General features: G+C 70.0%; 31 protein-coding genes, 3 rRNA genes and 3 pseudogenes (1 of these 37 running past the window's edge). 24 read left to right on the top strand and 13 right to left on the bottom strand.

Features of this window, described 5'->3' with window-relative positions:
* The 3 genes from eccB to ENC19_RS25470 form a co-directional block, all read left to right on the top strand.
* Positions 1 to 358, top strand: partial view of a type VII secretion protein EccB gene (eccB, locus tag ENC19_RS25480; RefSeq protein WP_164449592.1) — the 3' end only. 1,070 nt of this gene lie to the left of the window's left edge; the window shows 358 of its 1,428 coding nt (coding positions 1,071-1,428); its start codon lies beyond the left edge, outside the window; its stop codon occupies positions 356 to 358.
* Between the two features lie 156 nt (positions 359 to 514).
* Entirely contained in the window at positions 515 to 844 is a 330-nt protein-coding gene (locus ENC19_RS25475) for a WXG100 family type VII secretion target (protein ID WP_164449591.1), read from the top strand.
* Between the two features lie 15 nt (positions 845 to 859).
* The gene (locus ENC19_RS25470; RefSeq protein ID WP_164449590.1) at positions 860 to 1,150 is read left to right on the top strand and encodes a WXG100 family type VII secretion target; all 291 of its coding nucleotides are present in this window, start codon (positions 860 to 862) and stop codon (positions 1,148 to 1,150) included.
* Positions 1,151 to 1,241: 91 nt separating this feature from the next.
* Here ENC19_RS25470 and mycP read toward each other — a convergent pair whose 3' ends face one another.
* Positions 1,242 to 2,540, bottom strand: coding sequence for a type VII secretion-associated serine protease mycosin (mycP, locus tag ENC19_RS25465; RefSeq protein WP_235945114.1), 1,299 nt, complete (start codon positions 2,538 to 2,540; stop codon positions 1,242 to 1,244).
* Between the two features lie 151 nt (positions 2,541 to 2,691).
* On the opposite strand from mycP, the gene ENC19_RS25460 reads away from it, so the two are divergent.
* From ENC19_RS25460 to ENC19_RS31970, 3 genes and pseudogenes are all read left to right on the top strand, one after another.
* Positions 2,692 to 3,084 carry a YbaB/EbfC family nucleoid-associated protein gene (locus ENC19_RS25460; RefSeq protein WP_099852692.1) on the top strand — a complete coding sequence of 131 codons (393 nt, stop codon included), beginning with the start codon at positions 2,692 to 2,694 and terminating at the stop codon, positions 3,082 to 3,084.
* Positions 3,081 to 3,422 (top strand): hypothetical protein, encoded by a 342-nt coding sequence (locus ENC19_RS25455; protein WP_164449589.1) that lies wholly within the window; start codon positions 3,081 to 3,083, stop codon positions 3,420 to 3,422. Before ENC19_RS25460 ends, ENC19_RS25455 begins: the two co-directional genes overlap by 4 nt.
* Positions 3,423 to 3,467: 45 nt before the next feature.
* Positions 3,468 to 10,523: pseudogene (locus tag ENC19_RS31970) on the top strand (toxin glutamine deamidase domain-containing protein); the annotation flags it as partial.
* A gap of 2,937 nt (positions 10,524 to 13,460) precedes the next feature.
* Here ENC19_RS31970 and ENC19_RS31965 read toward each other — a convergent pair.
* The gene (locus tag ENC19_RS31965) at positions 13,461 to 13,853 is read right to left on the bottom strand and encodes a hypothetical protein (RefSeq protein WP_408058115.1); all 393 of its coding nucleotides are present in this window, start codon (positions 13,851 to 13,853) and stop codon (positions 13,461 to 13,463) included.
* Between ENC19_RS31965 and ENC19_RS31960 the strand changes: the two are divergent.
* Positions 13,746 to 14,846: pseudogene (locus ENC19_RS31960) on the top strand (toxin glutamine deamidase domain-containing protein); the annotation flags it as partial. The gene ENC19_RS31965 and the pseudogene ENC19_RS31960 sit on opposite strands and share 108 nt — an antisense overlap.
* A 984-nt stretch (positions 14,847 to 15,830) precedes the next feature.
* Here the strand turns inward: ENC19_RS31960 and ENC19_RS31955 are convergent.
* Positions 15,831 to 16,229, bottom strand: coding sequence for a hypothetical protein (locus ENC19_RS31955; protein WP_408058114.1), 399 nt, complete (start codon positions 16,227 to 16,229; stop codon positions 15,831 to 15,833).
* On the opposite strand from ENC19_RS31955, the gene ENC19_RS31950 reads away from it, so the two are divergent.
* The 3 genes from ENC19_RS31950 (at position 16,122) to ENC19_RS25410 (ending at position 23,246) form a co-directional block, all read left to right on the top strand.
* Positions 16,122 to 21,383, top strand: a complete 5,262-nt coding sequence (locus ENC19_RS31950; protein ID WP_408058113.1) for a C2 family cysteine protease — start codon at positions 16,122 to 16,124, stop codon at positions 21,381 to 21,383. The genes ENC19_RS31955 and ENC19_RS31950 overlap by 108 nt on opposite strands.
* A 2-nt stretch (positions 21,384 to 21,385) precedes the next feature.
* Positions 21,386 to 22,255: a DUF6406 domain-containing protein gene (locus ENC19_RS25415; RefSeq protein ID WP_309246282.1), complete on the top strand. Its 870-nt coding sequence runs from the start codon at positions 21,386 to 21,388 to the stop codon at positions 22,253 to 22,255.
* A 106-nt stretch (positions 22,256 to 22,361) separates the two neighbouring features.
* Positions 22,362 to 23,246 (top strand): DUF6406 domain-containing protein, encoded by an 885-nt coding sequence (locus ENC19_RS25410; RefSeq protein ID WP_164449588.1) that lies wholly within the window; start codon positions 22,362 to 22,364, stop codon positions 23,244 to 23,246.
* Positions 23,247 to 23,264: 18 nt separating this feature from the next.
* On the opposite strand, the gene ENC19_RS25405 is transcribed toward ENC19_RS25410, so the two are convergent.
* Positions 23,265 to 23,807, bottom strand: coding sequence for a hypothetical protein (locus tag ENC19_RS25405; RefSeq protein ID WP_164449587.1), 543 nt, complete (start codon positions 23,805 to 23,807; stop codon positions 23,265 to 23,267).
* Between the two features lie 68 nt (positions 23,808 to 23,875).
* Here ENC19_RS25405 and ENC19_RS25400 point away from each other — a divergent pair, with 68 nt between their 5' ends.
* From ENC19_RS25400 to ENC19_RS25380, 5 genes are all read left to right on the top strand, one after another.
* On the top strand, positions 23,876 to 24,127 hold the full coding sequence (locus ENC19_RS25400; RefSeq protein ID WP_164449586.1) for an SCO4848 family membrane protein: 252 nt from the start codon (positions 23,876 to 23,878) through the stop codon (positions 24,125 to 24,127).
* 699 nt (positions 24,128 to 24,826) lie between these two features.
* Positions 24,827 to 26,341, top strand: a 16S ribosomal RNA gene (locus tag ENC19_RS25395).
* A 370-nt stretch (positions 26,342 to 26,711) separates the two neighbouring features.
* Positions 26,712 to 29,820, top strand: a 23S ribosomal RNA gene (locus ENC19_RS25390).
* Positions 29,821 to 29,926: 106 nt separating this feature from the next.
* Positions 29,927 to 30,043, top strand: a 5S ribosomal RNA gene (gene rrf / locus ENC19_RS25385).
* Together the 16S, 23S and 5S rRNA genes form the textbook arrangement of a ribosomal RNA operon.
* Before the next feature lie 114 nt (positions 30,044 to 30,157).
* Entirely contained in the window at positions 30,158 to 30,409 is a 252-nt protein-coding gene (locus ENC19_RS25380) for a hypothetical protein (protein WP_309246279.1), read from the top strand.
* An 89-nt stretch (positions 30,410 to 30,498) separates the two neighbouring features.
* Here the strand turns inward: ENC19_RS25380 and ENC19_RS25375 are convergent, their stop codons facing one another.
* From ENC19_RS25375 to ENC19_RS25365, 3 genes are all read right to left on the bottom strand, one after another.
* Positions 30,499 to 32,313: a VanW family protein gene (locus ENC19_RS25375; protein ID WP_164449585.1), complete on the bottom strand. Its 1,815-nt coding sequence runs from the start codon at positions 32,311 to 32,313 to the stop codon at positions 30,499 to 30,501.
* 180 nt (positions 32,314 to 32,493) lie between these two features.
* A complete protein-coding gene (locus ENC19_RS25370) occupies positions 32,494 to 33,753 on the bottom strand; it encodes a polysaccharide biosynthesis protein (protein ID WP_208021016.1) in 1,260 nt (419 codons plus the stop codon).
* An 11-nt stretch (positions 33,754 to 33,764) separates the two neighbouring features.
* Positions 33,765 to 36,083, bottom strand: coding sequence for a hypothetical protein (locus ENC19_RS25365; protein WP_164449584.1), 2,319 nt, complete (start codon positions 36,081 to 36,083; stop codon positions 33,765 to 33,767).
* A gap of 236 nt (positions 36,084 to 36,319) precedes the next feature.
* Here ENC19_RS25365 and ENC19_RS25360 point away from each other — a divergent pair.
* A pseudogene (locus ENC19_RS25360) lies at positions 36,320 to 38,037 on the top strand (hypothetical protein).
* The gene (locus tag ENC19_RS25355) at positions 38,034 to 38,195 is read left to right on the top strand and encodes a hypothetical protein (protein ID WP_164449583.1); all 162 of its coding nucleotides are present in this window, start codon (positions 38,034 to 38,036) and stop codon (positions 38,193 to 38,195) included. The pseudogene ENC19_RS25360 and the gene ENC19_RS25355 overlap by 4 nt, the downstream one beginning before the upstream one ends.
* 126 nt (positions 38,196 to 38,321) lie before the next feature.
* On the opposite strand, the gene ENC19_RS25350 is transcribed toward ENC19_RS25355, so the two are convergent.
* A complete protein-coding gene (locus ENC19_RS25350) occupies positions 38,322 to 39,482 on the bottom strand; it encodes a glycosyltransferase family 4 protein (RefSeq protein WP_164449582.1) in 1,161 nt (386 codons plus the stop codon).
* Positions 39,483 to 39,741: 259 nt separating this feature from the next.
* Between ENC19_RS25350 and ENC19_RS25345 the strand changes: the two genes are divergently transcribed.
* The 4 genes from ENC19_RS25345 (at position 39,742) to ENC19_RS25330 (ending at position 47,718) form a co-directional block, all read left to right on the top strand.
* On the top strand, positions 39,742 to 41,409 hold the full coding sequence (locus ENC19_RS25345; protein ID WP_164449581.1) for a substrate-binding and VWA domain-containing protein: 1,668 nt from the start codon (positions 39,742 to 39,744) through the stop codon (positions 41,407 to 41,409).
* On the top strand, positions 41,406 to 45,692 hold the full coding sequence (locus ENC19_RS25340) for an alpha-(1->3)-arabinofuranosyltransferase (protein WP_164449580.1): 4,287 nt from the start codon (positions 41,406 to 41,408) through the stop codon (positions 45,690 to 45,692). Before ENC19_RS25345 ends, ENC19_RS25340 begins: the two co-directional genes overlap by 4 nt.
* Entirely contained in the window at positions 45,689 to 46,510 is an 822-nt protein-coding gene (locus ENC19_RS25335) for a class I SAM-dependent methyltransferase (RefSeq protein ID WP_216592806.1), read from the top strand. Before ENC19_RS25340 ends, ENC19_RS25335 begins: the two co-directional genes overlap by 4 nt.
* 68 nt (positions 46,511 to 46,578) lie before the next feature.
* Entirely contained in the window at positions 46,579 to 47,718 is a 1,140-nt protein-coding gene (locus ENC19_RS25330; RefSeq protein WP_164449579.1) for a DUF3068 domain-containing protein, read from the top strand.
* Positions 47,719 to 47,768: 50 nt separating this feature from the next.
* Here ENC19_RS25330 and ENC19_RS25325 read toward each other — a convergent pair whose 3' ends face one another.
* Entirely contained in the window at positions 47,769 to 49,439 is a 1,671-nt protein-coding gene (locus tag ENC19_RS25325; protein ID WP_164449578.1) for a DUF885 domain-containing protein, read from the bottom strand.
* 49 nt (positions 49,440 to 49,488) lie between these two features.
* On the bottom strand, positions 49,489 to 50,088 hold the full coding sequence (locus ENC19_RS25320) for a Uma2 family endonuclease (protein WP_164449577.1): 600 nt from the start codon (positions 50,086 to 50,088) through the stop codon (positions 49,489 to 49,491).
* 117 nt (positions 50,089 to 50,205) lie between these two features.
* On the opposite strand from ENC19_RS25320, the gene ENC19_RS25315 reads away from it, so the two are divergent.
* Positions 50,206 to 51,255 carry a DMT family transporter gene (locus ENC19_RS25315; RefSeq protein ID WP_328824381.1) on the top strand — a complete coding sequence of 350 codons (1,050 nt, stop codon included), beginning with the start codon at positions 50,206 to 50,208 and terminating at the stop codon, positions 51,253 to 51,255.
* Here ENC19_RS25315 and ENC19_RS25310 read toward each other — a convergent pair.
* The 3 genes from ENC19_RS25310 to ENC19_RS25300 form a co-directional block, all read right to left on the bottom strand.
* Positions 51,209 to 52,294, bottom strand: a complete 1,086-nt coding sequence (locus tag ENC19_RS25310; protein WP_164449575.1) for a PHP domain-containing protein — start codon at positions 52,292 to 52,294, stop codon at positions 51,209 to 51,211. The genes ENC19_RS25315 and ENC19_RS25310 overlap by 47 nt on opposite strands.
* 72 nt (positions 52,295 to 52,366) lie before the next feature.
* Positions 52,367 to 55,279 carry a glycosyl hydrolase gene (locus tag ENC19_RS25305; RefSeq protein ID WP_164449574.1) on the bottom strand — a complete coding sequence of 971 codons (2,913 nt, stop codon included), beginning with the start codon at positions 55,277 to 55,279 and terminating at the stop codon, positions 52,367 to 52,369.
* A 164-nt stretch (positions 55,280 to 55,443) separates the two neighbouring features.
* Positions 55,444 to 56,199: a M23 family metallopeptidase gene (locus ENC19_RS25300; protein WP_164449573.1), complete on the bottom strand. Its 756-nt coding sequence runs from the start codon at positions 56,197 to 56,199 to the stop codon at positions 55,444 to 55,446.
* Positions 56,200 to 56,228: 29 nt separating this feature from the next.
* Here ENC19_RS25300 and ENC19_RS25295 point away from each other — a divergent pair, with 29 nt between their 5' ends.
* Entirely contained in the window at positions 56,229 to 56,609 is a 381-nt protein-coding gene (locus tag ENC19_RS25295; protein WP_281604644.1) for a hypothetical protein, read from the top strand.
* 386 nt (positions 56,610 to 56,995) lie between these two features.
* A complete protein-coding gene (locus tag ENC19_RS25290; protein WP_164449572.1) occupies positions 56,996 to 57,526 on the top strand; it encodes a tRNA adenosine deaminase-associated protein in 531 nt (176 codons plus the stop codon).
* Positions 57,527 to 57,671: the final 145 nt, after the last annotated feature.

The following is a 57,671-nucleotide window of genomic DNA, read 5'->3' as shown; positions in this document are numbered from 1 at the left end:
CCAACCGGGCGCGGACGAGCCGAAGCTGCTGCTCGACGCGCAGGTTCAACCGGTGCGAGAGCCGGTGCGCACCGGTGAGCAGACCGGTGACGGCATCCCGCTCGCCGACCGGGTCGTCATCGAGCCGGGTCACGGCGTCCTGGTTGCCGCGGTCTCCTCTCCGGACCAGGAGACGGGCACCCTCAACCTGGTCACCGACCTGGGGCACCGCTACCCGCTCGCCTCCGAGGGGGTGCCCGCGATCCTCGGCTATTCGGAGGTGCAGCCGGTACGCCTGCCCGCCAGCCTGGTGGTCCGGCTGCCCGCAGGTCCCGTACTCGATCCCACGACGGCGAAGCTCGCGCTCGACCCGGAATGACCTGACCAGCCACAATGGAGAAGCGGAACGCGTCACGGTCTAGCGCGGGCTGGACACGACCCGTTACCGTTCGTACGACGATGGTGCGCAAGCACCGACTGACCGGGCGCCCCGATGGATCGGGGCGATCAACTGAGGACGGGGGTGACTTCCGCCATGTCGATGAACACCGACACCGGCTTGATGCTGAAGACCGAGGGTGACGTCGATGCCGTCGCCGATCGGCTCACCAGCAATCTCAACTCGCTGATGGACCAGCTCGCGCCGCTGTACGACCAGTGGAGGGGCGCGGGTGCCGGTTCCTTCCAGCAGGTGCGTGAGCGGTTCGACCAGGACATGGCCCGCCTCAACGTAGCGCTGCGGGCGATCGCCGAAGCGGTCGGGTCTGCCGGTAAGGACTACGACGTCAGCGACGAGGAGATCCGGGCCGACATGGACAGTGCGGGTGCCACCGCCGGCCAGATCACCGCGGCGCTGAAGCTCTGACGGGGGAGAAGACTCATGACGGAGATTCGGTACAACTTCGCCGGGTTGAACGCCGCGGCGGACAGTTGCAGTGGAGCGGTCCGGAACCTGACCGGAGAACTGGACGGGCTCAAGTCCGGCATCGCACCGCTGCTGGCCACCTGGGACGGTGACGCCCGCGAGGCGTACTTCCAGCGGCAGACTGAGTGGGAGTCGGCCGCCAACGACCTTCGTGACCTGCTCGGTCGGATCGAGAAGGCGCTGCGCGAGTCGGCCGGGAAGATGCAGGCCCGCGAGGCGGCCAACCGCGCGAAGTTCGGCGGCTGAGAACCAGCACCGCAGCACCCGATGGCCCGGCCCGCGCCGGGCCATCGTCGTCTGCACCACAAGCAGCCGTCCGACGATCGGCGCGGCCGCCTCAACCGCGCGGCATCGAGCTCGGTACCCGGAAGAAGAGTTCCTCCGGCTCGTCGATCTCCGGCTCCGTCGGGGGAGAGGCCGAGGGGCGGGTGGGGCGCCACCGCGTGCGGCGGCCACGCGGCAGCAGTGCGGCCAGCACCGCGACTCCGACCGCAACCGTGGCCAGCGCGAGGCCGATCCAGAGCGCCAGCCGACCGAACAGTGCCCAGCGCTCCGCGCGAGCCTGCGCCGCCGCGTCGTACGGCACGTCGGGCAGCGGAGGTTGAGCCACCGGTTCCCCGGTGGTGAGCCGTTCGGTGACCGCCCGGTACGGGTTGACCACCCCGCTGCCGTAGCCGCGTGCGGCGTCACCCCGGGCCGGATCGGCGGTGGCCAGTATCCGCTTGGCGACCTCCCGGGCCGACAGGTTCGGCTCCGCCGCGCGGATCAGGGCGGCGGTCGCACTCACCATCGGGGCGGCGAAGCTGGTCCCGTCGTAGGTGTTGTGCCCAACCAGCCGGGTGGCGGCCACCACCGCGCCGCCTGGTGCGGCGATGTCCACGTACGGCCCGATCTGGGACTGCCGGATTCGCGCACCGTACTGGTCGATGGCGCCCACCCCGATCACGCCGTCGTAGGCCGCCGGGTAGGGCAGCGGATCCGGGCGGGCACCGTCCTGATGCTGGTTACCGGCGGCGGCGACCAGCACGACGTCCTTCTCCAGCGCGTAGCGCACGGCCTGTTCCACGTCCGGGTCCGGCTGGTACAGCGTCACCGACAAGTTGATGACGTCGGCACCGTCGTCGACGGCGCGTCGGATGGCCTGCGCGAAGACGGCCCCGGTGACGGTGTCGCCGCCCGCGCCCGGGCCCTCGTTGGCGTTGCGTTCACTGACCCGGATCGGCACGATCGTCACATCCGGCGCCAGACCGTGGAAGCCGACCCCGTCCTGCTGGCGGGCGGCGATGATGCTGGCCACGGCGGTGCCGTGAGACACGCAGTCCACATCGCCACCCGGGGTGCCGCGCAGGGCGTCGAAGCCGGTGGCCACCCGGTCGGCCAACTGGGGATGGCTGCTGTCGGTGCCGGAGTCGACGACCGCGACTCGCACTCCCGATCCGGTGCTGAACGGCCACACCCGCTGCGGGGCGAGCCACCGCTGATGCCAGGGCGTCTCGGTGTTGACCTCTCCCGGATCGCTCGGATTATCGCAAATCGCCGGTGCGGCAGCCGCCGGGCTCGCCACGGGAATCGTCAGCGTCGTGGCCAACAGCATGCGCACCAGTGCGAACGTCGTCACAGGACGGTCCCGGAACATGTCTGCACGCCTCCCGTCAACCGGTCCCGCTGCATCCTAGCGGCGGGTGGCCTCCAGACCGGGCACCCCGATGTCGTGCCCATTCAGTATGGTCGAGTTGTCACGCCCGGGCGTGGGCGGCGGATGGGACCTGCGCGGGGAGGAACACGCCATGGACGTACAGGCGCTGCGCGCCCGTGCCGACGAGCTGATGGCGCAGTTCGAGCGGATGCGCTCCGGCGTCGGCGACCTGCAGCAACAGCTCAAGACGGTGAAGGCCACCGTCACCTCCGAAGACGGCCTGGTCACCGTCACGGTCGGCCCCCGTGGCCAGGTGACGAAGGTCGAGTTCGACCCGCGGATCTACCGCCGGCCCAACTCGAAGGAGCTTTCCGCGACCGTCACCGAGACGATCCGGCGGGCGACCGAGCAGGCCATGGCCGAGGTCGAGAAGCTGGTCCGACCGTTCGTACCGGACAGTCAGTTTCAGGCGTACATCGACCACGATCTCGACGGCATCTTCCGTCAACTGGACAGCGAACTGCCCGGGGAGGAACGGCGATGAGCGAGCTACGCGAGACCTTCGTCAAGCCCGACGCCGCGTTGGAGGGTGCCAATGAGCTCGGTGCGGCCGGTGCTCGCCTCGCCATGACCTGGCAGAATCTCGCCGCGACCATCGGGACGCTCAACGGTGGGCGACCCTGGGGTGACGACGAGCCGGGCAACGAGTTCAACAAGAACTACCTCGGCGGTGACGATCAGCCGGCGCAGCGGGTCCTCGACCTCACAGCGGATCTGGTGCCCCTGGTCGAGGTGCTCGGGCCCACCGTCAAGGGCGCGGTCGAGGGCACCGTCGACACCGACGACATGGTGAAGACGCTGTTCGGCGGCGACGACAAGTAGCAGCTCACCCGCTACGAGTCGGCATCGGACAGAGGGGCTTTCGGGGTGGCGATACCCAATCCCAGGAACTCGCTGGGCGAGTACGCGTGGGTCTGGGACGCCATCTGCTGGGTGAGCGCCGGGGAGGCGTGGCCCAGCGGCGACGAGGATCGCATGCGGGAGTTGGCCGACGCGTGGCAGGCGTTGGCCGACACGGTAAGCGAGACGCTCGGTCAGGCCGACCCGGCGGTCATGAAGATCCTGCAGAGCTGGGGCGGTGGTGCCGGCGAGGCGTTCGGCGGGTTGTGGAACCAGATCGGCGTGGACCCGAACACCGGTCTGCCGCTGATCCAGGAGATCTCCGCCGCGTACGCCGCAGGCTGCGACCAGGCCGCTCTGGAGATCGAGTACGCGAAGCTGACCGTGTTGATCGCGGTCATCATCACCGTCATCGCGGTCTTCGTCGCGCTCCTGATGGCCTGGCTGGGTGGGGTGTCCGCCGGTGCCATCCCGGGCATCCTCGCCGGTGGTCGGCAGGCGGTGACCATCGCCTTCCGCCGGTTGATCGCCCAGATGGGTCGGCAACTGCTGACCCGGGCGGGAATGCGGGCAGCGCTCCGGCTGTCCGGTACCCGGCTCGGTCAGATGGCCACCAGCCAAGGCTTCCGGCGGGGCCTCAATCGCCTCGGTCGTGAGTTGGTCGAGGAGATCGGCGAGGAGCTGATCATCGACGTCGGTGCCCAGGCGTACCAGATGCACACCGGCACGCGGCGACAGTGGGACGGCAACCGGACCCTCACCGCCGGCGTGGGTGGCGCCTATGGTGCGGTGCTCGGCACCGGCATGAACTGGGCCGGCCGGCGGGCGGCGCCCCGCATGCCGTTCTCGTTCAGCCCGTCGCAGCTCTCCTTTCGAGGCAGCGGCCTGGTGCGGTGGGGCAGCACCAGCCTCGGCTCCGGCGCCCAGAACGCCGTCATCTCGCGGGCGGCCAGCGTGCTCGCCAACGGCACGGTCAACGGACAGTGGGCCATGCCGGGAGCGGACGCCTTCCTGGGCGGCTTCACCAGTGGCGCCGGCCGCACCGGCGCGACCCTCGCCGGTGGCGCCACCGGCAACCTGATGGCGCGGGGCACGAACGCGATCCTCGGCAGGCTGGGGTCGACGTCGCCTGAACGTCGGCCCCGCCGGCGGGACCGACCCCGGCCTCGGCGTCGGAGGGGCGAACGGCCTCGGCGACCTCGGCGGCGGTGCCAACGGCGCCGGTTCCAGCTCGACCGGGGCGGCTCCACGTCGGGTGCCGGCGCGACCGGTGGCGGCACGGGCTCGGCCTCGGGTGGCGGCTCGGCTGCCTCCGGCGGTGACTCTGCGGCTGGCGTCGGTGGATCCGGTTCGGACGGTGCCGGCAGCTCCAGCGGAGCGGGCGGTAGCTCCGGCGCCGGGACGACCGACACGGGCGGCGGCACGGTCCAGAACGGCGCCGGTACGGTCCCCGAGAGCGGAGCGGGCTCGATCAGCCTCGCGCCTCCCTCAGCGGATGGTTCGGTGGCACCGACCACCGATGATTCCGCCGCACCGGTGAATGGCGGGGCACCGACCGGAGACACGGCCACGACCGCGGACCCGTCGGAGGTCGGCGGCAACACCGGAATCCAGGTGGCCGTCCCCGCCGATGTGACGGCCACGGCGCCGGACGGCACTCCGGCCGTCAATGACGGCGGTACCACCGCCAACGACCAGGGCGGCGCGCCGGACAGTCGGAGCGCGCCGGTAACCGAATCACCCGGCACGGACCGGGCCAGCACCGATACGAACACCGACACCGCCGTCAGCGACCGGACGACGAGCGAGGCGACGGTTCAGACCGACGGTGGTCTGGTCACTGCCCCACCGCCGGAGGTGACAACCGCCCCGGCCGGCGACGGCTCGACCGGGTCCGGCCGGACGATGACCGGCAGCCCGGTATCCGAAGGCCCCTCCGCCACCGGGGACGTGCAGCCCACCGTGCTACCGGGTACGGCGACGGCATCCCCGGTGACGGCTCCCGCCGCTCCGGCCGTAGGGACACCTCCTGCCACGGTCACGCCGACGGGCCCGACCGCCGCAACGACCCCGGCGTCCCCCACTGGTGCACCTGCCGCAGCTGGCCCGCAGGTGGCGAACGCCCCCAACAGCTCGACGCCGACCACGAGCGGTACCCAGACCACGGGCACCCAGCCCGCCGGCACCACCGCCACGCAACCGACCCCCGGCCGGGGTACGCCGGTCGGACCGACCGTCAACCCGACAGCGGCGAACACGGCCGGCTCGATCTCCCTCGCGCCCGCAACGGGCCCGACCACGACGAACCCCGCACAGCCCACCGCATCCACTCAACAGGTCGGGCCAACCCAACAGCCGGGTACGCCGGCCCAACAGGCCACCCCGGCTCAACCGGCACAGTCGAGACCGGATGCGCCGACACCCATCCCGGCCGACCGGCTCAGCCCGACGGTGCCGGCACAGACGGCGGGCATCGAGTCGGCGACGCCGTCCCTGGACGCGGCTCCGACCGCCGACACGGAAACGGACCCGAACGCCGAGCCCACCGATCCGGCCCAGCAGCGCACCGACGGGCCGGTCGTGATCCCCGTGCCCACCAGCAGCGGCACCGTCCAGAGCGGGCCGACGAACCCCGGCCCCGAGACGGCGACCGGTCCGGTCGACCCACAGACCCTCAGGCGGTCGGAGGGACCGACCGGACGCGGTACCCACAGCTGGCAGCTCGATCCGACATCGGTGGACGGCGACCCCAACGGCCCCGAAGCGGAGCAGGCCCTGATCGAGGCGTCCCGGACGCTGGCCGAGACCGTACGGAGGGAGGTGAAGGCCGGAACGATATCCAAGAGCAAGCAGCCCGGCATGGCCGGTGCACTGCTGATGCCCGACGGCAGCATCACCACGCACACCAGCATGACCGCCGACAAGAGCACCAACCCGGCTACCCAACCCGCCGTGCATCCGCTCGCACAGGCGGCGCTTGATCGTGCAGCAACGGCGCTGCGTACGGAGAAGGGCGGCGGACATGGCAAGTGCGCCGAGGTCGCCCTGATTTCCGACCAGCTCTACCTACTGGAACAGCAATGGCGGAACGCTGGGGAGCCGGGGAACTTCGAGCAATATGCGCTGAACGCTCTCCGAGGCGCCAAGATCGTGACGCATCAGATCGCCACCGCTCGGTCCGGTGGCGTCACATACGAGCTTGGGCACTACCGGCCGCCGTGCCGATCGTGTGCGCACTTCCTGCCGGAGTTCAATGTCGAACCGATCACCGACCCCGAGCGAGACGTCACCGTCTACCAACCGCCGGTACCCGGGGTGGTGGGCAACGGGCTGCCACTGAGCGACGGTCGGCCGTACGGGCAGCCGGAGGGTCTGCTGCCGCCGGACCAAGCCGATCAGGATGCGCTCGACGCGGCCGTTCCCCGGGATCCGGCAACCGGGCGGCCCGCCGTGCACCCGGATCCACGGCTCGGTTCGTGGGCCGACTTGCTCAACGATGGCGGGCCGACCGTTCCAGGACGCGCAACGAACTGCGCCGATGTTGGGCTATCCGTCCTGTCGGCCTGGTACGGACGTCCCGAGGTAGCGGCGCCGACAGTCCCGTCAGCCGAGGTGGAACGGGGCAGCACCACCCGGCAGGAGCAGGCACTGCGGTCCACCTTCGAACACCACGGTAGTGGCGCTCGCGGGTTGGATGCGGTCGCTGACGCTCTCCGCGCGGCTGGTCCCGGGGCTGCTGCCCTCATCATCGGCCAGTGGCCGGGCCCTGATGGCCGCGCCCATACCTGGAACGCCGTGAACCACAACGGCACGATCATCTGGGTTGACGGGCAGCGTGGTTTGGTCTCCGATATCGCCCCGCTCTACGCCGGTGAGGTGGACGGCGTCTGGTCGATCGTGCTGGATGCCGAGGGCGATCCGGTCGGTAGGGCCACGCCCGAAGCCAGCACACCGGCTCCGGTCCCGCCGGCCTCGACCGCGGACCTACCGACCGGAGGTCGGGATCAGAACGACTTTCCCACCGGGCGGCCTGGCGCAGCCGTCGACGCGAACAACCCCGACCGCACGCCGGACGACCCGAACGGTACCGACCGGACACTGGCCGACCCGACCACCCCAGACCCAACGCTGAGTGACCCAAGCACGCCGGATGCCATGCCGGCTGATCCGAGCACCCCGGATGCGAACACCGATCAGGATCCCGCTCCGGCCGTCTGGCCGGACATGCAGGGCTGGCCGATGCCGGACACCCGGCAGTTCGGGCCGGAGCAGTTGGCGCCGCTGGAGGATCCGCAGTACCAGGACGACGTCGAGGACAGCCTGCGTACTCCGGAGGGGTATGAGGTCTTCGCCGACCCTTCGACCCATCCGTACGGTCAGCTGATCAACGACGGTGGGCCGGATCAGCCCGGTCGGGCCAACAACTGTGTCGACACGATCCTCGCGGCCCTGGCCAGCTTCTACGGCGATCCGCAGGTCTCGCATCCGCGTTGGCCGGACCGGCTCGACGACGGCACCGTCGACACCACGCTTGGCGAACTGAACGGCTTCGGCCGGATCGAGAGCTGGATCGGTGGCGACTGGACCGGGGACAACGACACTCTCCCGGGTACCCCCGCCGAGCGGACGGCCGCGCTGGCTGACCAGTTCGAGCAGCTGTACCAGCGGGTTCGCGACGCCGGCCCGGGCGCGGCCGCGGTCATCGCCGTCGACTGGATCCTGTTCGACGAGAACACCGGCGACCCGCTGCTCGACGCCGAGGGCAACACCCAGCCGGCCGGTGAGCACGTCTTCCTGCTCGTCTATCCGCAAGGCGCGGACGGGCCGGTGTGGTGGGATCCGCAGTTCGGCAGCACCACCACCGATCCACTGCCGGGCGACTATGTTGGACTGACGCACAACCTGTGGTCGATGGAGGTGCAGCCCACCCATGCCGATGAGCAGGGAGGAAGCCCGGCAACTGGTGACCAGGTTGCTGGGGACGGACAACCCGGTGGCGGTGTTCCCGTTCGAGTTCGGCTGGGCGGCCCAGGAGACACTCTCCCCGCAGCAGCGGGCGCAGGGCCGACAGCTGGGCCAGGGGGTCTTCATCATCGACCAGACGGGGGTGGTGACCGTGCATCCCAGCCTGCCGCCGCCGTTGATCATGAAACGGTACGCGGCGGCCCGCCGGGAGGGCCGGATCACCGGCCGGCAGGTCTGGCCGGCGCCGGATCCGATGGACTGAACGACTCCGACGCCACACCTGACAGTCCCTACCTGGACGGGCTGCCGGACACCGACCGGGCCACCCTGCTCGACGCCCTGACCGAGGCGGCGACGGAGGCCGACCAGATCCTGGCCGACCTGCACAGCGTCAACGCCGAGGTGAACGCGCAGCTCGGGCTGACCGGCGCGGACGCGCTCAGCACGCTCGGCGAGCAGCACCGCGTCAAGGGTGCCGAGTCCCTGGCCCGCAAGTACCGCACCGAGCTGGAGCCCCTCGGGTACGACATCGGTTCGGCGCTGGACACCGTGAACGACGTGGTGCGGTTCTCGGTGCGGGGACCGGAGTCCGAGGCGTACGGGCCGGCGGTGGACGCGCTGCTGACCTCGCTGGAGTCCCGGGGCTACCAGGTCACCGACCTGAAGAACTTCTGGCACCCGGGAAACCGCTTCTTCGGCCTGAACTGCACGCTCACCGCACCGTCGGGGCGTACCTTCGAGCTCCAGTTCCCGACGGACACCAGCTACAACGTCGGTAAGCAGACCCACGACCAGTACGAGGTGATGCGTGACCCGGCGCAGTCGCCGGCCGCCCGCGTACACGCGTTCCTCGACATCCTGGCCGTCAACAAGGCCAACGGCATCGCGGCGAGCATGCCGGGGGGCATGGACAGCGCCCGGTTCGACACGCCGAAGGACACCAGCTTCGCCAAGTGGATGACGTCGCCCCGGCAGGCGAGTATCCGGGAGTCGTACCTCGACTGGCTCGGACAGCAGGGCCTGACGTTCGCCGACGTGCTTGCCGCGCGAGGATTGGTCCTGTCCGACCTGCCGGGTCTGGACCCTGACCTGATGGGGGGCGCGCATGGCAGCGCTGACGTTCGGTTACTTCCTCCTGCGGAGACCGGAGGATCCGGACGGCCCGCCGGTCAACCTGATCGCGGAGGCGGACAGCGCCGGGCCGACCCAGGCGGTGATCTGGGACCGACCGAAGCGAGCGTGGACGTTCCGCCCGGACGTGGCGGCGGCGATCCTGTGGGCGAGTCCGGAACGCCACGAGATCCAGCAGGTCGACCGGGCGACGGCCGAGCGCCAGGTGGCGCACTTCGCGACGGTGCCCTTGCCGACGGAGGACGAGCTGACGGAGATCTGCCGCTCGGCGGCCTGACCGCAGACGTCGCAGGTGCCCCGGCTCGCCCAGTCGAGCCGAGCCATGCCGGCCCTGGTTCGCCGGAGGCGGCCGGAGCCCCGCACGCGGCGCCGCTCGACACCGACCACGGGTTGGCGCAGACCCGGCGCCTCGGGCCGGGTGAGCTGGCACCGTTGGAGGATCCCGGCTACCAGTGGGAGGTCGAGCAGAGCCTGCGTACGCCGGACGGGTATCTCTTGTTCGCCGACCCGTCCACCCACCCGTACGGTCAGCTCGTCAACGACGGCGGCCCGGGCCAGCCGGGTCGCGCCAACAACTGCATGGACTCCGCGCTCTCGGCGCTGTCGAGCTTCTTCGGAGATCCCCGGGTGTCCTTCCCCCGCTGGCTGGACATCCGCCCGGACGGGTCGATCGAGACGGTGACCGGCGAGGCGAGTGGGCTCGACCGGGCCGAGGAGTGGCTCGGCGTCGAGTGGTCCGGCGGATCGGAGGGGCTGCCGACAACTCCGGCCGAGCACGCGGCGGCCGTCGTCGAGCAGTACGCGCAGCTTCATCAGCGTGTCGCGGCGGCCGGTCCAGGTTCGGCGGCCCTCGTCGTGGCCGAATGGGTCAGGACGGATCCCCTCAGCGGCGAGCTCGTCCTCGACCGGGGACACGTGCAGGTCCAGGATTCGCACGCCTTCGTCGTGGTGTATCCGGAGGGTGCCGACGGACCGGTCTGGTGGGATCCGCAACGAGGGACGACGTGGCCGCAGCCGCCGGCCGCGTACCTGGCACAGACGTATGCGCTGTGGTCGATGGAGACCATGGCGGAAAGGGTTACGGATGACGGAGGACGAGGCGCAGACGCTGATCAGGCGCCTGCTGGGCACGGCGAACGAGATCGAGCTGCACCCGTTCGAGTTCGGCTGGCTGGCGAAGGAGCAGCTGTCCCCACAAGAACGGGCGGAGGGCAGGCAACTGGGCCACGGGAGCTACATCATCGACCGGACGGGAGTGATCACAGTTCAGATGAGTCTGCCGGTACCGCTGCTGATCGCGGAGTACACGCAGGCCCGCCGCGAGGGCCGGATGACGGGTCGACAGGTCTGGCCGACGGAGGAAGCGACGGCCTGACGCCGCCGGTCGAGCCGGCCGGGGAGGTTGGTCCATCCGCCGTCGACCCGCCGCCGGGCGACTCCGGGCCCGCAGCCGACGCGGACGGCCCCGACCTGCGGCAGGCGGCAGCCGGTACGACCTTCGGCGGCGCGCTGCTCGACGCCGACGCCGGGCGTACCAGGACCGCCGTCGAGGCGGCCCTGACCACCGGGCCCCTCCCCGACGGGGCGAGTGCCGACCCCGCCACCGCCACAGTCACCCTGGCCACCCTCGACGGCCCCTATCCGGTACGCGTCGAGCCGACCCCGGTCGCGGCCGACGCGGCGGTCGCACCGGTGGCCGCCATCCGCTACACCTCCGACGGGGCCGTCGTGCAGGTCTCCACGAGCGCCCACCCGGACCACGTCCGGCGGGCGGTGGCGGCGGCACTAGCCGAAGTGGACGCGATCGCCCAGCAACGGGCCGAGGGGCTGCGGTTCGACGCGACCACCGCACTCGCCGAGGGCGCCCGGCCGGAGGGTGACGGCACCCGCGTGCTGACCGCACGCGACCTCGGCCACCTCGCCGAGCTGCGGGTGGTGCTCGCCGACAGCGCCACCGCCAGCGATCCGGGAACCGCCGGTCAACTCCGCGCCGAGGCACTGAGTCTGCTCATCGCCTCCGGTCTCCTCGAACAGGATCCGGCGCACGTCGTGCACGGGCTCGGTGGCAACACGCCGGTGGTCGGGCCGGAAGCGGCCCGTGCCCGCCTCGACCTGATCCACCATCTCCTCGGTCCGCTCGCCACCGAGGTGGAGACCCTGATCGGGCTCGCGCACGGTGATGGGCAACAACTCGTGACCGACATCCGGGCAGCCCAGTCGGCGATCCGCGCCGAGGCGCGTGCCTGGGCGCAGCAGGCCACCGCCCTGCGCGATCAGGCCGATCTGGCGTTGACCGCCAGGGTGGACGCCACCCTGGGCGTTGCGCCCGACCACGTCTTCGACCGGCTCGTCATCGGTGGTGGTTGGGCCGCTACCGCCGACTTCGTCACCCTGGGTGCCGCGGCGGACGCCGGCCACGGCCTGCCGCCGGTGCTCTGCATATCCCAGGGACACGACCCGTGGGCGGAGCGCCAGGCGCTGCTGATGGGGCAGGTCCCGTCCGAGCTGGAAATTCCCGGCCTGCCGTTCCAGCCGGCCGACCTGGCCGAGGAGGGCACCCAGTTCACTCCCTCCGACGTCTTCGCCGACGCGGTGGGCGCGGCGCGCGCGCTCTCCGGCATGCCGACCTACCAGGGCACCGCCACCTCGATCACCCCTCGACCGGCCGACGCCACGGGCTGGCCCGACGGTGCCAACTTCCGGGTGACCGTCAACGGCCGGGACATCTACACCACCTCGGTCGACATCGCCAGCGGGCCGGGACCGTCCCGGGTACCCAGCGTCCCGACAAACGCCACCGGCACGTACGTCGACCCGAACACCGGGTACCGCGTCGACCGCTCCGGCGGCACGCCGCTGTTCCAGGACCCGGACGGCAACCCGATCGCACCGGAGAGCGTGCCGCCGGGGGTACGAGCGGTCCTCGGTGGCCCGGGCACCAGCCGGGGTGATCTGCCGCTGCTCGCCGATCTGACCGGGCGACCCACCGATCCGCTGGTGGTCGACCCGATCTCCGGGTACGCGGTGGACGTCACGACCGGCCAGGTCGTCGACTCCGGCGGCTCGCCGGTGGACACCGGTGCCCTGCCCACCGAGGTCGGGGCCCGGCTGGGCTTCGCTCCGGACGGGTCGTTCAGCGATCCTCGGCCGGCCGCGCCACCTGTCGACTTCGGTGGGCAGAACCTCGCCGACGCGTACCGCCCCGGTGACCGGGTGCTCGTCTTCGGCGCTGGTGCCTCCGGCGCGTGGGACATCGAGCAGGCAGTGGCGTCGCCCGCCGCGAGCGTCGACTGGTCGGCCCGCGCCATGGACCCGCCGCCCGACCAGCTCACCGGTGACCCGGACCAGGACGCCGAGGCGCGCCTGCGGTACAGCTTCGGCGGCGGCTACAACCGGCGGAACACGCTGCCCGACGTCGGTGCCTACGCCGACACGGTGCAGAGCCAGGTCGACCGATCGCTGCGGGAGATCGTCAGCCTCCGGCACACCGTCGACGGCGGCTTCCTGGTGGAGTTCACCGACGGCAGCCGCCAGGCGTACGACCGGGTGGTGCTCTCGATCGGCCAGGCGGCCGAGTTCCCGGGAGGCGTCGCCGGCCTGCTCCCCGACCTCGACCTCGCCCCTATCGAGGGGCCGGCGACCGATCCGATAGGCGTCGCCGACGTGCTGGGACTTCACGACGGCAGTGGTCAGCTACGGGTTCTGGGCGCGGCAAGTGTGGCTGGCCCCGTGCTCGGCAGGGTCGACGAGACGGTGGGGGAGGCGGTCCGCCGCCAGGCCGGGGCGCTGCCGGCTGACTCTCGGGGAATCGCGCCCAGCATCCGGTTCCATGCTCAACGGATCGCCGAGGCCAACCGGCCGGCGCCGCCGGCCGCACCAGGCGACGGTCCGACCACACCTGGTTCCCCGTCCGGGCCGGACGCCTCAGACCTCCTCCCACCCGACACCGAGCCAGCGCCATCCCCATTGGACGTCGAGCCAGGGCAGGGCTCCGTACCGGGCGATCAGTTCCTGCCCGAGCGGGGGCATCTCGACCGAGATGGGCTTGCCGTCGATGTCCTGTCCGTATCCCTGGGCGGTGACCTCGACGGGGTTGCGTCGCAGGTCGACGTAGCGCAGGGCGGGCAGGTTACCGGTGGCGGCGAGGGCCTCGGCCCCGGCCGGCCCGATGCCGCAGCGGGCCAGGCCCAACCAGCGGAGTCGGCGCAGGTGAGGGGAGTCGACGAGCGCGGCGAGCCCGTCGTCACCGATCGGGTTCCCACGCAGGTCGAGGGCGATCAGGCGGTCGAGACCGGCGACCTGGGCGACGTCGGTCATGTGGCCGGCGGCTTCGGTCAGGACCAGGTGTCGGACGGGGTGGTGGGCCCAGACCTGCTCGCTGTGGTCGATGAAGGTACGGGCGGTCATGGTGACCGATTCGATCAGGCCGTTGCGGATCCGCCAGTCGGCGAGCAGGTGCGCGACGCCGGCGGCGAGCCGCTGGCGGAGTCGCCGGTGCAGGAGCATCACCTCCCGCGTGTTGCGGATTCCGTCGAGGTCGAGGCGGATCAGCTCGGCGTGCTCGGGGTCGGTGGTCTCGATGGCGTCGGCGTAGCGTCGCCGCAGGTCGAGGTCGTCGGGGTCGGCGAGGATGGCGGCGTAGAGGTCGGCGGGCGTGGCCATGACGGCAGCGTATCGACGGACGGCTCGGGCACCGCCCCTGGTGGCCCGTCGTTGCCGGAGAGTCGACGGTTCGGGCCGGGAGAACTGGCACCGCTGGAGGATCCACGGTTCCAGGACGATCTCGCGGCGAGCCTCGCCACCGGGCAGGGGTACGCGGTCTTCGCGGATCCGTCGACCCATCCGTACGGGCTGCTGGTGAACGACGGCGGACCGGAGCAACCCGGTCGGGGCAACAACTGTCTCGACTCGTCGCTGGCGGCACTGGCCAGCTTCCACGGTGATCCGCAGGTGTCCGTACCTCGCTGGGCGGACCGCTTCGACGACGGCTCGATCGACCGCGTCACCGGCGAGCGGGGCGGACTGGAGCGCGCCGAAGCGTGGATCGGCGGGGAATGGATCGGTGGTTCGGGCAACCTGCCGACGGACCTGTCCGCCCGTACCGACGCGGTGGCCGCCCAGTACGCGAACCTCTACCGGCAGGTGGCGGACGCCGGCCCCGGAGCGTCGGCGTTGGTGGTGGCCGACTGGCTGTTGCTCGATGCTGCCGGAAACGTGCTGCTCGACCAGGCCGGCCGACCTGAGGTCGACAGCTCCCACGCCTTCGTGATCGTCTTTCCGGCGGGTGCCGACGCGCCGGTGTGGTGGGATCCGCAGACCGGGACGACATCGGCGGAGATGCCCGCCGCCGATGTGCGGGAAACCCACGCACTCTGGGCGATGATGGTGCCTGACGGAGAGGGGCGAGTTGACCGAGGACGAGGCGCTGACGCTGATCAGCCGACTGCTGCGGACCGGGAATCCGATCGTGCTACGGGAGTTCGAGTTCGGCTGGCTGGCCCGGGAGAGACTCTCGGAGCAGGAGCGGGCCTCGGGGATGCACGTGGGCCAGGGCAGCTACATCATCGACCGCTCGGGAGTGGTCACCGCGCACACCAGCCTGCCGCCACGTCGGGTGATGCAGGAGTACGCGCAGGCGCGACGCGAGGGCAGGATCAAGGGCCGCCAGATGTGGCCCGAGGCGGACCCGACAGCCTGACCCGGACCGACGGCTCGATGCCGTCGGACGATCCGACCGGACCCACCGGCCCAGGTGGCCCGCCGGGACCGGGCACCGATCCCGCGACCGACACTGACGGGCCCGACCTTCGCCGGGCCGCCGCCGGTACGACCTTCGGTGGTGCACTGCTCGACGCCGATCCCGTGCGGACCGGGGAAGCCGTCCAGACCGCCGTGGACGGCGGAGCGCTACCCGACACCGCCCACGTCGACCCGACCACCGGCACCGTCACCCTGGACACGTTGGACGGTCCGTACCGGGTGAGCATCGAGCTGACCGATCCTGCGGCCGACGTGCCACTCGTCCCCGTCGCCACCGTCCAGTACCACCTCGACGGTGCGGTGGTGCGGGTGTCGACCGGGGCGCATCCGGACCACGTCCGTCGCGCCGTGGCCGCAGCCCTGGCCGAGGTGGACACCGTCGCTCAGGAACGGGCCGCCGGGCTGCGCGTCGATGCCACCACGGCGCTCGCCGAGGGCGCCCGGACGGAGGGCACCGGTGCCCGGACTGAGGCGAACCGTGGCACCCCACCCGTGCCGTGGTCCGCCAGTGGCGGCTCCGCGTCGCCGGACTCGTCAGACCTGGTCCCAGTGGACAACGCCGTACAGCCGCCATCCCCACTGCTCGTCGAGCCAGGGCAGGGCTCCGTACCGGGCGATCAGTTCCTGCCCGAGCGGGGGCATCTCGACCCACACGGGCGACCCGTCGATGTGTTGTCCGCAGCCCTGGGCGGTGACGTCAACGAGATTGTCGGAGAGGTCGGCGTAGCGCAGGGCGGGCAGGTTGCCGGTGGCGGCGGCCAGGGCCTCGGCTCCCGCCGCGCCGATGCCGCAACCCGCCAGCCCGAGCCACCGCAACCGGCCCAGATGGGGGGAGTCGACGAGCGCGGTGAGCCCGTCGTCACCGATCGGGTTCCCGGTCAGGTCGAGGGCGATCAGGCGGTCGAGACCGGCGACCTGGGCGACGTCGGTCATGAGGCCGGCGGCTTCGGTCAGGACCAGGTGGCGGACGGGGTGGTGGGCCCAGACCTGCTCGCTGTGGTCGATGAAGGTACGGGCGGTCATGGTGACCGACTCGATCAGGCCGTTGCGGATCCGCCAGTCGACGAGCAGGTGCGCGACGGGATCGGCGAGCCGGTGGCGGATCCGTCGGTGCAGGAACATCATCTCCCGGGTGCCGTCGGTCCCGGCGAGGTCGGAACGGATCAGCTCGGCCCGCTCGGGGTCGGTGATTTCGATGGCGTCGGCGTAGCGTCGCCGCAGGTCGAGGTCGTCGGGGTCGGCGAGGATGGCGACGTCGAGGTCGGCGGGCGTGGCCATGACGGCAGCGTATCGACGGGCGACTCGATCACCGCCGGTGCCGTTCCGGGCTCCACCTTCCACGGTCTGGGCCGACCGGTCGCCGACCCGGCGGTGGTGCTGGATCTGGCCCGGTCCGCGCTGCCGCAGGTGGCGCAGTACGCCCAGGTGGACGCGGTGATCCCGGTCGGGCCGGACCTGTTCGAGATCCGCTCTGCCGGGCGGCATCCACTGACCGTACGGCTCAGCAGCGGCCCGTTGGCCGACGGTCTGGTGGCCCGGTCGACCCGGGACCCGGACGGCGTCCTCACCGTCACGGTCTCCGACCGGGCCGCCGAACCGGTGGTGGCGCGGGCGTTGGCGCACGAGGTCGCCGAGCTGGCGGCGCTGCACGAGTCCGGTCGGGCGCTGGTCGGCCCGCTGGACCCGGGCAACGTCCAGGGCCCCATCGACCCGGCGGGGCTCACCGCCCACGACCGGGGCCGGATGGCGGAGATCCGCCTGCTCGCCGCCACGTACGCCGCCGCCGACCCGACCACCCGACCGGCCGTACGCGCCGAGATCGACGCCCTCGCCGGTCACCTCGGCCTGCGGGTCGGCGACCCGGACGTCCGGTCGCGGTGGGCGCTCCTACCCCGGGACGTGCTGGCGCACCTGATGCAGCTGAGCGTGCCGTCGATCACGCCCGAGGCGGTCGCCACGGTGCTGGCCGGTGCCGCGACCCTCACCGAGGTCGAGCAAGTCAGGATGTTCGACTACCGGGCCAGACTGGCTCCAGACTTCCAGGTGCCCCAACAGGCGGACCTGGACGCCCGGCTGCGGGAACTGGCGACCGAGGCCGAACACACGCAGGCCGGCATGCCACGGATGTCCGCCTTCGCCGGACAGATCGTCGGTGTCCCGCAGGCGCAACTCAACCGGATCCGGGCGGTGGATCCGCAACTCGCCGACCGGCTCGCCACCGAGGGCATCTACGTCGACCTGACCGGCCGTTACGACCTGCGGCCGTACATGGTGCCGAGCGTGCCCGCCGTCGACCTCGGCGCCGCACGCCCGACGTTCGACCTGGCCACCGAGGCCGGGCAGCGCGCCCAACTGCACGAGGACCGGCAACGTGCCCGGGCGGCACTGCGTGGTCTCCGCGGTGACCAGGCCGCAGCCCTGCTCACCGGACACGACTTCCACTACCAGGGCACCGCCAGGTGGATGGGGCTGGTGCCGGACGTCCTGACCGAGGCGCTGCGCAGCATCACCCCGGCGCCGACGACCACCGCCGCCACCGTGGAGAACTCCGCGACACAGGAGACGGCCGGAGAGATCCAGGTCTCGGCCGACCGGGTGACCCTGCCACCGGAATCGGCCAACCAGTCCGGTCCGGTCTACGGGTCGGCACTGGACGCCCGCACCGGGCAACCGCCGCCGCTGTTCGACGGACCGCCGACGCGGGAGGACGTACAGCAGGGAGCGCTCGGCGACTGCGGCATGATCGCCGTGATCGGCTCGGTCGCCGGTCGACTTCCGGACAGCATCGCGCGGATGTTCCACCCGAACCCGGACGGCTCGGTCGACGTGGTGCTGCACGAGACAAGTGGTCCCGGTCGTGCGATCACGCCCACCGGTCGACAGCTGCGGGTCACCGTCTTCCCGGACGTGCCGTTGCACCCGAACTCGAACGGCCACAGCGCGTACGCCGACCAGTCCGTGGTCGGATCGGCCTGGGCGTCGCTGCTGGAGAAGGCGATCGCGGCGATCGACCGTACCTGGACCCAGCAGCGCCACGACCAGTGGCAGCAACAGTGGACCGCCCGGCCGGGAGTGGACGCGGCCCAGGCGGCACCGCTCGGTTACGCCCGGCTGGACAACGGCAGCAGCCGCCTGGTGCAGGCCGAGTTGCTCAGCCAGCTCACCGGCCTGCCGACCGGGGTCAGTGAGCTGGACCCGACACCGGGCCGGGAAGCCGACGTCGAGGCACGGCTGAGGGGCCTGTTGACCGCCGGCAGCCCGCTGATCACCGGTAGTCGGACGGCCGACGCCTACGCTGCCCAACCGGGCGGCAAGCCACCGTACGGACTGGTCGCGGGGCACGCGTACGAGATCGTGTCGGTCACGAACGGCGAGGTGCAGCTGCGCAACCCGTGGAACGCGCAGCATCCGGCACCGATGCCGCTGCGCGCCTTCCTCGACCTGATGAGCCCCTGGTACGCCCACGTCGAGTTGGCCCGTAGCAGCGTGGGGGCGCTGCCCGACTCGGCGTTCCACGGTCAGGGCCGGCCTGCCGCCGACGCCCCCGCCGTACTGGACCGGGCCACGCTGGTGCTGCCCAGCCTGGCCGAGCAGGTCGGCGCGGACCAGATCGTGGCGGTCGGTCCCGACGCCTTCGAGGTGCGCGCGCCCGGCCTGGCGCCGCTGCGCGTCCGGGTCACCGCGGCCCCGCTGGCCGACGGCGTGGTGGCGCAGACCATCCGCAACCTGGACGGCACCTTCACCCTCACCGTCTCCGACCGTGCCGGTGACATGGCGATCGACCGCGCGGTGGCGCACGAGGCCGCCGAACTACTGGCCCGGCACGAGGCTGGTACCGCACAGGTCGGGCTCTTCGACCAGGGCGCAGCGGAGGGGCCGATCGATCCCGCCGGCATCTCGGTCCGGGACCGGGGCCGGGTGGCCGAACTGCGCCTCATGGCCGCCTGGTACGCGCAGGCCGACCCCGCCGCCCGGCTCGCCCTGCGAGCCGAGATCGACACCCTGGTCGACCGCCTGGGCCTGCGCTGGGGTACGCCCGACGCAGCCGCCCGCCTCGCGTTGCTACCTGCCGATGTGTGGACCCACGTGATGCAGCTGAGCCTGCCGGTGATCACACCGGAGGCGGTGACCAGCGCCCTGGCCTTCAATCCCAACCAGACGATGGTCGAGCGTTTCCGCGCCATCGACTACCGGGGTCGGCTGGCCCCCGACTTCCAACCGCCGCCCGCCGCCGACCTGGCCGCGAAGCTGCGGGAACTGGCCGTACACGGGGAGCAGAGCCAGTCCTCGCTACCCCGGATGCCGGCCCTCGCCGGGCAGCTCATCGGCCTACCGCCGAACCTGCTGGACCAGGTCCGCCGGCTTGACCCGCAACTGGCCGACCGGCTCGCCACCGAGGGCATCTACGTCGACCTGACCGGCCGCGTCGACCTGCGCCCGTACACCCTCGAAGGCGCTCCGGAGTTCAACCTGGAGAGGTCGGTACCCGCGTACGACCTGAACACCCCAGCCGGCCGAAACGCGCTGCTGGACGAGGACCGAGCGCGGGCGTACGCCGCCTTCCACGTGGAGTACGGGTCGAATCCCGCCGCGGTGGCGGTGCTCACCACGCACAGCTTCCACTACCAGTCAGACGCGCGGCGGATGGGGCTGGTGCCGACGGCGCTGACCGAGGCGCTGCAGGCGATGATGCCCCCCGACCCCGCGGTCGCGACCGAAGTCACGCCGACGGTGACCACCGACGAGGTCACCGTGGTTGCGGATCGGGTGACTCTGCCCGAAGCGAAACGTAAGTACCCGATCGAGTACGGCCGCGCACTAATTCCGGAAACAGGTCAACCAGCACCGCTTTTCGACGGTCCACCCCGCCGGACGCAGGTGCAGCAGGGCATCCTGGGCGATTGTGGAGTGCTGGCCACGGTGGCGGCCCTCGCCGGGCATCAACCGGAGAGCATTCCCCAGTTGTTCCAGCCGCAACCGGACGGCACGGTGGACGTTCTGCTGCACGAGACTGTGCTGCACGAAAATGGATCGGCGGCGACCGGTCGGCGCATCCGGATCAACGTGCGACTCGACCTCCCGGTGCATGCCGGCAGTTCCTGGGCAGCGTACGCAAACCAGACACTGGTCGGAACTAGTTGGGCATCGGTGCTAGAGAAGGCGCTCGCTGCGGTCGACCGAACCTGGACACAGGATCGGCACGAGCAGTGGCAGCGTGAGTGGCGCGGGTGGGAGAGCAGGGACGATCCGCACCGTGCCGCTCCGATGGGCTACGCGCGGCTGAACGTCGGCAGCACTACCCTGATGCAGGCCGAGCTGCTCACCCAGCTCACCGGTCTGCCGGCCCGGCAGACGCTCCTCAATACCACGCCGGGTCAAGAGGTGGCGGTCGAACGTCAACTGGCGGCCCTGCTCGCGGCCGGCAGTCCGATCACCATCGCGACGTGGCCGATGCGTATGTATCCAGGGCTGACTACCTTGCCCCACGCACTTGAAGAGAAGCACGTATACGAAATAATTGCGGTTCAGAACGGTCAAGTGCAGCTACGCAACCCCTGGAACAGTGAGCATCCGTCGCCAATGCCGGTGCGGGCGATGCTGGACCTGATGGTGCCGTGGTGTGCGCACCTGGATCAGTCAGCGGTTGTCGCTCCGCCGTCGCCTCGGAGGGGTGGTGGCTCCGCAGCGAACGGCCAGCCTTCCGTGCCGGAACCCCGTACGTCCGTCGAGCAACTCCTTGATCGTCCGCCGGCCGTTCCGAACCCGGGCTCTCCACTGGTCGATCGGCCCGGCCTGCTGGCTAAGCCTGCCTCGCCGCCGCGCACCATTGGTCGCACCCATCTCGATGACGAGCAGTACGCGATCAACTACTTCGCGCTTCTCGCTCCGAACGGTAGCGTGGCTGGCCTGATGGTGTCCGAGGTAGGCGGCCAAGGGCGCTCGCTGCACTGGACGGCCGGTGGCGTGGCGGCGGGGCAGGCGACGCCAGCACCGGTGGGTCGCGCGGAGGCCGAACGTGTTGCCCGCGACGTGCTCAACTTCGTGCTTCCCGCCGAGCCGGCGCTGTACGACATGCTGGACACTTGATCGTGCCTGAGAAAGCCGGGAGAGGACCGTTGCGTTCGTTTACTCATGTTGCCGTCGTCCTAAACAATCGGATAACGGAAGTCGGACTGGCGCGGTTCGGAGTGCGTTGGGTAGACGTGGGGCCGCCGGTGCGTGCCGAAATCATTGTCATGCCCTTCCGTAGCGACGAGAGCTCTGCTCATGAGGTGACGCTTGGCGAAACCTTTCCGGTGGCCGACGAGATCTGGCGCTTTGCCGATCTCGACATGTCCAGCGCGGACGAATGGGAGGTCACGGTCCGGCGGGTGGACGAGAACGAGGTGATGGAGCCGCCGACCGGGCGGTTGTGGAAGCAGGCTCGGCTGCGGCCGTACGGCCAGTTGGACGAGACCCAGCTCCAGTCGCTGGAGGCCGCGCTCGGGGCCCAGCTACCGCGGGGTTACCGGATCTGGCTGGGGCGTAACAACGGTGCGCAACCCGAGGTGCCGCACCACATCCCCGGAATGCCGATCGCTCTGCTTCCCACAGGTCCGCTGTTCGGCGTCCACCCTGAATATCCTCCGTTCGACCTGGTACAGGCCCAGAGTCGACACCGCGACCTCTGGCTGTCGCGAGCCTGGCTGGTCATCGCGAAGGCGGCCAGTGGGCTGCTTGTCGTCTCGGCGGAACTGGGAAACGAGAGTGTTTACTTCGTGCACGATTTCGACCTGGTCGGCCCGTCCGGCCCGGCAGCCACGGCCGCCCGGGAACGGAAACTGAGGGCCGTGGCCTGGTCGATGCCTGAGTTCATCGGGCGGTTGACCCCGATGGAGTTGGACCACCTTCCACCCGCAGAGATCCACCCGCCGGGAACGTTCACGGACCCTCGTAACTACGAAAATGGGCAACTATGAGCAGGGCATGACCGCCGCACCGCGTCGCCAGATCGATCGCCTGCTGTCCGACCAGGCAATCGGCTAGGCACAGAGGACGAACGCGTCGCACTTGACGTGCCGGGAGATGTCGGACGCCTGGGAGTCTGAGGGAGCCGGGAGAAAGCTGGTGCGCTCGTTTACTCGTCTGGCCGCCGTCCGGAACAACATGACGGCGAGCGTAGGGCCGGCCCGGCTCGGAGTGCGCTGGGTCGATGTCGGGCCACCGGTGCGCGCCGAAGTGATCGTGATGCCTGAGTGGAACGGAGACTCCGCGCACCACGAGGTGGCACTCGGTGAGACCTTTCCGGTGGGCGAGGAGACCTGGCGCTTCGCGGATCTGGACATGGTCAGTGCGGACGAGTGGAAGGTCACCGTTCGTCGGGTGGACGAGAACGAGGTGCTGGAGCCGCCCACTGGACGGTTGTGGAAACCGGCCCGGCTGCGACCGTATGGGGAACTGGACGAGGCACAGCTCCAGTCGCTGGAAGCTGCGCTCGGAGTGCGGCTACCGCCGAGCTACCGTGACTGGCTGCGCCGGAACAATGGGGCACAGCCGGAGGTGGACCATCACATCCCTGGCGTGCCATTCAGCCTGTTGCCGGAGCGACCCTTGTTCGGGGTCCATCCCGAGTACCCGATTTTTGATCTTGTGCATGCCCAGCCCGTACATCGGGATCCCTGGCTGCCGCCGAACTGGCTGGTGATCGCCAACCCCTCCGGTGGGCTCCTGGTCATCTCGACGCAGTCGAGTGACGGGAGCATCTACTTCATGCACGAGATGGATCTGGTGGGGCCTCCCGGCCTGCCGGCCTCGGCCGCCCGGGAACGAAAGCTGCAAGGGGTGGCTCGATCGATGGGCTATCTCGTCGGCCGGTTGACCCCGGTGGAACTGGGTGATCTGCCGCCGGCACAGATGCTGCCGCAGGAAGCCTTGACCGATCCGAGCAACCATGAGGACGGGGCGAGGTAGTCGAAGCGCAAGTGCGCGTCAGGCGAGCCGCTCGAGCATGCCCGCGTACGCGTCGCGGATGGCGGCGAGTCGATCTCGCCGGAACCGGCCGGGCTCGCGCTGGTGCAGCTGCCGACCCCGGTCGCTGGTGAAGGCGTTCGCCGGGACAACGGCCGCGTCCGGTGGAATGAACTTGCCGACCTCGTCAAGGGCGGCCACGGCCCGGGTCAGCGCGGCTCGGGCCCGCTGACCGGCCTCGCCACCTCCGGGGTCGGCCGGCACCTGTCCGGCGTACGCGTCCGACACCAGCAGCCACTCCCCTGGATCGAGCAGCTGTGACGGTTCGTCTCCGCCGTAGCGGAATCCGCCGCCGGCGGCAGTGGCCGTCGGCGGTAGCCGGAAGAGGAACTCCCGTTCCTGACCGCAACCGGCGCAGGCACCGGTGTACCGGCTGGCAAGGTCACCGTCGTCGAGCGCCACCACCGCACTGTCCCGGGGGAAACGCGTCTCCCCACACGTGCACGGGTGCAGATCCATGTAGAGATGCGCCTCCGCGTTGGTGCGGCTCAGCAGCGGGTCCATGCGATCCACCGTACCGATCGGACGCTTCCGCCGACGTCCCGGTGCGGGCGCTGGCATACTCGCCGACCATGGTGTTGTCGCGTGGCTGGGCTGTCTTCCTTGCCGGGGTCGGGATCTGGACCTGGGTGATCTGGCCGAGGTTCGCGGTAGCCATCTGGAACGACCCGAGGTCGTGGTCGACGGGTGATGTCGGCACCTGGCCGGCGACCGCCTTCCTGTGGATACACGCACTGCTCATCGCGGCGTCGTTGGCCATCGGCACGGCCGTGGGTCTGCTGGGCGTCCGCGGGTGGCGGGCGCTCCGACGTGGTACGCCTTGAGCCAGCGTCCGTGTGTCGGTCCGACCGTGTGCCGGCGGGTCAGGGCCGGGCAGAGCCCCATCAGGTTTGGGCCTTCAGGAGTGTGACGGGGGCCGCTCCCAGCCGATTTGACGATCAATCCGCCGGCCGCGTAACTTTCTCTCTGCCAGCGCGGAAGGGGCAAACAGGGCGAAAGTCCTGAGAGTCGCGTTCCGGCAGGCACCGGGTTCGCGGAGGATGTCTCCTTTGTGGACACGGCCGGGTGGGGCTCGACCGGGGCCGCCGAGGGGCGGATTTGGTGGGGCGGAACCGACCGGGTAAGGTTCACGATCGGCAGGGAACCGGGCGAGACTGCGGGCAACCGCAGCGGCCGGCCTGCCAAATCCGATGACCGAGTCAAGCGGGCAACCGCTGCGCTCGATCGCGGGCGCCGAACCACCTGAAGCGTGACGGACCGGGACAAGCCGGTTTGACTCGCCGCAGAGGGTGAGGTAACGTAGTAAAAGTGCCCGGTGCGGTTGTGGTCGGGTGTGGTGCCCCGGATGGTGGCCTGTGGTGGGTTGTCTGATGGTGTGTGGTTGTTCTTTGAGAACTCAACAGGGTGCTTGATAAGCCAGTGCCAAATGGTTTTATGTTCCGGGCTGGCCAGTTTTTCTGGTTGGTTCGGGTTCCTTTGGCAACAATTTTGTTTGTTGCTGGGATGGATTGTTCAACAGGTTTTTGTTGGAGAGTTTGATCCTGGCTCAGGACGAACGCTGGCGGCGTGCTTAACACATGCAAGTCGAGCGGAAAGGCCCTTCGGGGTACTCGAGCGGCGAACGGGTGAGTAACACGTGAGCAACCTGCCCTAGGCTTTGGGATAACCCCGGGAAACCGGGGCTAATACCGAATATTCACTTGCGGACGCATGTTTGTGGGTGGAAAGTTTTTCGGCTTGGGATGGGCTCGCGGCCTATCAGCTTGTTGGTGGGGTGATGGCCTACCAAGGCGACGACGGGTAGCCGGCCTGAGAGGGCGACCGGCCACACTGGGACTGAGACACGGCCCAGACTCCTACGGGAGGCAGCAGTGGGGAATATTGCACAATGGGCGGAAGCCTGATGCAGCGACGCCGCGTGAGGGATGACGGCCTTCGGGTTGTAAACCTCTTTCAGCAGGGACGAAGCGCGAGTGACGGTACCTGCAGAAGAAGCGCCGGCCAACTACGTGCCAGCAGCCGCGGTAAGACGTAGGGCGCGAGCGTTGTCCGGATTTATTGGGCGTAAAGAGCTCGTAGGCGGCTTGTCGCGTCGACTGTGAAAACCCGTGGCTCAACTGCGGGCCTGCAGTCGATACGGGCAGGCTAGAGTTCGGTAGGGGAGACTGGAATTCCTGGTGTAGCGGTGAAATGCGCAGATATCAGGAGGAACACCGGTGGCGAAGGCGGGTCTCTGGGCCGATACTGACGCTGAGGAGCGAAAGCGTGGGGAGCGAACAGGATTAGATACCCTGGTAGTCCACGCTGTAAACGTTGGGCGCTAGGTGTGGGGGGCCTCTCCGGTTCTCTGTGCCGCAGCTAACGCATTAAGCGCCCCGCCTGGGGAGTACGGCCGCAAGGCTAAAACTCAAAGGAATTGACGGGGGCCCGCACAAGCGGCGGAGCATGCGGATTAATTCGATGCAACGCGAAGAACCTTACCTGGGTTTGACATCGCCGGAAATCTCACAGAGATGTGGGGTCCTTCGGGGCCGGTGACAGGTGGTGCATGGCTGTCGTCAGCTCGTGTCGTGAGATGTTGGGTTAAGTCCCGCAACGAGCGCAACCCTCGTCCCATGTTGCCAGCAATTCGGTTGGGGACTCATGGGAGACTGCCGGGGTCAACTCGGAGGAAGGTGGGGATGACGTCAAGTCATCATGCCCCTTATGTCCAGGGCTTCACGCATGCTACAATGGCCGGTACAATGGGCTGCGATACCGTGAGGTGGAGCGAATCCCAAAAAGCCGGTCTCAGTTCGGATCGGGGTCTGCAACTCGACCCCGTGAAGTCGGAGTCGCTAGTAATCGCAGATCAGCAACGCTGCGGTGAATACGTTCCCGGGCCTTGTACACACCGCCCGTCACGTCACGAAAGTCGGCAACACCCGAAGCCGGTGGCCCAACCCTTGTGGAGGGAGCCGTCGAAGGTGGGGCTGGCGATTGGGACGAAGTCGTAACAAGGTAGCCGTACCGGAAGGTGCGGCTGGATCACCTCCTTTCTAAGGAGCACCATCCCGCGAAGGCGGGTATGGAGCCCGCACTGTCCGAGTGTGATGGTGGGGTGCTCGTTGGCGGAGACACTGGCGAGTCTTGTCCTGGCAACGGCCGGAGTTTTTCTTAGTACAGCCACTGTGGTGGTGGGAACGGGGTTCCGGTGCGGCTGGGAGGGATGTAGGGCACCCTGTTGGGTCCTGAAGGAACAACCGATGGTGGTTGGTCTTTCAGAGCCTTGTGGCGAGCGGGAGCTTGTCGAGGCGCCAGGCATGGCCTGGTTTCTCATACCGCCGGCGGTGGCCGGGCTGGTGGGAGACGGTGGGTTGTGGGTTGGTTGTTTGTTGAGAATTGCACAGTGGACGCGAGCATCTTTGTGGTCAAGTTGTCAAGGGCGAACGGTGGATGCCTTGGCACCAGGAGCCGATGAAGGACGTGGGAGGCCGCGATAGGCCTGGGGGAGCTGTCAACCGAGCTGTGATCCCAGGGTGTCCGAATGGGGTAACCCGGCATCAGTCATGTGATGTCACCTGCACCTGAACTCATAGGGTGTGTGGAGGGAACGCGGGGAAGTGAAACATCTCAGTACCCGTAGGAAGAGAAAACAATAGTGATTCCGTGAGTAGTGGCGAGCGAAAGCGGATTGAGGCTAAACCGGTTGCGTGTGATACCTGTCAGGGGTTGCGTGGTCGGGGTTGTGGGACCTCATGTGGTGGGCTGACAACCACCAAAGGAGTTATAAAGCCAGTTGTTAGCTGAATGGTCTGGAAAGGCTGACCGTAGACGGTGATAGTCCGGTAGGTTAAAGCAGCTGGTCTTCTGTGGGTGTTCCCGAGTAGCGGCGGACTCCTGAAATCTGCCGTGAATCTGCCAGGACCACCTGGTAAGCCTAAATACTTCCTGGTGACCGATAGCGGACGAGTACCGTGAGGGAATGGTGAAAAGTACCCCGGGAGGGGAGTGAAATAGTACCTGAAACCGTTCGCCTACAATCCGTCGGAGCCTTGCGGGGTGACGGCGTGCCTTTTGAAGAATGAGCCTGCGAGTTAGTGGCATGTGGCGAGGTTAACCCGTGTGGGGGAGCCGTAGCGAAAGCGAGTCTGAAGAGGGCGTTTGAGTCGCATGTTCTAGACCCGAAGCGGAGTGATCTAGCCATGGGCAGGCTGAAGCGCGGGTAAGACCGTGTGGAGGGCCGAACCCACCAACGTTGAAAAGTTGGGGGATGACCTGTGGTTAGGGGTGAAAGGCCAATCAAACTCCGTGATAGCTGGTTCTCCCCGAAATGCATTTAGGTGCAGCGTCGTGTGTTTCTTGCCGGAGGTAGAGCACTGGATGGTCTAGGGGGCCTACAAGCTTACCGAAATCAGCCAAACTCCGAATGCCGGTAAGTGAGAGCGCGGCAGTGAGACTGCGGGGGATAAGCTTCGTAGTCGAGAGGGAAACAGCCCAGATCACCAGCTAAGGCCCCTAAGCGTGTGCTAAGTGGAAAAGGATGTGGGGTCGCATAGACAACCAGGAGGTTGGCTTAGAAGCAGCCACCCTTTAAAGAGTGCGTAATAGCTCACTGGTCAAGTGGTTCCGCGCCGACAATGTAGCGGGGCTCAAGCACACCGCCGAAGCTGTGGCACTCACACTATGACTTCGCATCACTCTTCGGGGTGGTGTGCAGGTGTGTGGGTGGGTAGGGGAGCGTCGTGCCGGGGGTGAAGCAGCAGGGTGACCTAGTTGTGGACGCGGCACGAGTGAGAATGCAGGCATGAGTAGCGAAAGAAGGGTGAGAAACCCTTCCGCCGGATGACCAAGGGTTCCAGGGCCAGGTTAATCCGCCCTGGGTGAGTCGGGACCTAAGGCGAGGCCGAGAGGCGTAGTCGATGGACAACGGGTTGATATTCCCGTACCCGCGAAGGAGCGTCCCTGACGAACCTCGTTGTGCTAACCACCCAAACCATCCAAGACCTTCGGGTTGAGGGTGGGGAGCGTGGGAACCTGGCGGGTAGTAGTCAAGCGATGGGGTGACGCAGGAAGGTAGCTGAGCCCGGCCGGTGGTTGTGCCGGGGTAAGCGTGTAGGCCGACGTGTAGGCAAATCCGCACGTCATGAGGCTGAGACGTGATGCCGAGCCGATTCAGGTGAAGTCAGTGATCCTATGCTGCCGAGAAAAGCCTCTAGCGAGTTCCGAGCGGCCCGTACCCCAAACCGACACAGGTGGTCAGGTAGAGAATACCGAGGCGATCGGGCGAACTGTGGTTAAGGAACTCGGCAAATTGCCCCCGTAACTTAGGGAGAAGGGGGGCCGGAGACGTGAAGCCCCGCGCGGGTGGAGCGTTGTATGGCCGCAGAGAGCAGGGGGAAGCGACTGTTTACTAAAAACACAGGTCCATGCGAAGAAGTAATTCGATGTATATGGACTGACGCCTGCCCGGTGCTGGAACGTTAAGGGGACCTGTTAGCTCTTCGGGGCGAAGCGGAGAACTTAAGCGCCAGTAAACGGCGGTGGTAACTATAACCATCCTAAGGTAGCGAAATTCCTTGTCGGGTAAGTTCCGACCTGCACGAATGGCGTAACGACTTCCCCACTGTCTCAACCACAGGCCCGGCGAAATTGCAGTACGAGTAAAGATGCTCGTTACGCGCGGCAGGACGGAAAGACCCCGGGACCTTTACTATAGCTTGACATTGGTATTTGAGTCGGCTTGTGTAGGATAGGTGGGAGCCGGTGAAGCTCATACGCCAGTATGGGTGGAGGCAATCTTGAAATACCACTCTGGTTGATTCGGGTATCTAACTTCGGACCGTTATCCGGTTCAGGGACAGTGTCTGGTGGGTAGTTTAACTGGGGCGGTTGCCTCCTAAAGGGTAACGGAGGCGCCCAAAGGTTCCCTCAGCCTGGTTGGCAATCAGGTGTTGAGTGCAAGTGCACAAGGGAGCTTGACTGTGAGACTGACGGGTCGAGCAGGGACGAAAGTCGGGACTAGTGATCCGGCACTTGCGTGTGGAAGCGGTGTCGCTCAACGGATAAAAGGTACCCCGGGGATAACAGGCTGATCTTCCCCAAGAGTCCATATCGACGGGATGGTTTGGCACCTCGATGTCGGCTCGTCGCATCCTGGGGCTGTAGCAGGTCCCAAGGGTTGGGCTGTTCGCCCATTAAAGCGGTACGCGAGCTGGGTTTAGAACGTCGTGAGACAGTTCGGTCCCTATCCGCCGTGCGCGTAGGATACTTGAGAAGGGCTGTCCCTAGTACGAGAGGACCGGGACGGACGAACCTCTGGTGTGCCAGTTGTCCCGCCAGGGGCACGGCTGGTTAGCTACGTTCGGAAGGGATAACCGCTGAAAGCATCTAAGCGGGAAGCCTGCTTCAAGATGAGGTATCCCACCACCTTCGGGTGGGTAAGGCCCCCAGCTAGACGACTGGGTTGATAGGCCGGAAATGTAAGCCCGGTAACGGGTTCAGTTGACCGGTACTAATAGGCCGAGGACTTGACTACAACGATCGCTCGCGTCCACTGTGTAACTCACAACAAACAAACAACACACCCGACACCAATCATGGATGGTGTCAGCGAACGGTGTTGTTTGACATGTTGATAAGGTTACGGCGGTCATGGCGGAGGGGAAACGCCCGGTCTCATTCCGAACCCGGAAGCTAAGCCCTCCAGCGCCGATGGTACTGCACCCGGGAGGGTGTGGGAGAGTAGGACACCGCCGGACATTCTTCCCGTTCAGGGCCACCCACAGGGTGGCCCTGAACGCATTTCAGCAAGTATTGCGGGGTGCGCCCTTGGCCCAGCACGAGAAGCGCGCGACCTGTCCTAGGCTTGCTTCGTGGACGGCGTGCTGATGTTCGTGGTGGTCGTCGCCTGTCTGGCCGCGATCCTGGGCGCGCTCGGCTGGCTGGGAGTTCGTGTTCGTCGCCGCGGTATCGGCGGCGAGATGATGGGCCCGTTCGAGGAGATCTGGCATCCGGCTGCCTATCGATCTCGCATGGAGATCAGGGTGCAGGAAGAACGCATGGTTCCGACGCCGTCTCCCGACGACTTGGGTAAGCTGCGCCGTCGCGAAGCCGGTCAGGCATAGTCGCGCAGCTCGTCGGAGCGCCGCGACAGGGAACGGCCCCGCCGGCGCGGAGCCGACGGGGCCGTGACGGTGCTGGAGCCCGGTGGACGTCAGGCGGGTCTCTTGGCGCAGATGAAGCGGGGTTCCGCACTGTAGGTCCAGCTGAACTTCTCCCGCTTGACGACCTTGCCGTCCTTCTTGATGACCCGGAACGCGTCCTGGGTGAAGCCTTGGCTGCCGTTGGCGGGAATGCAGGTTGGCCCGGGCTCCAGGTAGACGGTCTTCGGCGAGGTGATGTTCCGCCGAGGGCCGTACTCGGTCTTCACGCTGTCCCAGATCTTCGTGCTCCACATCGACACCGTCACCGAACTGCCGGTGTAGGAGGTGTCGATCAGAACGCCGTACTCGGTGTTGTTGCGGAACTTGAAGTCGAGGTTGGGCCAGAAGATGGTCGACTCGATGACCGCCGGGTACCGGCTGAAGTAGTACGAGTGTGGCTTGTGCTCGACGTCCTCCAGGCCGGCGTAGTAGGAGGCGTTGAAGAGGGTCGTCGTGAACTGCGAGGTGCCGCCGCCGACGCCCGGCACCAGCTTGCCGTCGAGGATCACCGGCGCGTCACGGTAGCCCTGGGCGTAGCCGCGTTCGCCGGTGTGACCGTTCAGCGAGAACGTCTCGCCGGGCAGCACCACCGTGCCCTGCACGTCGTTGGCGATCGTCACGATGTTCTGGCTACGGGGCGAGGAAAGCCCCCCGGTGAAGTTGGTGGTGAAGGACGACACCTTCTCCTTGATCCCCAGGCTGCGGAGCTTCGCCGCGGTGAGCTTCGGCTCGACCGGCTTCAGCTCGGCGGAGACCGTACGATCCTCGCCGCGTGGCAGGACGGCGAGCAGGTCGGCGCCGAGGCTGCTGGTGTCGACCTGCTTACCGGGCCGTCCGTCCTTCACCTTCGGTTTGCCGCCGGAGATGCTCATCGTGGCGTTCTTCGGGGCCACCTCGACGGTGTCGAGCTTGCTGCCGAGCGCGGCCTTCAGCTTCTTGACGTCCACGCTGGGCGTGAGCTTGCCGGTCTTGTCGGCCTTGAAACGGAGGCCCTTCGCGATGGCCTCCGGCGCAATGGTGACCGAACCACGCTCCGTGGTCAGCTTGACCGGTGCCGCCACCGCCGGTTCGGCCAGCTCGGCAACCAGCCGGTCGACGTCCTCTCTGGTGCTGGCCGGGTGGTTCTCGACAAGCGGCACGGTCACCGGCTGCCCGCTCAACCAGCCCTGCTTGACGGCCTCGGCGGAATGCTCCGGGTCGATGGTGAGGCTGGGCTTCGGGTAGCGCACCTTCGGCTTCGTGCCGGAGAAGGTGATCGCCGGCATGGTCATCTTCCGGCCCTGGTCGCCCACGAGCTTCTTCAGCGCGGACTCCAGCTTCGGCACGTCGACCGAGACGACCGGCTCGATCTCCCGCGAACCGACCAGGCGGTCCACGGCGTGGGCATTCGTCGCGGCGGCGGCGGCCACGGTGGCCTCCACGTCGACGGTGAGCCCCACCTCGGCCGGATTGATCTCGGCCGTCCGCTCGCCGACGCGTACCTGGATGGGGGCCTGGAGTTCGGCCGCGCGGCGGTCCAGTTGCGCCTGTAGCTCCCGCGCGGCGTCCGTCCGGCTGCGCCCGCCGAGTTCGGTGCCGAGGACGCTGGTGCCGCGCGGCACGTCACCCGCGTAGGCCCAGACCGCCACCGCGCCCACCGAGCCGAGCACGGCGGTGGCCACGCCGGAGGCGAGCAGCAGCCGGAACCGGCGGGAGCGGGAACGGTTGCCGTCCGGCGGAACGGGCGCCGGTCGGACCGGCTCCTCGATCGGCCAGCTGACCGCAGCCACCTGCACCGTGGGCCGATCGTCGGCCGGCGGGGGGCGTTCTTCGCCGTACAGCGTCACAACTACCTCTTAGCGACATACCGCATGTGGAGCCAGGGGATCCTACTCCGGAAGAGAACCACGGTAGCCAACCGAACCACCGTCGGGGAGCCCGAGCCGGCACGGAACTCCAGTCGTGCCCGTTCGGCGTGGCGAGCATGCCAGATTATCACTCATAGTGACGGTCGGATGTCCCGCGTGTCAGCGCCGACCGCGCCCGAACACCAGCCAGGCCATCACCACGGCAGCCAACGTGGCGACGGTCAGCGAGCAGCTCAGCACTCCCGTTACGGTGCGTGGCGCAACCAGGGCGGCTGCTGCGGTCAACCCGGCCGTCGCCAGCCAGAGGGGCGCGGCGGGCCATCGAGCGGCGGTCGCCACCCGATCGTTGACCAGCATGAACACCACCGCGTAGAGCGCCCCGACGGCCGCGAACATCGGCGCCGTTCCGGCCAGGTGCAGGTAGTCGGCGCCGCCGACAAGCCGGAAGGCCAGTTCGCCGGCGACCGCCGAACTGACCACCAGGACCGCCCCGCACGTCAGGATCAGCGCCAGGGCCACCAGTCGAGCCCGCCGATCACCCTTAGCCAACCGGGGCAGCACCAGCAGCGTGACGACCTGAGGCGCCCAGAGGGCACCCTTGCTGAGGACCGCGCCGACGGCGTACGCGCCGGAGTCGGCCGCCGGTAGGAGTTGGCGGGCCAGGATCAGGTCCGCGTACGAGATGGTGAGCATCGCCAGCGTCGCTCCGCAGGCCGTCATCACCTGCCGCGCCCCCAGCCGCCGCCCAGCGGGGCTCTGGGCGGGTGACGTTTCGGTCGGCACGACATCGGGGCGATCGGACGTAGCCGGGTCGGCCGGTCGCGGGTACTCGGGTGAACTGGCGAGACGGGCCAGGAGCGGCAGCGCGAACAGGCCGGTCAGGGTGGTCAGGAGCAGGCACACCTCCGGCCCCCGGCCGAGCAGCAGCCCGACGACCAGTCCCCCGTAGCGACCGAGGGCCACCGCGACCATCGCCGCGGCGAGCCGCAGGAAACGTTCCTGTCCCTGGAGTTCGCCGAGCCACCGGCCGCTGAGCACGGTGGCGAACGTGGTCGTGGCGAGCAGCAGCGTGAGTGCCAGCGGCAGCCGCAGGGCGATGGTCAGCACCGGTGCGGCGGCAACTGTCACCCCGGCCGTGAGGGCTGCGGTTCGTAACCCGAGACGGCGGGTGTCACCAGCGCCCCTGCGGGCCCGGTGCGCGGCCACCGCGATCTGCAGACCGAAACCGGGTACCGCCGCGATCGCGGCCAGCGCGAGTACCGTCGCCAGCGCGCCCAGGTCGGCGGCGGTGAGCCGGCGCGCACCGAGCATCGGAACGACGTACGCCAGGGCGTTGGTCACCACGGTCGCGACGGTGACCGCGGCACCGGCCGCGCCGAGTCGCACCCGTGCGACGTCCCTGCTCGTGGTCTGGGGCATGCCGGCTCGGCCTACTCGGGCTTCGGTGCCGGGTTGCCGATCGCGATCTCGTTGGTGCAGAACGAGATGTCCGTCCCGCGCACGGTCAACTCGACCGAGTCCCCGCCGCCGATGATGCGGAAGAATCGCTGGTTGAGGCCCTTCTTGATCGGGAACTCGGCGGTGCCGGTGCCGAGCCGTAGCGTCCCCGTGCCGGTCGTCGAGCTGAGATAGCCGATCCGGACCACCCAGTGCCAGTCCTGACGGGGCTCGTTGAGCGGCATTCGTACGCTCTGCCCGCCGGAGACGAGGTAGCCGCAGCCTTCCTGCGGTCCCGGCTGGATGGTGCTGCCGACGACCGTGGCCACCTGGATGCGGCCGAGGGAGTCCAGCACCGACAGGTTGTCGGCCTCGTCCACGAACGTGGGACGGGTGCCGAAGGCGCGGAAGAACCGGGACTGCAGGTTGTACGGCCAGGACAGGTTGGGCACCACCTCGTCGGGCACCGGGCCGTCGAAGAACACCGTGTCCGGCGGCGCGCTGGCCATCTCGATCCGCACCGTGTCGACGTACGACCTGCCGGACTTGGCTGCCCACTCGTCGCTGTACCGGGACGTGGTCCAGACGGTGCCCAGGCAGATGGCGACGAGCACCAGGGCGAGCACGACGTGCACCGCCTCCCGGTAGCGCTCCGGCAGCGGACCGAACAGCCCGGGCGGAGGCGGAGAGTCGGCGGCCAGCGGTCGCCGTTCCGGCTCGGCCGGTTGCTCGACGGACTGGCGCGGGGGCGGCGTTGGAGCCGTGGCGTCGTCCGGATCCGGCCCACCGGCCGGGTGCTGGCTGGCGACCGGCCCCGGGCTGTCGACTGCGCCGGCCTCGTCGTCCGGCACGCGTTCGGCGGCCAGCACCAACGGCACCGGCTCGGCTGCTGCTGCGGGCTGCGGCTCGGGATCGACGGGAGCTTCCGCGTGGATGACGCCGAGCCTCGCCACCACCTGTTTCGGCGGCCCGGTCCGGACCGACTCGGCCAGCACCGGTGTGGTCGAGCTGGCCGTTGACGCGGTCGAGCCGGGGGCCGGTGCCGTCGAGGCGGCGCTCGGTGCGGCGACGGTGCGGTCCGGAGCCGTCCCGTCCGCTGGTTCCGGGTTGGTCTCCGACCCTGCCGGCGGTGTGTCGAGGACGGCAGGCGCGGCCTCGCCGGTGCCCCATGACGGGCGGGCCAGCCCGACCACGGCGACGCCGAGACAGATGGCGGCCACCACGACGACGTCGCTGACATACCGGGGCACGCCACCGGCGACCCCACTGAACGTGGAGCCGAGTCGGGTCGCGGCCAGCATGCCCGCCACCAGGACCAGGTACGCCCCGAGCAGCAGCCAGGCGCGGCCGGCGCGACGACGACGGCGTACGGTGGCCACGATCAGGGCCACGACGAGCGTCCAGGCCACCCACCTGCCGAGTTCCGGCGGTGCCGCGACCGGTGCGCCGTCCCCCGCCCCCAGCCATCGCCACGGCCCACCGACCAGGCCCGGCATCACCGTGGACCCGAGCATCTGGGTGAGGAAGGTGAACACCTCGCCGACCGACGTCGGCCGCCGCAGCGAGGACTCCGAGTTGCTCAGGTAGGCGGCGAGGAAGCCGAGCGACAGCGCGGTCAGCAGCAACCAGGACGGCCACCAGCGGCGGATGGTGGTCCAGATGGTGCGGAAGAAGCCCCCGTCGGCGTAGAGGGCGGCGGTGAGCAGGAAGACCAGCGCGACGACCAGGATCGCCTTCTCGAAGAAGACGAGGCCGAGCAGCACGGACAGGGCCAGCGTCACCAGATGCCGTTTGCGCCCGGTCTGCACATAGCTGACCTGTGCGCTCACCGCGAGCACCATGGCGATCTGCATCGGTAGCATGTTGACCCCGACGGCCCACCACGACGTGGCCTCCAGCGTCAGCGGGCTGAACATCAGCGCGCCGAGCGGCAGGAGCAGCAGCCAGGACGGTCGCAGCAGCCGGCGCAGCAACCGGAGGAAGGCGATGCCGAGGATCGCCTGGCCGAGCGCCATCAGCAGCACGTACGGCCAGTACACCATCCCGAGGTGTTCGGTGATCAGCCAGGTGATCAGCCGGCCGGCGGGCATGAGGTGGTTGTTGTAGAGGGTGAGCAGGTGCCCGACGGTCAGGTCGGACTCCGCCGCCTGTGTGATCATCACGTAGTCGTCGGCGGCCAGAAAGCCGCGCGAGGCCATCTGGGCACGCCACAGCACGCTGAGCGCGATGATCGCGAGCGCCGCCGTCCGGATCCGGTCGGTGCCCAGCCAACCGCCGGTGCCCTCCGCCGCCGGGGCACCGTCCGTGGGCATCGACGAACCCGCACCAACCCGGTCCGGGCGCGGTGCGTCCGGCCCAGCGGTCCGGTCGACCGTGAGGGGAGGCGGAGAGGGGTTCGCGGCCATGGCGGGAACACTGCCACACCGACCGTCGCGCCTTGCATCAGGTCAACGGATGGTTCGATGGTCATCGGGCCGACGAAGGCCGCGTACAGTGGCCGCCACCAGCGCGGCCGATCGCCGCGCGCCGGCAGTGGTGAGGTCGACGGATGCGGGAACGGCTGGTGCCGCACGCGGTGGCCGCCACCGTGACCACGGTGGTGCTCGCGCCGCTGGCCCTGCCCGGGTACGTGCTGCGCTACGACATGGTCTTCGTGCCCCGGCCGGCCCTGAGCTGGGAGGTGATCGCCCCGGCCACGGCCCTGCCCAGGGCCGTCCCACAGGACGCCGTGGTGGCCCTGGCCTCGCAGCTGCTCCCCGGGTGGCTGCTGCAACGACTGGTGCTGGTGGCGATTCTCTACCTGGCCGCGCTGGGTGCCGCACGGCTGGTGCCGACGCAGCGGGTCGGGGTGCGGGTGGTGGCCGCCCTCGGGTACGCGTGGACGCCGTACCTGGCCGAGCGGCTGCTGATCGGGCAGTGGGGGCTGTTGGTCGCGTACGCCGCGTTGCCCTGGTTGGTGCGGGCCGCGATCGGGGTGCGTGACGCCGAGCGGGGTGCCCTGCGTCGGCTGTTGCTGGCGGTGGCGGCGTCCGCGATCACCCCGACCGGCGGGCTGCTCGCCCTGGTCGTGGTCGCCGTGCTGCTGGTTGGGCGGTACCCGGGGGCGACCCGGACGGCGCTGACCGGGGTGGGTACGACGCTGCTGCTGAACGCGCCGTGGCTGGTGGCCGGGTTCGTCAGTACGGGCTCCGGCCGATCCGACCCGGCTGGAGTGGCGGTCTTCGCCGCTCGCGCGGAGAACTGGGCGGGGCCGCTGGTGGCGCTGGCCGGCACCGGTGGAATCTGGAACGGACAGGCCACCCCGGCGTCCCGCAGCGGATGGCTGATACCACTGGCGACGCTGCTGGTGCTGGCGGTCGCCGGGTACGGCGTGCCGGTGCTGTGGCGCCGCTGGCCGCGGCCGGTCGTCGGTCGGCTCGGGTGGTTGGCGGTCGCCTCGTGGCTGGGTGCCGCGCTCGGGGTGCTGCCCGGCGGGGCCGGTCTGCTGGGCTGGTTGGTCACCGCCGTGCCGGGTGCCGGGTTGCTCCGCGACGGGCAGAAGCTGCTGGTGCCGTACGTGCTGCTGTTGGCGGTCACCGGGGCGCTCGGCGCGGAGCGACTGGCCGGACGACTCGCGACCCGGTTCGACCTGGCCACCGGGCGGGTGCTGCTGGCCGGCGCGGCGTTGCTGCCGGTGGCGGTGCTGCCCGACCTCGCCGTCGGTGGCGCGGGACGGCTGCGGCCGGTGGCGTGGCCGGCGGACTGGGAGACGGTGGCGCGGCTCGTCGACGAGCGGCCGGGCGAGGTGGTGTCGCTGCCGTTCCAGGAGTACCAGAGCTACGCGTGGAACGGTGGCCGGGTGGTGATCGATCCGGCGCCTCGTTACCTCGGCGTGTCGGTCCTGATCGACGACACGCTGCGCGTGGACGGTACCGCGGTCGCCGGTGAGGACCCGCGCGCCGCCCGGTTGCGTGAGCTGCTCGCGGCCGGTGAGCCGGTGGCGGCGGCCGGCCCGCGCTGGGTGCTGGTGCAGCGCGCCGCCGGCCCGACCCGGACCCGGCGACGTTGGCCGGGCTGCGGCCCGTGTACGCCGGGGCCGAGCTGGCGTTGTACGAGAATCCGGCGTGGCGTCCGGCGGCGCGGCCGAGCCACCCCGGCCCGGTGGGCCTGGCGCACCTGTTGGCCGGAACGGTGGTGCTGGTCCTCGTTTCTTCGGGCACTGCGCGATGGTGCTACCGCGTGGTAGCGTCCCGGCACGCGAGTCCCGCGGAAGGAGAAGGTGGATGAGGAACCTGCCCGCGTTCGTCGCCGTCGGGGTACTCGGGGTCGTGCTCGGCATGCTCGGCAGCGTCGGTCTGGCGAACGTGCTCAGCCCGTCCGCCAAGGAGGCTGCCAACACCAAGGTGAGTGAGCAGACCGAGGCCCCGCTGTACGGCACGCGCTGACCTCGAACGGCGCAAAGGCGCCCGCAGCACGCGGGCGCCTTTCGTCGTGTCCAGGGTCGACGGCCTGAGCGCGGCCGATCGAGCTGGCCGGATCAGCGGGGCTGATCGGCCGGCTCGATCGGCCGGTCAGCCGGTGCGCTGAGTTGCCGCCGTGACCAGCTGAGCGAACCGGGCACCGGTCGCTGTCCAGGTGTAGCGGGCGGCATGGGACTGGGCCGCCTCGCCCATCGCCTTGCGCCGGACATCGTCGGCGAGCAGTTCCCGAACGGCCGCGGTGAACTCCTGCTCGTCGTCGACCAGCAGGCCGGTCTCGGTGTCGACCATCGCCTCGGCGACCCCGCCCGCGTACCTGAAGGCCACGGTCGGGGTGCTGCGGGCGGCGGCCTCCACGATGGTCAGACCCCAGCCCTCCTTGAGTGACGGGGTGAGCGCGAGCCAGGCCGAGCAGAGCAGGGCGTGCTTCTCCTCCTCGCTGACGAAGCCGGTGAACCGTACCCGGTCGCTGATCCCGAGGGCGGCGCATCGCTCGCGCAGCGGCTCCTCCCACCACCCCTGCCCGGCCACGACCAGCTCCAGCTCGGGCAGCTCCGCGGCCAGTTCGGCGACCGTACGCAGGGCGATCTCGACCCGCTTGTGCGGAACCAGGCGGCCGAGCACCAGCAGCGACGGGTTGCGGGTGCGGGGCAGGGACGGATCGGTCGCCGGAGGGGTTCCGTTGGGTACCACGTCGATCCGTTCGGCGTCGACGCCGAGGGTCGCCAGCTCGGCGCGGGTCGCCTCGGAGACGGTGACGTAGCGGCACCGCCGGTAGAGCCGGACCGCGAGCCAGGATTCGATCCACCACCCGAGTCGGCACATCCACGGTCCGAACACCACCGGCCACTGCTCCCGGTGCACGTGGTGGACCAGCGCGATGACCGGCCGCCCGGCGTAGAGCGGGGCGAAGAACGGCACGCCGTTGCAGACGTCGACGATCAGGTCCGGTCGGCCGAGACCTCGCCGGCTCAGCGGGCCCAGGCCGAACCGGCCGGCGAGGCAGACCAGCGCCGCCCGGAGGTACACGGTCATCCGCGAACCGCGACGCAGCACGCGTACGCCGGATTCGGTGGTCCCGGCGGGCCCGGCGTTGTCGTGGGCGGCACAGAGCAGAGTCACCCGGTAACCGAAGGTGACCAGTTCGGCGGCGATCCGCTCGATGTAGACCTCCGAGCCGCCGCCCTCTGGGTTGGTGGTGTCTCGCCAGTTGAGGAACAGGACGTGGCGGGAGGGGGTGTCGGTGTTGTCCACGCTGCTCCTACTGGTGAGTAAGTGAGCACGATCGCGCCACCCTAGGGCGGTCCGGCCCGGCTGCGCAATGGGCAGATCTGGCGGCGACGATCCGGTAACGGGTCGTGGCCGAGGGGTTTGCCGACGGGCCGAAACCTTGGCAGGGTGTGCAGCGCAACCGCGTGCGATGCCCGGTGTCTGGTGGCCGATGTCGTCGCGGCAGGTGTTGTGACCTGCGGCGGGACATCGTCCGCAGGCGTGACGAGGAGGTGAGGCGGCGGTGGTTGCCGACCGTCCCGCGCCGGCGCGCGTCCTGTCCCGCCGTTCGCCGGTGGTGCTGCTCAGTGCCGCCCTTGCGCTGCTGCTTGCCGGCTGGGCGGCGGTGTCGTACATCCGGGCCGATCGGGGCACCCCGACCTGCGTCGAACAGGTCCGGCTCCGGGTGGTGGCCGCTCCGGTGATCGCCCCGGCCCTCGACCGGGTGGCCCGAGCCAACGCCGGAAGCCAACCGTGCGTCTCCGTCGAGGTGCGGGCCCGACCGTCGGTGGCGGTCGCCCGGGAACTCGCCGACGACGCCGACGTGGCCGACGCGTGGCTGCCGGAGTCGACGTTCTGGCTGCGCCGGGCCCGTGCCGCTGGTGCTTTCGAGGTGCCCGGACAGGGCACGTCGGTGGCGAGCACTCCGGTGGTGCTGGCCGTCACCGACCGGGTCGCACGGCGATCCGGTTGGCCGGACAAGCCGCTGAACTGGGCGTCGCTCCTGGGTGCCCGGGCGAAAGCGGTCCAGGTCGGGCTGCCCGATCCGGCGGCCGACCCGGCCGGGGTCGGCGCCCTGCTCGGCGCCCGTGCACTGGCCGACGACAACCGGGACTCGGCCGCGACAGTGGCGGCCACGTTGCGTCGGCTCGCCGAGCGGACCTTCAGCCCGGGCGAGGAAGCCAGCTCGTTGACCCCGAACCAGGACCTGCCCGGCCGGGTGAGCGTCGTCGCCGCCAGCGAACAGGCGGTGCTGGAACACAACGCCCTGGCGGCCAGCGGCAAGCTGGTGGGGGCGTACCCGGAGGTCGACGTGCCCTGGCTGGACCTGCCGTACGTGGTGCTGCCCGCCGCGCAGGGACGCGCCCGCGACGCCGCCGGCGCGTTCCTCGACACGTTGCTGACCGGCGAGGCCCGGGAGGTGTTCGCCGGTTACGGTTTCCGGACCGCGGCCGGTTTCCCGCCGGCCATGCCGGGGGACGACCGGCTGCGGGCCGAGGAACGCCGGCCGGTGCCGCTGCCCGCCGAGCAGACGGTCAGCGACGTGTTGACCGGTTGGAGCGGCGTGCAGCGCAGCGCCCGGATTCTCACCCTGCTGGACATCTCCGGTTCGATGGCCGCGCCGGTACCCGCCGGTGGCACCCGACTCGACGCCACGGTGCGGGCCGCTCGGGAGGGGGCGGCGCTGCTGCTGGACAACAGCGAACTCGGCATCTGGGCCTTCTCCACCAAGGTCGACGGCGACCGGGACCACCGCGAGATCCTGCCGGTACGCCCACTGGGTAGCCAGCGCAAACGGTTGACCGAGGCGTTGGCCGAGATCCGGGTCAAGCCGCAGGGCGGCACCGGGCTGTACGACAGCACGCTGGCCGCGTACCGCGACGCGCGCCGCAACTGGACGCCGGGCCGGATCAACCTGGTGCTGGTGATGACCGACGGGCGCAACGAGGACGACGACAGCATCGGCCGCGCCGACTTCCTGGCCGAACTCAAGCGGTTGCAGGAACCACGCCGCCCCTTGCCGATCATCTTCATCGGTCTGGGCACGGACATCGACCCGGAGGAGCTGAAGGCCATCACGAAGGTCACCGGCGGACGGGTTTTCGTCACCGAGCAGCCGGGCGGGATGCGGCGCATCTTCTTCTCCGCACTGGCCGACCTGAGCTGCCTGCCACCGGAGTGCCGCCGATGAGGGGAATTCCGGCGCGGCTGCGCCGCTCGCCCGGCACGGTGCTGTCGCTGCTGCTGCTCACCGCGATCGCCTTCGGCCAGCGGCCCGGTCAGGTCACCTTCGACACGAAACTCGACCTGGCCGCGAACCCGATCCACTTCATGGCCCGGGCGCTGCACCTGTGGAACCCGGAAGCCACCTCGGGTGAGTTGCAGAACCAGGCGTACGGCTACCTGTTCCCGATGGGACCGTTCTTCGCCGCCGGGCAGTGGCTGGCGGTACCGCCCTGGATCACGCAGCGGCTGTGGACGACACTGCTGCTGGTCGCCGCCTTCTACGGGCTGCTGCGGCTGGCCCGGGCGCTGCACATCGGCACCGAACCGACGCGGTACGCGGCGGCGCTCGGCTACGCGCTGGCCCCGCGGATCCTCACCGAGGTCGGCGCGCTCTCCTCGGAGGCACTGGCCGCCTCGATGCTGCCCTGGGTGCTGCTGCCGCTGGTGACCGTACGCCGGATCGGTTCTCCGCGCCGGGCGGCGGCGCTCTCCGCCCTGGCCGTGCTCGGCATGGGCGGGATCAACGCGGCGGTGGTGCTGATGGCGCTGCTGCTGCCCGGCGTCTGGTTGCTCACCCGACGGTGGGACGCGCAGCACGTAGGACTGGTCGCCTGGTGGTGCGCCTGCGTCGTCGGGGTCTGCCTGTGGTGGATCGTGCCGCTGCTGCTGCTCGGCCAGTACAGCCTCCCCTTCCTCGACTACATCGAGTCGTCCACCACGACCACCGCGGTGGCCTCCCTGTTCCAGGCGGTACGCGGCACCAACCAGTGGGTCGCGTACATCGTGCAGGGCGAGCCGTGGTGGCCGGCGGGCTGGCTGCTGATCGACCATCCGGTGCTGATGGCGCTGACCGCGGTGGTGGCGCTGATCGGGCTGGCCGGGCTGGCCGGCAACCTGCTGCCGCAGCGGCGCTTCCTGGTGACCGGGTTCCTCACCGGGCTGACCCTGCTCACCATCGGTTACGTCGGGGCGGTCGACAGTCCGCTCTCCGAGCTGGTCCGTGATCTGCTGGACGGCCCGTTGGCACCGTTCCGCAACGTGCACAAGCTCGACCCGGTGCTGCGGCTGCCGCTGATGCTCGGTTTCGCGCACGGTGTCGACGCGGTGGCCACCCGGATGCATCACGCCCTGGCCCGCCGTCGGCCCGGGATCCGGCTGCGTCCGCTGGTCTTCGTACCGGTGCTGCTGCTCGTGCTGGGTGCCGCCGCACCGGCCTGGCTGGGCCTGTTGCGTCCCGGCCCCGGCTGGTCCGACCTGCCGCCGCACTGGCGATCGGCGGCGACCTGGCTGGCCGACCGCGATGCGCTGGCCCGCACGCTGGTGGTGCCCGGCTCCGGCTTCGGTCAGTACGACTGGGGCCGCACGGTCGACGAGCCGTTGCAGGCGCTGGCCGAGGCGCCGTGGGCGGTCCGCAACCAGATCCCGCTGGGGTCGGCGGGCAACACCCGGATGATGGACGCCGTCGAGGAGGTGCTGGCCAGCGGCCGGGGTTCGGCCGGCCTGGCCGACCTGCTCGCCCGCTCCGGCTTCCGGCACCTGGTGCTGCGCAACGACATCGACCGGACCCAGGTTGACGCGCCGCCGGTGACGGTGCTGCGTCGGGCGTTGGCCGACTCGCCCGGCATCGCCCGGGTGGCCACCTTCGGCACCACCGAGGCACTGTCCCGGACCCTCGGCAGCCCGGTGGACGACGGTGCCGGTGCCTCACCGGCGATCGAGGTGTACGAGGTGCGGCGCCCGGTGCCGACGGCCTCGGCGGTGCTGACCGCCGACGTGCCGACGGTCAGCGGTGGTCCGGAGTCACTGCTTCCCCTGCTCGAACAGGGGGTGGTGGAAAGGGACCGACCCGTGTTGCTCGCCGGTGATCGGACCGCGTCCCCGGACGATGCGGTGGGCGACCGGTGGATCGTCACGGACGGCCTACGCCGCCGGGAGCGCGACATCGGCCGGGTCCGGGACAACCTCTCCCAGACGTTGACCGCGAACGAGGCGGGACGGCAGCGCCGCGTCGCCCTCGACGTGTTGCCCTTCCCTGGCGAGCAGCACCAGACGACCGCGACCTACCAGGGCATCCGTGAGGTGACGGCGTCCTCGGCCGCGAGCTTCGTGGACAGCTTCGGCCCGGCCGACCCGTCGCACCTGCCGTTCGCCGCCATCGACGGGCAGCGGGCCACGGCCTGGCACTCCGCGCCGCTGGTCGGGCCGGTCGAACAGTGGCTCCAGGTGGATCTGGACACCCCTCGCCAGGTCGACAGCGTGCGACTCGCGTTCGTGAGCGACCTGGCGGTGGGCTGGCCGGTGCAACGGTTCCGGCTCACCACGGACCGCGGCTCGGTCGATCATGAGGTGGCGCCCACGCTGGGCGGTCACTCGTACTACACGCTGCCCGGCCCCACCAGCCGGATCCGGGTGACGGTGCTGTCGGTGGCCGGCGGCCGCCTCGACGGGGCCGTCGGCATCGAGGAGTTGTCCATCCCGGACACCGAACCACGCCGCGCGCTGCGGGCCCCGGCGGATCTGCCGGACGACCTGTCGACGCCGGTCAGTTGGGCGTTCAGCCGTGGGCCGGCGGACCGCCCGGCGTGCTATCCGGCGCAGCAGACCAGCCCGGAGTCGGTGCCCGCCGGTGGCTCCGGTGGGGCGGCCACCCGGCCCGACGGCACGGTGATCCGTTGCGACCGGTTCCTCGCCCGGGTCGGTGAGGAACCACTGGGCCTGGACCGGTTGTTCCGCAACCCGGCCGCCGGCACGTACCGGCTGGAGCTGTCGGCGGTGCCGAGGCCGGGTGGCGAGCTGACGCTTTCCGGTACGAAGGTACGGGCGGCTTCGTCGTCCCGGCTGAGCGGCGACCCGGCGGTCGCCGCGTACGCGGCGACCGACGGTGACCCGGGAACGGCCTGGCTGGCCGGCACCGGAGACCTGCGTCCAACCCTGACGCTGCGCTGGTCCGGCGAGCGGCGTATCGACCGGTTGCGGCTGCGGGGGAGCGAGTTGCCGATCGGATCGCTGCCACGACAGGTGGAGATCCACACGCCCGGCCGCGAGGTGCGGGTGCCGGTCGAGGCCGACGGAACGGTCCGCTTCCCGGCGGTGCGTACCGACCGGCTCGAGATCGTGGTGCGGGAGACCGAGCACCGGCTGGCGGATCTGCGGGGCAACGGCTGGCCTGCCACGGCCGGCATCGCGGAGGTGGAGATCCCGGCGCTGGCGAGCCTGCTGAGCCCGGTCGACACCGAGACCCGGGTGGTGGAGCGCTGCGGTGACGGACCGACAGTCGAGCTTGCCGGTTTCCGGTACGACACCTCGGTCTCGGCCAGCCTGGCGGACGTGCTGGCCGGACGGCCGGTGCCGGTCGACATCTGCGGCGAGGACGGTGCGGTGCTGGACCTGCCGGCGGGCGGACAGCGGCTGGCCACCACGCCGTCGGCGGGTTTCGTGGTCCAGGACGCGACCCTGCGGCCGGACAGCGACGCGCGCCCCGCACCCCGGCACCGGGAGGTGACGGTGCTCGACTGGGCGGCGACCGACCGTACCGTCCGGGTCGCCGCCGGTGAGCAGGCGTTGCTGGTGGTGCCGGAGAACGCCAACGCCGGCTGGACGGCCACTCTCGACGGGGAGACGCTGGCCAGTTCCCGGGTGGACGGGTGGCAGCAGGCCTGGGTGCTGCCGGCCGGCGCCGGCGGTGAGGTCCGGCTCGTCTTCGCCCCCGACCGGGCGTACCGGGGCGGTCTGGCGGCCGGCGCGGTGGCGGTGGCGGCCGTGCTGGTGCTGGCCGCCTGGCCGGCGCGCCGCCGGACGACGACCGACGGGGATGCCGCGGTGCCGGGCGGGGACGCGGCGGACGCCATCGCGGCGGAGGCTCCCGCCTGGGTGATCGGGGTGCTGCTGGTGGTGTTGCTCGCCGCGTTGGGCGGGGTGCTTCCGGTGGCCATCGTGCTGGCCGCGATGCTGCTGCGACAACTGGCGGTACGCGCGCTGCCGGTGGTGGTGCTCGGCGGGCTGACCGTGGCCACCGTGACCGCCGTGGCCGGTCGGTTGCAGGGGCACGGACAGGACTGGGCCTACCGGTCGTGGGTGCAGGCGGCGATGCTGGTCGCGATCGGTGCGGTGGTCGCCGCGGTCGTGCCGGTCCCCGGTGTACGCCCCGGACCAGCCGTCCCGGATGATGTGACGCCGGGCACGTCCGGTGGGCCGCCGGACGTGGCTGTCGGCCGGGGTGAGGAAGAGGACGGGACGGTGGCGCGGTGACGGCAGCGGACGACCGTACGCGGCGGGCGGAGCGACGCCGTTTCGCCTCGCTGCGCCGGTCGGTGGCCCTGTTCCGGGCGTTCCTGGTGGAGCAGACCGACCCCGATCACTTCTACGGCCTGCTGGCCGCCGACTCGGTACGTCAGGTGTCCGGCTACGCCGAGCTGGCGGGCCGGACACTGCTCGACGTGGGCGGCGGCCCGGGATACTTCGCGGCCGCCTTCCGAGCTGCCGGTGCCCGCTACCTCGGGCTGGATCCGGACGTCGGGGACTTCTCCGCGGCCGGCGAGTCGGTGGCGGGAATGTTGCGGGGCAGCGGCACGGCGCTGCCGATCCGTAGCGGTAGCGTGGACGTGGCGTTCTCCTCGAACGTCGTCGAACACGTCGCCGAGCCACCCCGGATGCTCGACGAGATGGTGCGGGTGACCCGGCCCGGCGGGCTCATCTTCGTGTCGTACACCCCCTGGTTGTCGCCGTGGGGCGGCCACGAGACGGCGCCCTGGCACTACCTCGGCGGCAACCGGGCCCGCCGTCGCTACGAGCGGCGGATGGGACGGCCGCCCAAGAACCGCTACCGGGAGACGCTTTTCCCGGTCTCGATCTCGGACACGCTGCGTTGGGCCAGGGGCAACGGTGACGTCGAGGTGCTGGACGCGTTGCCGCGTTATCACCCGTGGTGGGCGCGGTGGGTGATCCGGGTGCCCGGCGTTCGCGAGGTGGCGGCGTGGAACTTCGTGCTCGTACTGCGCAGGGCCGGTGAACGGCAGCCCGGTGCGGTGGAGAAATCAGAGCTGACCGGGGGTCGCGTGGCTATGTGACTTGGTAGTAACCTCGCGGCCATCCCACTGATTGACATCGACGATATTGAGCTCCTCAGGGAGGAAACATGAAGCACCGCGCCGTGGGTGCCGTGCTGTTCGGCGGCGGCGTCCTGCTCCTGGCGCTGGCCGCCGGGTTGGTGTTCGTCGTCAAGCCTGCGATGACCAAACTGCCCTACGACCTCGATTCGTCGACGTCGGTAGCCGAGGCAAAAGGGGCGACGTTCCTACAGATCACCAACGGCGCGGTCGCCATCAACCGGGGTGACCTGAGGTCAACCGTCCAGGTCACTCCGGAGCGTGCCAAGACCGCGGCGCTCAGCGGTGACCTCGCCGGTGACGCGGTGGTCTGGCGGGTCGGCCAGACCGTCGAGCGGACCGACTCCAAGGAACTGGTCAGTGCGTACGGTGCCGAACTGGCACTGGATCGGGTCTCCGCCGCGGCTGTGGATTGGAACGAGCAGTTCCTCGACGAGAGCGGCACGCCGGAGAAGGTCGCCTTCGCCGGTCAGGTCTACAAGTTCCCGTTCGACTCGGCGCAGGACAATTACGAGGTCTTCGACCGGGATCTGCGGCAGACCCGGATGGCCGAGTTCAAGGGCACCGAGGACATCAACGGCGTCGAGGCGTACCGGTACGAGCAGGTCATCACCGACGAGAAGCTGCCGTTGGCCACCGACCGGGTGGGACTGCTCCTCGGTGCGCTCGCCCCCGGCTCCACGTCGGGTGACGTCGTCTACAGCAACACCCGTACGGTCTGGGTTGACCCGGTCACCGGTTCCTACCTGAAGGTCCGGGAGCAGCAGAAGAAGGTGCTCGTGCCGAACACGGGCACCCCGGTGACGCTGCTCGACGCCGACTTCTCCTACAACGAGGAGACCGTGGCGTCCTCGGTGGACCGGGCCAAGGAGAGCCGGAACCAGCTCAACATCCTCGGTGTGTTCGCGCCGCTCGGGCTCGCCGTGCTGGGCCTGGTGCTGATCCTGGTCGGGCTGCTGGTTTCCCGTAGCCGTACGCCGGCCACCGTGGCCAGGCACGCCGCCGTTGACCCGGCACCGACCCGCGTCGACCAGCCGCCGGTGCGGGACGACGCGCGGGAGGCTGGGCCGTTGACCGACGAGATCCCGCCCGCCTCGACCAACTGGAAGTCCGAGGAGTCCACGGTGCCGAGTCAGCGGTCGGCACAGGGCGAGTCGGAGAAGCAGTAGCACCAGGAGTGACGTCGCGGGGCGGGCCTGTCAAGGCCCGCCCCGCGGTGTCAGAGTCGGGCGAGGGCACGGCGCAGCGGGTCGAGACCGAGCCCGCCGAGGTCGAGTGCCTGCCGATGGAACTCCCGCAGATCGAATTCGGCGCCCTTGCGGGCCTTCGCGTCCTCCCGCGCCTGAAGCCAGATCCGTTCGCCCACCTTGTACGACGGTGCCTGCCCGGGCCAACCCAGGTACCGGTTCAGCTCGAAGCGCAGTATCTCGTCCGGCACCCGGCAGTGCGCCCGCAGGAACTCCCAACCAAGCTCCGGGGTCCAGCGCTCACCAGGGTGGAAGTCGAACGGGTTGTCCTTGGGAATCTCCAGCTCCAGGTGCATGCCGATGTCCACGATGACCCGGGCCGCCCGCAGCGCCTGGCCGTCCAGCATGCCGAGCCGGTTGCCCGGGTCGTCCAGGTAGCCCAACTCCTCCATCAGCCGCTCGGCGTACAACGCCCAACCCTCGCCGTGCCCGGAGACCCAGCAGAGCAGCCGCTGCCAGCGGTTGAGCAGATCGGCCCGGACTGCGGTCTGGCCGATCTGGAGGTGATGACCGGGGACCCCCTCGTGGTAGACGGTGGTCACCTCCCGCCAGGTGGAGAAGTCCGTCAGGCCCTGCGGCACCGCCCACCACATCCGACCCGGCCGGGTGAAGTCCTCGCTCGGGCCGGTGTAGTAGATCGAGCCGTCGCTGGTCGGCGCGATCATGCACTCGATCCGCCGGACCTGCTCGGGGATGTCGAAATGGGTGCCGTGGAGGTCGCTGATCGCCTGCTCGGCCAACTCCTGCATCCAGTCGCGGAACGCGTCCCGACCCCGGATGGTGCGCGCCGGGTCGGCGTCCAACGTCGCCACGGCCTCGTCGATGGTGGCGCTCGGACCGGCGATCTGTGCGGCCACCGTCCGCATGTCGGCCTCCAACCGGGCCAACTCGGCGAACCCCCAGGCGTACGTCTCGTCGAGGTCGATCCGGGCACCGAGGAAGTACTGGGAGGCCATCTCGTAGCGCTCGCGGCCGGCGGCTTGCTTCTCCCGCCCGTGCGGGGCCAGCTCGGTGCGCAGGAACTGGCCGAACTCGGCGGTCGCCGCCGTGGCCGCCGCCGCACCGCGACGCAGCTCGGAGCCGAGGCTACCCTCCTCGCCCAGCCGTTCGACAAGCCCGTGGAAGACGTTGTCACCGTCCGGATCGACCCAGACGTCGCACTGCTTGGCCACCTCGATCAGCTGGGTCCGCGAGCTGACCCGCCCGGCGGCCGCCGCCTCGCGCAACGTGGTCTTGTACTCCTCCAACGCGTGCGGGAAGAGGTTCAGCCGGGCGGCCAGGTTGGCCCGTGCCTGCTCCCCGTCGGTGGGCATCAGGTCGAAGACCATCCGGATCTCGTGCAGCCCGCTGGTGATGACGCTGACCTCGCTGGTGGTCTCGCCGGCGTCGTACAGGTCCAGTTCGAGACCGAGACGCTCCTGCATCGCCTCGCGCGCGGTGCGCTCGGCCTCCGTCTCCGGCTCGATGGTGCCGAGCTCGGCCAGGGTGCGTCGGGCCAACTCGGCGCGCGCGGCGTACCCGTCCGGTGACAGGTCGTCGAACTTGTCGTCATGGCCGGCGATGCCGACATAGGTGGCGCCGGTCGGGCTCAGCGCCGCCCACTCGGCGACGTAGCGGTCGGCCAGATCGTCGATTCTTCCCACGCTGCGCACCCTACGCGAGGTGGGCGTCGAGGTGGTGCCGCCGAACCGGTCAGGGCAGCAGGTCGGCCGGGTCGAAGTCGATCGGGAACGGCTCGTCGGCGCGGAGCCGGTCGCCGCTCACCGCCTTGGCGAGCGTGTCGTAGCCGCCGAACTTGCCGAGGGTGAACAGCTCCACCGCGACGTGCCGCAGCCGGCGCGAGATCTCCACCCGCATGAAGTAGGGCACCCCTCCCTCGGCGCAGCGCATCGGTTTGTCGACGAAGTCCTGCCGGCGGCTGCCGGGGGAGACGAACTCCACGGCCATGGTGCACAGGTGGGCCGGGATCCAGCGATCCTCCTCGTCGGTCTTCGGCAACGCGTGCAGCACGGTGAGGTCCGGCTGGATCCACCGCTGCGCGGAGAAGGTCAGGTTCACCTGCCCGAAGACGTAGAAGCCGTGGGCTCTGGCGGCGGCTTTCAGTAGATGGGCGAGTTCGATCTCGCCGTAGCTGTTCGTGCCGACCTCGGCGGGCGTCATGACCAACCTCCCGTCGATGCACTCGTACCGCGCATCGGGTAGCTCAGGCAACGGGAGGTAGCGGTCGGCGAGCTGGGTCGTCCACATGCCGTCGAGGTCGACGAGCGGGTCGAAGCGGATCGGCATCGCCATGGTGTTACACCTCCTCGGTCGGTCAACGCTCTACAAATGTAGGTGGTTTCTGTGGCGCGCGACACGACGGCCGAAAACCGCAGGACAATGTCGTACCCCGGCGGCAGAGTGTCAGGGGTGACAGGCGACTTCACCCCTGACCGACCGGCGTTGCGGAGCTGGCTGCCCGGCTTCGTCGCCCTCGCCGCGATCTGGGGTTCCAGCTTTCTCTTCATCAAGGTCGGGGTGGCCGAGCTGCACCCGCTGCACCTCACCCTCTACCGGGTCGGCTCCGGCGCGCTGACCCTGCTGGTGGTGCTCGCCGTGCTGCGTGACCGGCTACCGCGCGATCCGCGGGTCTGGGGTCACCTGACGGTGATCGCCGCTTTCGGGGTGGCGCTGCCGTTCACCCTGTTCGGCTACGGCGAGCAGCGGGTCGAGTCGATGCTCGCCGGCATCTGGAACGCGACCACTCCGCTTGTCGTGCTGCCGCTGGCGGTGCTGGTGTTCCGCACCGAGCGGCTGACCGCACCCGGTGCGGTCGGGCTGGGGCTCGGCTTCACCGGGGTGATGGTGGTGCTCGGCGTCTGGCAGGGCATCGGCGGTGCGCACTTCGTCGGCCAGCTGATGTGCTTCGGTGCTGCCGCCTGCTACGGCCTGGCCATCCCGTACCAGAAGAAGTTCATCGCCGGCAGCACCCTGTCGGGGCTGTCCCTGTCGGCGGCGCAGCTGATCGTCGCGGCGGCCCAGCTTGCGATCGTGGCACCGGTGGTGGCCGGTGCGCCGCCGCTGCCGACCGCGCTGTCGCCGCGGGTGCTCGCGGCCGTGCTGGCGCTGGGCGCGCTCGGCACCGGGCTCGCCTTCGTGATCCACCTGCGGAACATCCGGATCGTGGGCGCGACCACCGCCTCCACCGTGACGTACCTGATTCCGGTGTTCGCGGTACTCATCGGTGCCGTCGTGCTCGGCGAGCGGCTCACCTGGCACCAGCCGGTCGGAGCGCTGATCGTGCTGCTCGGCGTGGCCGTGTCGCAGGGCCTGCTCGGCCGTCGGCGTCGCCGGGTCGCGCCGGGGTGGGCGCCCCGACGGCACCGCTCGTCGAGCCCGCCACCCGCTGACCGAACGCGGGTCAGCGGGGCGGTCAGGCGCGCGCCCAGGCGACCAGTTCGTCGGCCGTCCACGTGTTGACCACGCGATCGGCGGGGACTCCGCACCGGGCGGCCCGCTCGCAGCCGAAGCGCTGCCAGTCCAACTGGCCCGGAGCGTGCGCGTCGGTGCTGATGGCGAACCGGCAACCGGCCTCCAGCGCCCGCCGGATCAACCGCTTCGGCGGGTCCTGCCGCTCCGGCCGTGAGTTGATTTCCACGGCGGTGTCGTGTGCCACGCAGGCGGCGAAGACGGCGTCGGCGTCGAAGTCACTCTCGGCCCGGGTCCGGGCGCGGTGCCCCCGGTCGCCCGGCCCGGTCACTCCGGCCGGACGCGACGAGACCATCCGACCCGTGCAGTGGCCGAGGATGTCCAGGTGCGGATTGGCGACGGCGGTCAGCATCCTCCGGGTCATCTTCGCCCGGTCGTCGTTCAGCCCGCTGTGCACCGACCCGACCACCACGTCCAGCCGGGCCAGCAACTCCTCGTCCTGGTCGAGCGAACCGTCGGCGAGGATGTCGACCTCGATGCCGGTGAGGATGCGGAACCCCTCCGGCAGCGCCTCGTTGAGCCGGGCCACGTGGTCGAGCTGGCGGCGCAGCCGGTCCGCGGTGAGTCCCCGGGCCACCTTCAGCCGGGGCGAATGGTCGGTCAGCACCAGGTACTCGTGGCCCAGCTCCACGGCGGCCAGCGCCATCTCCTCGATCGGTGACCCACCGTCGGACCAGTCGGAGTGGGTGTGGCAGTCGCCGCGCAGGGCGGTACGCAGGGCGGTGGCCTCGGCGTCCAGGTCGCTGCCCTCGGTGGCGACCAGCCGGCGCAGGTAGACCGGCTCCTCCCCGGCCAGCGACTCGGCCACGCAGCGAGCGGTGACGTCGCCGACCCCGGCCAGCTCGGTGAGCTTGCCGGTCCGGGCCCGCTCGGCCACCTCCTCGGCCGGCAGCGCGGCCAGCGCCTTCGCCGCCGAACGGAAGGCGCGGACCCGATAGGTGGCCTCGTTCGCCCGCTCCAGCAGGAAGGCGATCCGGCGCAGGTCGGCGATGGGGTCCCGCTGCTGGTTCGCTCGCTGGCGCTCGCTCATGTCGGCAAACCTACGCGGCCGCGCCGCCGGTCGCGGTACGACCGGCGGCGCGGGGCGGATCAGGGTGCGGGATCAGGCGTACGGCAGCCGCACCAGGGAGCGGTTCCCGACACCGAGGGTGGTGGAGTTGTTGCCGATGGCGGACCACACCTCCACCCGGACGGTGCCACTCCGCAGGTTGCCGAGGGAACCGCTGCTGGAGTGCAGTCCGGCGGCCTGGGTGTAGTGCTCCCAGCCCGGCACCGGGTCGGTGGCGAAGTAGCGGTACGTCTCCACCCGCTCCCAACTGCCGTCACCGGTCAGGTCGTACGAGACGCGGGCCTGCACCCCGTTGCCGACCGCCGTGCCGGCGTCCAGGAACAGGTCGAACGCGGTCTGCCCACCGTTGTGGTCGAGGTTGAGCCCGGTCGCGGTGAAGACCACCGGGTTGCGCGGCGTGCCGTCGTGGTTCGCGCCGCCGGCGCTGCTCACGCTGGTCGTGCCGGCGCTGCCGGAGGCACCCAGACCGCCACCGGACAACAGGTAGCGCACCGGTGAGCTGGACGGCGGGTCGGTCGGCGTGGGAGTGGGCGTAGGGGTCGGCGTCGGCGTCGGGGTGGACGTCGGCGTCGGCGTCGGGCTCGGTGGCGTACCCCCGCCGCCGCTGCCTCCGCTCCAGGTGTGCGCCCCACTCGTGGTGGTGCGCCCGGCCGCCACGGTCAGCTGTGTGCCGTCGGAGAACCGTACGGTCAGCGGCGAACCGGAGATGTTGCTGGCCACGTACGTCCGGGCGCCGTTGCGGTTGAACACGGCGGCCAGCGGGTGGTCGGCGGTGATCCCGGTGTCGACCCGGCCGAGGGCGGCCAGGTTGCGGACCCAGTGGAAGGTGTGCGCCCTGCTCTCGCCCTCCTCCGGGGTGTAGCCGGGGTTGGCCCGCAGCTTGGCCAGCGCCGCGTCGGCGTCACCGAGGGCGAGGAACTGCCAGTGGATGTCCTGCCACACGGTCGGCTCGCCGCCGTTGTTGCGGACCAGTTCGGCGTACTTCACCGAGTTGTAGTTCGGGTGCTGGCCAAGGTAGAGGTGCCCACCGGTGATCGGCAGCAGGTTGATGCCCTGGATCATCTCGGGCTCGGCGCTGAACCAGGTGGCGTACGCGCCGCCGTCACCCCAGACCATGCCCACGTTGGAGTGTCCGAACTCGGTGGGGAAGTTCTCGCCGGTGACGTCGAACCAGTACTCGTGGATCGCCGCGGCCTGGGTGGTGTAGAGGTAGATGCCGGCGTCGCGTACCGCGGTGTTGCCGGTGACCTGTCCCCACTGGATCAGGGCGTTGGCGAAGTTCATCCCCTCCGACGACGACTCCTGGTTGTTGCCGCTGGCGAACGCGCCGTGCCCGGAGGCCCAGTCGTGCCCGGCGTAGATGTCGAAGTCGCGCAGGTACGGGAAGCGGGTGTCCGACCGGTCGTAGTTGTTCGCGTCCCGGATGAGCAGGTCGATCATGCCGCCGTACTGGTCCTGCCGGGCCCAGTTCGGGTCGAACTTGGCGAGCGTGGCGGCGGCGGCGATGTAGTAGCCGTAGTGGAAGTGGTGGTCGTTGAGTTCCTGGTCGGAGCCGTACGACGCCGGGTAGCCGATGAGCGTTCCCCACCGCTGGTCGTAGTAGAACAGCCGTTGGGTCTCGCCGGACGAGGCGGTGAGCCAGTCGTTGAGGGTGGCGCGGATGGCGTTCAGCGCCGAGGTGCGGGTCTCGCTGTCGCCGACCAGGTCGGCGATCTCGGCGATGCGGGCCGCCCGGCCGAGTCCCTTGCCGGTCCAGTAGGTGTCGTTGCCGCGCTGGTCCATCGGGTTGGCCCGCACCGCCGCCAGGTGCTGCCGCAGCGTGGTCAGGTCGGCGCCGGTTCCGGTGGCGACGGCGGGCAGCTCGGGCAGTACCCCGTTGAACCGCATCGAGGTGCGGAACTCACCGACGCCGGTGACCACCTTCATCCGGCCCCGGGCGGACGGGTAGGTCGGTGTGATCGTGGTGGCCCCGGTCAGCGCCCGCCACTGGTGCGGGTAGAGGCTGACCACGGTCCGCGTCTCGGTGCCCTCGCGGGGCGTGGTGGTGAAGGTGTACCGGGTCTCCACCCGGCTGGTCGCCGCGTTGTAGCTGTAGCTGACCCGGGTGCCGGTGACGTGGGCGTGCGCGTACTGACCGTAGGTGTTGGCGAGCTGGGTACGGGCGGTGCCGCCACCGGTGGCCGGCAGCAGTGCGACGGTGAAGTAGCCGCGCCCGGCGAGGTTGGAGCTGATCCGGCTGCCGCTGACGGTCCAGGTCGCGCCGGCCGGCGCGTACGCCACGTAGTCGTGGCCGCGCACGGTGAAGCCGATGCTGCTGCCGTTGTTGGACCAGACCGTGGGGCTGCCGCCGGTCGCGTTGATCACCGCGTCGCCGCCGCTGGTGCGGAAGTACGCAAGCGGCAACCCGTGGCCGATGGTGGCGCGCATCGTCCGCGCCCCGTCACTCCAGTACGGGGTGACCGTCCAGTCCGTCCAACCGTCCACCAGCGCGTTGGGGGCGGCCAGGCCAGCCACACCGACCCGGATGTCCTCGACGTACGGGTACTTGAACTCGCCCACCCCGGTGGCGGTGCCGGAGATGGCGGGGGTCGAGGTGGCGGAGAAGCCCAGCCCGTCGGTGACGGGTTGGTAGGACACCGGATGCGCGTGCAGGGGCTCGCTGAAGGTGCAGTTCAGCCGCTTCCACAGCAGCGACGACCACCAGTCGTTTGTGGGTACGGCCCCCGATGGCGCGGCGGCGGTGACGTACTGCCGGGGGTTGTTGGCGATGGTGCCGCAGCCGCCGGGAAGCGGGCCGACCGCAGTGGTGGTGTAGCTGCCGGCACCGACCGGCGCGGCCTGCGCCGCGGAGCCGGCGATGACGGCCAGTCCGCCGAGGACCAGGGTCGCGGCGGCGGTGGCGGCCAGGATTCGATGGTGGGGGCGGCGTGGGACGGGAGGTCTCATCTTTCCTCCAACGCGTGCCGGCCCGGCCGCGCCGGTCGGCGCACGCTTCGTCGGGATTGTGAACTTAAGTGCCTGAGAGAGCGCTCTCTCTGGTTAGCCGGACGGTAGTTCACCGGCGAGACCTGCGTCAATGTTTCGGACTGATGAAACGCGGATGACGCTTGTCAGCGCGCGGGCGGTTTCCTCGGGCAGCCGTGCTTGCGATGCCAGGCGGCCACCTCGGCCGCCGGCTCCCGGTTGCCACCCTTGCGCCACGAGTTCAGGTACGGCGCGGGCCAGACCACACCCCGGCGGATCCACCAGCCGTCCTCGCCCAGGCACGGCGGGGAGATGCCGAAGTGCAGATGGCAGACGTTGTTGGCGTTGCCGGTGCGGCCCACCGTGCCGAGCCGTTGGCCGGCCCGTACCCGCACCCCGGCCTCGATGCCCTCGGCGATCTCGGTCAGGTGCGAGCCGTAGTAACGCACCCCGTCGTCACCGATGACCGACACGGACAGGCCGCCGTTGTACGGCCCCTGCGGACCGCTCTTCTTGTACCGGTCACGCCGGCTGACCTCACCGATCGTGCCGTCGGTGACCGCGACGACCGGCTCACCGCAGTCGGCGAAGATGTCCGTTCCCGGGTACGCCGAGTGGGTCGGGTGGTACGCCACCTTCCTGGCGCGTACCGGAAAGACGTGGGGCAGGCCCTCGCGCGGTGCCGCCGTCGGCTGGTCCGGACGATCGGGTGCCGAGCTGGTCGCGCCGGGTGCGCCAGTGTTCGCAGCGACCGTCGGACTCACCGCGGCCGTCGGGCTGACCAGTGCGGTCGGCCCGGCGATCGTCGGTGCGTCGGGAGCACCGCAGCCGCTCACCGCGAGCACCGGCGCGAGCAGCAACAGGGCGTACGCGCGCCGGCGTCCGATCGTCAGCGGAACCATCCGGCCATCCTGACAGACTCGGTACGGTGGTGGGCACAGCGTCCGTTCGTGCGGAGGAGTGGGTACCGGTGTTGCCGTACAACCCGTCGGGCCTCTTTCCCACCGGACGGCCACCACGCCCCACCTACCGGGAGCCGAATCCGGTCGGCGGCGCCGGCGTCGCCGCGGGTGCGCTCGGAACCCTGGCCTGGCTGGTCCTCTTCGGCCTGCTCGGTGGCAGCCTCGTCGGGTACGTCTGGTGGACCCTGCTCGCCGGCGTGCTGGCCTGGCTCACGGCCCTGGTGATGGTCGGGTACGGCGACCGGGGAGTGGCGGCCGGCATCGCTATCGTCACCGCCGGGGGGTGGAGCATCGCCACCGCCGCGGTCGTCACCCGCTGGATGAGCAGCGGCGACTGGCCCCTCTGGTGAGCACCTCCGGCGGCGACTGCGGTGCGTCGTCGCGCGGACACCGAAACCCGTCTTGACTTCGATGGCCAGGACTCGGCACTCTCCCGGTATGGCCTGGACCACTCCGCGGCTGGATCCCGATCGCAGCCGCCGCCGCCTCCAGCTCCTGGCGCAGTTGGCGGACGCGCGCGCGGTACGCGAACGCGAACGGCCACAGCGCGCCCGCACGGCGCAGCTCCGCCAGCTGATCGCCACTCGTCGGCGTCTCGCTGGCTGAGCGGCTCGAAGATCCTTCCCCAGGAATGACCGGCCCTTCGGGGCGTTGACCGGTCGCCTGCCGACCCGACCGGCTAACGTGCACGCGTAACGGATCGGCGAGTGCTGTGCCGAGGCAACTTGGGGGAACCGTGTCGTACTTCGCTGCGGCCGTCGTGCGCGAGAAGGGCGGCTGGACCGCCGCCGAGCTCAGTCTGCGGGGTGCCGCCGACGTCGACGAGGTCGCCGAGCGGCTCCGCGACGTCGCCCCGGACGCGGACCTGTCGCTGCTGTTCGTCGAGGCGGACGACACCTATCTGGTGATCCTGCGCCTCGACGAGGGTGAGGACCTGCGGGTCTTCGGCTCCGACTCGGCGTACGCGGAGGAATCCCGGCTGGGCGCGCTGCTGGTCGGTGACCTGAAGACGTCGGTGACCGGGCTCGACGAGCCCGAAGAGGTGCGTCCGGCCGCCACCAGCGGTGACGAGGACAGCGACCAGCCTGCCGTCGACCCGGAGGCGGACCCGGTCGGCGAGGCGGATCTCCTGACCGACCTGGGCGTTCCCGCGCAACGGCTGCTCGCGCTCTGCGCCCACGAGGGAATGATGCCGGCCGACGTCACCGCCGAGATCTGCCAGGTGCTGGGCTGCGTCGACGACGTCGAGGAACTGCGTGAGGTCTGAGCCCTCCGACGTCACCGATCCGGCGCTGGAGACGGTCCGGCCGGGGCAACCCACTCCCGGATCGGTCGGTCGGCGCGGGCCGGGAGCGGACGAGGGCCTGGCCGACCCGACCGGCACCGGCCGGCGACAGCGCCACGAACTCTGG

This window comes from Verrucosispora sioxanthis, from assembly GCF_010560025.1.
Classification (GTDB): domain Bacteria; phylum Actinomycetota; class Actinomycetes; order Mycobacteriales; family Micromonosporaceae; genus Micromonospora; species Micromonospora palythoicola.
Note: the sequence above shows the minus strand (reverse complement) of the source record. Positions and strands in the feature narration are given on the sequence as shown.

Excerpts from the sequence above, each read along its gene's own strand:
- ENC19_RS25475 (WP_164449591.1), top strand. The coding sequence starts at position 515 with ATGTCGATGAACACCGACACCGGCTTGATGCTGAAGACCGAGGGTGAC.
- ENC19_RS25470 (WP_164449590.1), top strand. The coding sequence starts at position 860 with ATGACGGAGATTCGGTACAACTTCGCCGGGTTGAACGCCGCGGCGGAC.
- mycP (WP_235945114.1), bottom strand. The coding sequence starts at position 2,540 with ATGTTCCGGGACCGTCCTGTGACGACGTTCGCACTGGTGCGCATGCTG.
- ENC19_RS25460 (WP_099852692.1), top strand. The coding sequence starts at position 2,692 with ATGGACGTACAGGCGCTGCGCGCCCGTGCCGACGAGCTGATGGCGCAG.
- ENC19_RS25455 (WP_164449589.1), top strand. The coding sequence starts at position 3,081 with ATGAGCGAGCTACGCGAGACCTTCGTCAAGCCCGACGCCGCGTTGGAG.
- ENC19_RS31965 (WP_408058115.1), bottom strand. The coding sequence starts at position 13,853 with ATGACCGACGTCGCCCAGGTCGCCGGTCTCGACCGCCTGATCGCCCTC.
- ENC19_RS31950 (WP_408058113.1), top strand. The coding sequence starts at position 16,122 with ATGGGGGGAGTCGACGAGCGCGGTGAGCCCGTCGTCACCGATCGGGTT.
- ENC19_RS31955 (WP_408058114.1), bottom strand. The coding sequence starts at position 16,229 with ATGACCGACGTCGCCCAGGTCGCCGGTCTCGACCGCCTGATCGCCCTC.
- ENC19_RS25410 (WP_164449588.1), top strand. The coding sequence starts at position 22,362 with ATGTCGGACGCCTGGGAGTCTGAGGGAGCCGGGAGAAAGCTGGTGCGC.
- ENC19_RS25405 (WP_164449587.1), bottom strand. The coding sequence starts at position 23,807 with ATGGACCCGCTGCTGAGCCGCACCAACGCGGAGGCGCATCTCTACATG.
- ENC19_RS25400 (WP_164449586.1), top strand. The coding sequence starts at position 23,876 with ATGGTGTTGTCGCGTGGCTGGGCTGTCTTCCTTGCCGGGGTCGGGATC.
- ENC19_RS25370 (WP_208021016.1), bottom strand. The coding sequence starts at position 33,753 with ATGCCCCAGACCACGAGCAGGGACGTCGCACGGGTGCGACTCGGCGCG.
- ENC19_RS25365 (WP_164449584.1), bottom strand. The coding sequence starts at position 36,083 with ATGCCCACGGACGGTGCCCCGGCGGCGGAGGGCACCGGCGGTTGGCTG.
- ENC19_RS25355 (WP_164449583.1), top strand. The coding sequence starts at position 38,034 with ATGAGGAACCTGCCCGCGTTCGTCGCCGTCGGGGTACTCGGGGTCGTG.
- ENC19_RS25340 (WP_164449580.1), top strand. The coding sequence starts at position 41,406 with ATGAGGGGAATTCCGGCGCGGCTGCGCCGCTCGCCCGGCACGGTGCTG.
- ENC19_RS25330 (WP_164449579.1), top strand. The coding sequence starts at position 46,579 with ATGAAGCACCGCGCCGTGGGTGCCGTGCTGTTCGGCGGCGGCGTCCTG.
- ENC19_RS25320 (WP_164449577.1), bottom strand. The coding sequence starts at position 50,088 with ATGGCGATGCCGATCCGCTTCGACCCGCTCGTCGACCTCGACGGCATG.
- ENC19_RS25310 (WP_164449575.1), bottom strand. The coding sequence starts at position 52,294 with ATGAGCGAGCGCCAGCGAGCGAACCAGCAGCGGGACCCCATCGCCGAC.
- ENC19_RS25305 (WP_164449574.1), bottom strand. The coding sequence starts at position 55,279 with ATGAGACCTCCCGTCCCACGCCGCCCCCACCATCGAATCCTGGCCGCC.
- ENC19_RS25300 (WP_164449573.1), bottom strand. The coding sequence starts at position 56,199 with ATGGTTCCGCTGACGATCGGACGCCGGCGCGCGTACGCCCTGTTGCTG.